Source organism: Kangiella spongicola (assembly GCF_003194565.2).
GTDB lineage: Bacteria > Pseudomonadota > Gammaproteobacteria > Enterobacterales > Kangiellaceae > Kangiella > Kangiella spongicola.
Map to the genome: position 1 here is coordinate 1,151,623 of NZ_QICH01000001.1, position 56,734 is coordinate 1,208,356.

The window sequence follows — 56,734 nt, forward strand, 5'->3', positions numbered from 1 at the left end:
CGGTAAAGGCAACAAAACGGTCAACTACCGTCTACGCGATTGGGGCGTTTCGCGCCAGCGTTATTGGGGCGCGCCAATTCCGATGATTAATATGCCAGACGGCTCGGTCGTTCCTGCGCCAGAAGAACAGCTTCCTGTACGCCTGCCAGAAGACGTAACGATGGATGGTGTCACTAGCCCGCTGAACACTGACGAAGAGTGGAAAAAAGCGGTGGTTGATGGTGTTGAAGGCATTCGTGAAACCGATACTTTCGACACCTTCATGGAGTCGAGCTGGTATTACGCGCGCTTTACCTGCCCAAATTACGAAGACGGCATGCTTGATCCTGAGAAGGCCAATCATTGGCTTCCAGTGGATCAGTATATTGGTGGTATTGAACACGCTACCATGCACTTGTTGTATTTCCGTTTCTTCCACAAGTTGTTGCGTGATATGGGCTTAGTGAATTCTGACGAGCCAGCGAAAAAGCTATTGTGTCAGGGCATGGTGTTGGCCGATGCTTATTATTATGTTGATGACAAAGGCGCGCGTCATTGGGTGTCGCCGCTAGAGGTTGAAGTTCTAGAGCGTGACGACAAAGGTCAGGTGATAAAGGCGGTCGATAAAGACGGTAACCAAGTCACCCACGCCGGTATGACCAAAATGTCGAAGTCTAAGAACAACGGTATCGACCCACAGTCGATGGTGGATCAATATGGCGCTGATACAATGCGTTTATACACCATGTTTGCTTCGCCACCGGATCAGTCTTTGGAGTGGCAGGATTCTGCGGTTGAAGGCTCACAGCGATTCTTGCGTCGTTTGTGGAAGATTGTGCAGTCACATCAACAAAAAGGCAAAGTGGCTAAGCTCGATGTGGCAAGCTTGAATGGAGATCAAAAAGCATTGCGACGTAAGACTCATGAAACCATTGCTAAAGTAACCGATGATTACGCTCGTCGTTATACTTTTAATACCGCGATTGCTGCGGTGATGGAGCTTCTGAATCATGCGGCCAAATCCGAGGAAATGTCGGAGCAAGATCGTGCTGTATTACATGAAGCATTAGAAACAGCGGTATTATTGTTGGCGCCTATCGTGCCACACATTTGCTCAGAGCTGTGGTTAGCTCTTGGCGACTTGGTGGATGATGCTGAGCGTCTTGATGTGGTCGATGCTAAGTGGCCAACTGCCGACAAAGCCGCCATGGTGCAGGACGAAAAGCTCATCGTGGTACAAGTGAACGGCAAAGTACGCGCCAAAATCACGGTTGCTACCAGTGCCTCGAAAGATGAAGTCGAAGCACAAGCGTTAGCCGACGACCATGTGAAAAAGTTTACCGACGGCAACACCATTCGCAAAGTGATTGTGGTTCCGGGTAAACTGGTTAATATTGTTGCTAATTAGCAGCTCTTGTAGCCCTAAGAAGACATTAGGAATTTGATGAAGATTCGTATATTACTCATAATGTTAGTCGCTTGTAGCTTAGTCGCTGCTTGCGGCTTTCAGTTGCGTGGTGCTGGTACAGAGCTTGATAACGCTAAGATTTGGGTGTTAAGTAAAACCCCGAACTCAAACTTTGAGCGAACCCTAAAGCAACGCTTAACGTCGCAGGGCGCGAAGCTGGTGGATGCCGCTGAAGATTCCCAGATGCAATTAGCGGTGGTCGGTTATGACACTGAAAAGCGAACTGTGGCGCGTGATAGTTTTGGCCGAGCGAGCGAGTTGGAGCTAATATTTACCCTAAAATATCAGCTGCTTACTCCGAGCATGGTGACCGAAGGCGAACCCGAGACTCAAACCTTAAGCAGTCGCCGCGAATTCGCCTATCAGCGTACCTTAGAGTCTGGGCAGGTCAATGAGCAGCAGCGTTTGGTCGATGATATGCATCAAGATGTGATTAACCGTTTGTTATTGCAAATGGCGACCACGCTTCATCTGAAACCACACTCTTAATTTGCAGTTTCAACTGCCAAGGTTATCGTGAAAGTCTACCCTGAAAAATTACAGCAAACATTAAACCAAACGGGTCTTGATAGACAGATTCCAGTTTATTTGGTTGCTGGTGATGAGGCTTGGCAAAAAATGGAGGCGGTTGACCAAATTCGCGCACACTGCAAAAAACAGGGAATCCTTGAGCGCCAAATTATCGAAGACACCAATGCTTCAAATCCGCTGACGGACCAGGCGGGCACTATGTCGCTATTCGCTGAAAGTCGCTTGCTCGAGTGGCGCTTCGATAAAAGCATTAAAAAAGCCCAAGGCGAAGCGATTCAAAGTTTTATTAATAGCGAGGCAAGCGATGTGCTATTAATCGTTGCCCCTAAGTTGGCTAATGAAAAACGAACGTCTTGGTTTAAAACCCTAGAGCAGACTGGAATTGTGGTTGAGGTATGGCCAATTCCTGCTGAGCGATTGGGTGGCTGGTTGCGCCAGCGAGCCACGAACCTGCAAGTGCAGCTCGATAATGACGCAGTTGGGGTTTTAATTGAGCGCTGCGAAGGTAACTTATTAGCCGCGCATCAGGATTTACAAATGTTGTCGCTACTCGCCGAAGGCAACGTTATCACAGGCGATAATATTCGCGATTATGTGGGCGAAAACGCTCGTTACTCTACGTTTGAGCTTGGCGACGCTTGCTTGAGTGGTCAGGCTGAGCGAGCGCTACGCATGTTAGCCAGTATTGAGGCAGAAGGAACTTATCCGCTACCCATCGTTAATCAGTTATTGCGCGAATGCCAAAGTTTAGCCAAGTGGTCAGAAGATATGGCAAAAGGCACACCCATGGCAGAAATCTTTAAAGCCAATCGTGTGTGGCCAAAAAAGCAAAAGATTCTTCAAGTTGCCTTATCCAAAGGAAGCGTTAAGAAGTGGTATGCCATGATTCAGCGATTAACCATGATCGATAAAGGCATTAAAGGTCAGGCAGATATCGATGTTTGGCAAGAGCTGTCTTATGTGGTGTGTCTGATCGCTGGGGTGAATCCCTTTAGAGCTAAAAAAACAACAGCACCAAGCCAGCCAGCTTCAACGCAAACCTCTACTGCCGCTAGCGAAGGTTTAAGCCATCTTAAAAAGCAATTAGGGATGAGCTGATGTCACCAGCTTCAGCAGCAAAAAATAAGCCAATGCATATTATCCTGGGGGGCACTTTCGACCCGGTGCATTTCGGCCATCTGCGCATGACGCAGGAAATGTTAAACCGCTTCCCGCGAGCCAAAGTTTCTTTAATGCCAGCCGCATACCCACCACATCGCCCAGAGCCTGGCGCTTCAGCACAGCAGCGCATTGAAATGCTGGAGCTGGTCTTAGGAAAATACCCACAGCTAACCATTGATAGCCGTGAGCTAAACCGCACAGAGCCAAGCTATAGCGTGGTCACTTTGCGCGAGATTCGACAAGAATTAAAAGACGCCGGAAAAGCGGATACTTGCCTCGTGTTTTTAATGGGTACTGACGCTTTTGCCAAGCTTAATCAATGGTATCAGTGGCAAGAGTTAATAAACCTAACAAATATTTTGGTGGTAGGGCGACCAAGCAGCGAACTACCGCGTGAAGGCGAAGTGGCTGACTTTTATCAAAAGCACGCGCTCAATAGCCTCGAGCAGTTGCCACACTATAGCCACGGCAGGGTTGGGTTCTGTCAGATGCCGCAGTTGGATATCTCGTCGACCTATATTCGAGAGCAAATAAATCAAGGCTTTTCACCCCGATTTCTATTGCCTGATGGTATACTAGACTATATGAATCAGTATGGCCTATATGGCTTAAACCGTAAAAATTAAGGTAATCAATGCAAGTTGAGCAGTTAAAAAACGTTGTTGTAGAACAACTAGAAGACCTAAAAGCTAAAGATATCAGTGTGTTAGACGTGCGTGAACTAAGCTCAGTGACCGATTATATGGTCGTAGCGAGCGGTACTTCTAACCGTCACGTTAAATCCGTAGCGCATAATTTGGTTAGTGAAATGAAGGATCAAGGCGTTATGCCGCTTGGCGTGGAAGGTGATGACGTCTCTGAGTGGGTGCTGGTGGATTTGGGCGATGTTGTGGTCCATATCATGCTTGCCCAAACTCGTGATTTCTATCAGCTCGAAAAGTTGTGGGATCCAAACTGGAAAGAGGCTCGCTCAAACTAAGTTTTGTAGTTTTATCATAGGCGAGTCGATATTCATGAAAAAAAGTCTTACATAAGGGCTGACTCAAAGATGCAATTGCGGTTAATCACGGTTGGTCAAAAGATGCCTGATTGGGTTGAGCGAGGTTATGATGAATATGCGCGTCGCTTCCCACGGGACTTTCAGCTGGAACTGATCGAGGTTGCGGCGGTCAAACGCGGAAAGAATGCGGATATTGCACGGTTAACCGATAAAGAAGGTGAGGCGATGCTTAGCCACGTTTCGAGTGGTGACTGGGTGATTGCTTTGGATGTTAAAGGTAAGCAGTTATCGACGCCTCAGCTAGCGCAACAGATTGAGCACTGGCAGCAACATCACCCAAGCGTTGTGTTGTTTGTTGGTGGCCCGGAGGGGTTGGCGCCTGCTTGCCTTGAGCGCGCCAATCAAAAAATATCGTTGTCTAACCTGACGTTTCCACACCCTTTGGTAAGAGTTATCATTGCTGAATCATTGTATCGAGCATGGTCGGTGACGGTTAATCATCCTTATCATCGTGAATAGTGCCTAACAAGCTGTCTACGATAGAGGTGAGCAGTAAGCCGAATATAACACAACAGAAACAGTTTCTAATAAAGTCGCAATAAGACGGTTAACCCATAATTTATGCTAAAAAGACGTGAAGCCATTAAAGATGTCGGGCGAGAAACTTCAATGTTTTTCGTGCGCTGTGTGGTGGCTTTAGTTATTGTCGTTGGCCTTATGGGCTTCCTCATCGCGCGCGAATTCAAACTGCAAGTTATCGACCATAAAAAATACCGAACCCAGTCTGAAAATAACCGTATTCGGGTGCAACCAGTGGCGCCAGTTCGGGGGTTGATTTACGACCAAACCGGTAAGCTGTTAGCGCAGAATCGCTCTATTTTTGCTTTGGAGATCGTGCCAGAGCAAGTGGGTGATATGGAAGATACCATTGAACGGTTAAGAGATTTCTTTCAAATCCCAGATGAGCGCATTGAGAAGTTCTTAGAGCAGGTTAAGTTTCGTCCAAAATTTAATTCCTACGCCATCAAATCCAACTTAACGGAAGAAGAAGTTGCGATATTCTCGGCCAACCAACACTTTTTCCCAGGCGTAAGCGTTGAGGCGCGTCTTGAGCGTTATTATCCCTATGGTGCCACCTTGGTGCATGTGCTTGGACGGATGGGCGCCATCACTCAGGAAGAGTTGGTGCGAATGGATGAGAAGGATTTAGAGGCGAACCGGGAAGTGGGTGTGACTCGCCTGCGTTACGCCGCCACCAGTAAGATAGGTAAGCTTGGGCTCGAGCGTTATTATGAAGATAGGCTACATGGCGAAGTAGGCAGCGAAAAAGTTGAAACCGACGTTCGAGGCAGAATTGTTCGCGTATTAGAGCGTGAAGAGCCACAAGCAGGACAAGATATTCATCTTTACCTTCACCTAGGTTTGCAGCAAAAGATTACTGAGCTAATGAACGAGTTGGGCGCGCGAGGCGCAGTCGTAGCCGTCGACCCATCGACCGGTGGTGTATTAGCGATGGTCAGCCAGCCCGCCTACGATCCCAATATGTTTACTGGGGGTATCTCGAGTAAAGATTATAAAAAATTATTAACGCCTGAGCGCCCGCTCTATAACCGCGCGGTTCAGGGGACTTATCCACCAGCTTCTACTATTAAGCCACACTTAGCATTTATCGGTCTCAAGGATGGTGTCATTACACCAAATACTCGAATTGCTGATCCGGGTTGGTTTTCATTGCCGAATAATGACCACCGCTATCGTGACTGGAAGCGATGGGGCCATGGCGCTACAGTCGATGTGATGCAGGCCATTGTCGAGTCGTGCGATACCTTCTTTTACGATTTGTCGGTGCGTTTAGGGATTAACCGAATTCACGAGGGCATGACTCGCTTTGGCTTCGGTCAAAAAACGGGGATTGATATCGTCGAGGAAAAGATTGGTATTATGCCGTCGCGCGAGTGGAAAAGAGCGGCTAGAGGCGAGCCTTGGTATAACGGCGATACCGTTAATATCGGCATTGGACAAGGTTTTTGGACGGTAACGCCTCTGCAACTAGCGAACGCCACGGCGGTATTGGCGAACGATGGCATTCGCTACAATTTGCAATTGGTGAAAGAGTTTTCGCAAGACAACCGCTACCAGTCGAATACGCCGGTGATGTCTTATCACCAGATTAATACTGGCGATGGTAGCTGGCTCGATTTAGTAAAAGAAAGCATGAAAAAAGTCGCTGAGCCACCAAGGGGAACGGCGAGAAGTGCTTTTGCTGACGCTGAATATGTGGTCGCGGGTAAAACCGGTACGGCACAGGTTAAGAGTATCGCTCAGGATGAGGAGTACGATGCCACAAAAATAGCAGAAGAATTCCATGATAATGCCCTATTTATCGGTTACGCTCCTTTTGAACAGCCGAAAATAGCCTTAGCGGTGATGATGGAAAATGCCGGTGGTGGCGGCTCAAATGCTGCACCACTGGCTAGAGAAATCATGGATTACTACCTGCTTGAAGCGTTAAAGCCAGAGCAAAGCGATGAGCTAACCAACGACGAGGAGAACAGTGATGGCGCTACGAACTAGTGCTGCCAATACGCATAAAGCTCGTAGCAGTTTACTGTGGCGATTGCATATTGATGTGCCACTGCTGTTTGGACTTTGTGCGCTGATGGGCTTTAGTTTACTGGTGGTATATAGCGCTGGTGGCGAAAGTTTGGCGCTGGTTGAAAAGCAACTGGTTCGATTCGGCGCCGGCATGGTGGTGATGCTAATGTTGGCGCAGGTTTCGCCGAGGACGCTTAAAGAATGGGCGCCACTATTCTTTGTGGTAGGCATTGGTTTTTTGTTGGCGGTTCTCTTTTTTGGAGAGTCGAGCAAAGGGGCGCAGCGTTGGATTGATATAGGTGTTCGTTTCCAGCCTTCGGAAATTATGAAGCTGGCTGTGCCTATTATGGTGGCGGCTTTCTTAGCGGATAAAGCGTTACCACCAAGCTTTAAGCATTTAGTCATCAGCTTAGCATTGGTGTTAACTCCTACTGTGTTGATTATGATTCAGCCGGACTTAGGAACTTCGTTATTGATTGCTGCGTCCGGTTTCTTCGTGATCTTTTTTGCGGGACTGCGCTGGAAGTACATTGTCAGTGCGCTTGGTATCGCAGCAATTTTGGCACCGATCATGTGGTACTTCACTATGGAGGAGTATCAAAAAGGGCGCGTACTGACATTTTTAAACCCTGAAAGCGATCCACTGGGCTCGGGTTATCATATTATCCAGTCGCAAATTGCTATCGGTTCTGGCGGACTTTATGGGAAGGGCTGGCTCAATGGAACTCAATCCCAATTAGAGTTTTTACCGGAACGTCATACCGACTTTATTTTTGCGGTTCTGGGCGAAGAGTTTGGTTTAATCGGCATTATTATTTTGCTCGCGATATATTTGTTTGTTATCTGGCGAGGGCTCTATATCAGCCTGCAAGGACAAGACAGTTTTAGTCGTTTGCTAGGCGCAGCTTTGACCCTAACCTTTTTTGTTTATTTGTTCGTAAATATAGGGATGGTCAGTGGCTTGTTACCGGTGGTCGGGTTACCATTACCGCTGATTAGTTATGGTGGAACCTCGATTGTCACTTTGATGGCAAGCTTTGGAATATTGATGTCGATTCAAACTCATCGACGTCTACACTCGGCTTAAATTTCCGCGCAATCTGCGAACAGACGCGCTGTATTTAGACGAATAATGTGTTGTTTTGGCTCTGCATTGTAGGAGAATTTAATGAAAAAAATAATAGCAACAGTGTTACTGGCTTCTGGGCTTGGCCTCTGCAGTCTTGAGGCAACAGCTGGCGAAGCGCCGACTGAGCCGAAAGCCTTTGCTCAATTTATGGCAAAAGAACATGGCTTTACCGAAAGCTATATCTCAACGGTATTGGCCAAAGCTGAGAAGCGCCAAAGTATCCTTGATGCGATTAGCCGACCTGCTGAAGGGAAAGATTGGTATGAATACCGCCCGATCTTTATTCAGCAAAAGCGCATCAAACAAGGTGTAAAGTTTCTGCAAGACAATCAAGAATTGTTAAAGCGTGCGGAAGAAAAGTATCAGGTTCCTGCGGAAGTCATCACAGCCATTATTGGCGTAGAGACATATTATGGTCGCATTCAAGGTAGTTATCCTGTGCTTGATGCGATTAGCACTTTGGCCTTCCACTACCCGAAGCGTGCTAAGTTTTTTGCCGGAGAGCTAGCTGAATACTTTGTATTGGCTCGCGAGCAAGGTTGGAAACTGGAAGAGCCGAAAGGATCTTATGCTGGAGCAATGGGCATGGGGCAGTTTATCCCGACTTCTTACCGTCACTATGCAGTGGATTTTGATGGCGATGGTAAAATCAATTTGTTCGACAACAAGGCTGACGCTATCGGTAGTGTCGCAAACTATTTCAGTGTACACGGCTGGCGCATGGGCGAGCCGGTTGCAGAGTTTGTGGATATCGACGCAAAATTGGCCAAGCAGTTCGAAAATACCAAGCTAAAACCGCAGTTTACTGTTGCTCAGCTAAAAAAAGCCGGTTTGGATTATCAAGGAAAAGCTAAAGATCAGGATATCGCGGGTGTTTACCATTATAAGCAAGAGAATCGTTACGATTACTGGTTAGGCTTCCACAACTTTTATGTCATAACACGCTATAATCGTAGCCCTATGTATGCCATGGCTGTGCATCAGTTAAGCCAAGAAATTCTTGCCGAATATGATGTTCAGCAACAAAAGGCGCAAGCAAAGAAATCGTCACCTGCAGTTAGCAAAGCTAACAATGAATCATAGCCGTTAGAGTAACTAGATATGATATTGAAGCGAAGTGTTCAGTTAGTGAGTTTGATCGGCGCTTTGAGCGTTTTAAGTGCCTGTACCACTACAAGTGGTGGTGCAAGTGCTGAAGATGATGCACCGGCTTACGGTAGCGCAGCCGATCGTAAGATTCCAGATTATGCACCAGACGGAACGGCGAGTTCGTTTGAAGATGGTCCAATCGAAGAGCCAACGCCAAGGGTGGAAGAAAAAAGCCCTTTCGGTAACCCGCCTTATTATGAAGTTGATGGCGTGGTGTACCACGTGCTGTCGAGCGGTTCTGGCTATTCGGAAACCGGTATTGCGAGTTGGTATGGTCAAAAGTTTCATGGCCGCAGAACCTCGTCGGGCGAAGTGTATGATATGTATCAATACACTGCTGCTCACAAAACCTTGCCGCTACCCAGTTATGCGCGAGTAACTAATATTGATACTGGCGATTCTGTGATAGTGAAAATTAATGACCGTGGTCCTTTTGTTAAAAATCGCATTATCGATTTGTCCTATGCGGCAGCTAAAAAGCTAGGCTACGATCACCACGGCACGGCCCGCGTGGAAGTAACAGTGTTGGCTTCGCCTGGTGGCCCACAAAAAGCAGTCAACCCCGATGGTGAATTAGAAATTCCACCGATGGAACAGCAGCATGATAACGCCAAGTTGTTTGTTCAGGTGGGTGCTTTTTCTGATGAAATGCGTGCCGATACTTTAGCCTCGCGTTTGCGTGAATATTTTAAACAGCCGATCAGCCTGACGCCCGTTAATGTAAACGGCCAGAAGTTGCACCGAGTGCGCATTGGCCCGCTGGATGATGCGCGTGCAGCGGAAGCGATTTTATCGCAGTTAAAGCAATATAGTTTTGGTACACCTCGAGTCGTGACTGATTAATAAGTCACTGATTAATAATTAAATTTTAGTTAAGTAGATAGTGTAGAAGCAATGATGAAACGTAATTATTCAGTCCTGTTAGTAATCGTGGGAGTTGCCCTTTGGGTCGCTTCGAATGTGGCCAATGCTATTCAACCTAGAAAGCCTAACGTGGCTGCCAGTTCTTGGATCCTGATGGATTATGAAACAGGTAACGTGATCATGGAAGAAGCAGCGGATGAGCCTTTGCCGCCAGCCAGTTTGACCAAAATGATGACCAGTTACATTATTGCGGATCAGTTACATAAGGGAAATATTAGCCTAGAAGATCAGGTACTCATCAGTAAAAATGCTTGGGCGCAAAATCCCAAATTGCGTGGTGGCTCGCTGATGTTTGTTGAAGTCAACAAATACGTGAGCGTGGATGACCTACACCGCGGAATCGTAGTGCAGTCGGGTAACGACGCGAGTATTGCCATGGCCGAGCATATTGCGGGTAGCGAAGAAGCGTTTGCCGATCTGATGAACCAATATGCAAAGCGTTTGGGCATGAACAGTACGCACTTTATGAACAGCACGGGTTTGCCGGATGAGAACCATATCTCAACTGCCCGTGACCTGGCTAAATTGGCGCGTGCTTTAATCGCCGACTTCCCGGAAGATTACAGCCTATACGCTGAGCGTGAATTTACTTATAACGGCATTACGCAAAAAAACCGCAACGAATTGTTGGGCGATACAACGTTGGGCGTCGACGGTATTAAAACGGGGCACACTGAAGCGGCCGGTTACTGCTTAGTGTCATCAGCGGAAAAGCAAGGGATGCGTTTAATTTCGGTGGTGCTGGGTGCTGACAGTATGGGCGCTCGAGCTAGCGAGAGTCGTAAACTTCTCAACTTCGGCTTCCGTTTTTATACCAACGTTAAAGCCTTTGCCGGCGGTAAAGCATTAAACCAAGCTCAGGTTTGGAAAGGTGAGGAAGAGAAAGTAGGCGTTGGTTTAGCTCAGGACGCAGTGTTAACGGTTCTGAAAAGTGAAAAAGATGAGCTGAAAGCGAATTACAAATTAAACGGAAAGCTTATGGCTCCTATTAAAAAAGGCCAAGTGGTCGGTGAAGTATATTTTAATATGGGCGATAAGGTCGTTAAACGTTTGCCGATGGTAGCGCTGGATAATGTCGAAGAAGCGGGATTCTTTGGACGTATGTGGGATTCGATGGCGCTATGGTTTGAAGACTAACACCGTGTCGATCCTAAGATCACGGTATATAACTAATTGAAATAAGTTGAGTGTATGTCTATAGCCTATTTAAATGGTGAGTTTCTTAACTTAGAACAAGCAACAGTCCCGGTCTTAGATCGGGGCTTTTTGTTTGGCGATGGGGTTTATGAGGTGATACCAGTTTATGCTGGGAAGCCTTTCCGATTCTCCAATCATATCAATCGCTTACATAAAAGCTTGGACGCAATATTAATGTCCTTCGAGCAAACTGAGCAGGCTTGGTTAAAGATTTGCCAAGAATTAATCGAGCGTAATGATTTCGATAATGCTTCAATATATCTGCAGGTCACTCGGGGGAGCTATATAAACCGCCACCACGATATTCCAGAGCTGGATAAACCGACGGTTATGGCCATGATATCGCCGCTTCCACCGGTACAAAAAGACTGGCAAGTAGCTGATATTAAATGTTATTCCGTTATTACCGAAGAAGATATTCGGTGGCAGCGCTGCGACATTAAAGCGATTACGTTATTGGCAAACTGCATGCTCAAGCAAAAAGCGCTTGAATCTGGCGCTGATGACACCATATTAGTGCGCAATGGTGAGGCGAACGAGGCAACATCGAGCAATCTTTTTATCGTGCGTGATGGAGTGATGATTACGCCACCGTTAAGTGAACAGTTGTTAGCAGGCGTCACGCGGGAGTTTATTTTGGCTTTAGCCCGCAAAAACGGTATTCGCTATGAAGAACGCCCAATCCCTGAGCATGAGCTAGAATTGGCCGATGAAATATGGCTTTCAAGTTCGACCAAAGAAATCCGCCCAGTGGTTAAAGTAAATGGTGTTATAATTGGCGATGGCGTTGCAGGCCCTGTCTGGCGTCGAATGTATGTCTATTATCAACAGCTGAAAGAGCAGTTATATCAAGGTGAAATAAGTGGTGAGGTTAAGTTATGACACAGTATGATCGTGACCAAGTGTGGGAATTTCCGTGCGAAATTTGTTTTAAAGTCATGGCGATCCACCGTGAAGGAATTGATATGGAAGTGGCCCAAGTCGTTAACCGTCATGCGCCAAACGATTACTCACCAACCTCGAAGCTGAGTCGAGACGGGAACTATGTATCCTTGTCTTTCACTGTAACGGTAGAAACACGTGAGCAGGTCGACGCTATGTACAAAGAAGTGCATACCGTTGATGGCGTGAAAATGACTTTATAGCAGCCAACATTAAGCAGATTAAGTATGAGTAGTGACAACACGGTTATCATTCGTGAGCTAGGCCATCAAAGTTATGTGCCTGTGTGGCGACGGATGCAGCGTTTTACGGATGAAAGGGATGACAACACAACCGATGAAATCTGGTTAGTTGAGCATGATCCTGTGTTTACCCAAGGGCAAGCAGGCAAGCCTGAACATTTATTGTTTACGGGTGATATCCCTGTGGTGCAGGTCGATCGTGGTGGCCAAGTCACCTATCATGGTCCCGGCCAGCTGGTGGGGTACTTTATGATTGACTTGCGACGCAAGGGAATGGGGCCGCGAGATTTGGTCTCAGCGATTGAAGATGCGGTGGTGGATACCCTGGGTTTATACGGTATAGAGGCCTATCCGCGCTCTGATGCGCCGGGTGTTTATACCGATGATGCTAAAATTTGCTCGCTGGGTTTAAGAATTCGTAAGGGTAAGTCGTTTCATGGCTTGGCTTTGAATGTTAATATGGATCTTGAGCCGTTTGCACGGATTAACCCTTGTGGATATCAAGGGATGGCGATGACACACGTCGCTGAGCGTGGTGGTCCCGAGACTCTGGAAAGAATTCAGCCAGATTTAGTGGATCAATTATGCAACAAATTAGGCTATAATAGCCGTCTTGAAATGAAGGGCCTACCTGAGTAATTGGGTAAGGTTTAAGTACTGTTTATGTCAAAACCTGAGTCTGTTGCACAAACAGCGCCTCGTGAGAAGAAAGTTACGGGCAAAGTCGTACCGGGTCACAAAATGCGCGCCGAAGAGAAAATGGCACGTATTCCTGTAAAAATTATGCCAACTGAAGAGATGCCGCGTAAGCCGGACTGGATCCGTGTGCGCCTTCCGAATGGCAACCAAATCACCAAGATTAAAGACATGTTACGCAACAAAAAGCTTCACACTGTGTGTGAAGAAGCTTCTTGCCCTAACTTGCCTGAGTGTTTTGGTCACGGTACCGCAACCTTTATGATTATGGGTGATATCTGTACCCGTCGCTGTCCTTTCTGTGATGTAGCACATGGTCGTCCGTTGCCGCTTGATCCAGAAGAGCCAAAGCATTTGGCAGACTCGGTAAAGTCGATGAAACTAAATTACGTGGTCATTACTTCGGTCGACCGCGATGATTTACGCGACGGTGGTGCTGCTCATATCACTGAATGTGTTCGAGTGGCAAAAGAAGAAAACCCTGAGCTTAAAGTTGAAGTCTTGGTGCCAGATTTCCGTGGTCGCATGGAAGTGGCATTGGATAAGATGGCCGATGGCTTACCGGATGTTTTTAACCACAACCTTGAGACTGTGCCACGCTTATATAAGCAAGCACGTCCTGGGGCGGACTATCAATGGTCGCTTGATTTACTGAAAAAGTTTAAAGAGCGCTATCCAGGTATTCCAACCAAGTCAGGCTTAATGATCGGTCTGGGTGAAACCAACGAAGAAATTATCGAAGTGTTAAAAGACCTTCGAGCGCATGGCGTCGATATGTTGACTATGGGTCAGTATTTACAACCAAGTAAATACCATCACCCAGTGAAACGCTTTATGCCACCGCATGAGTTTGATGAGTTAGGTAAGATTGCAGAAGATATGGGCTTTACTAACGTGGCTAGCGGACCAATGGTGAGATCCTCGTATCATGCAGATCAGCAAGCTGCGGGTAAAAAAGTCAGCTAAAAGCCCGCTTTTTGTAAGTTATGCGGATTTAAAAATTTTGCTTTTCGAAGCAAGCATCTCAAGCTTGTTATTCTGATGTGAGACTGAAGGGTAACCTTAGGTCTCCATCAAGAGCTTTAAAACAAGCTTGCTCAAGTGTTTTTAAGACTGGGGTTGTAATTAATTCTATGATCCCCATGTTTATTTCTAGCATTAGGCTAATCACAATTTAATACTCTGTATAAGAGTTTCCCTGTTGAATCTTAGACTTCATATTCTTTTATCTCCCAGAGTGTAGTTCCCGTACTCCAGCGGATGCATGCCGTTTGAGTAAAATTTTGTAAAAAGTAAGAGAGTAATTTATGCAAATTGAAGAAAATAAAGTCGTTAAGATCGAATACACAGTGAAAACAGAAGAGGGTGTATTAGTCGATACATCGGAAGGCAACGAGCCTTTAGCTTACTTACACGGTCACAAGAACATTATTCCAGGATTAGAGAATGCTCTAGTCGGTAAAGCTGTTGATGATGAGTTGTCTGTAACTGTAACTCCAGAAGAAGCATACGGCGAGCGCCACGAGCAACTAATCAAAGAAGTTCCAATGCAAGCATTCCAAGGCGTTGATAAAGTCGAGCCAGGTATGCAGTTCAATGCTGAATCGCCACAAGGTCCGCAGCTAATTACTGTAACTAAAGTTGACGGTGATACGGTAACTGTAGACGGTAACCACCCACTAGCGGGCGTTACTTTAAACTTTGACGTAAAGGTTGTTGAAGTACGTGAACCAAGCGAAGAAGAACTGTCCCACGGACACGTTCATGGCGCTGGCGGTCACGAGCACTAGTTACTAAAAAGGCTTTCTTCGGAAGGCCTTTTTTTTGCCTATTGCAAAGCTAAAGGCTGGTTGCTTTTCTCTGAAATCCGTTTTACATTAGCCTTAGTTATTCTCAAGAGCTGTTCGTTAAAACGCGGATAACATACGCGCAAATTATAAAGCGTGAATGTAGAATTCGAGCGAATTAGAGGCAGTCTTGTAAAGTTTGAATAATGGTGCTGGACACTAAAGTGTATCAGCGCAACGGGTTGCGCCTTAACGTGCTGACGTAAACATTCAGCATAAGAATGACTCACAGAACTTTAATAATGAGTTGTTGTGAATGAGGACGTAACAATATGATTTATGATCAAAAGCCCTTAACATGAAGTTGTTGATATGACGTCTTTAGAACAGCCAATTTTAATAAGTTTTAAACTGTGCCCTTTTGTACAAAGAGCGGTTATTACTTTGTTGCACAAAAAGATTGATCACACCATTGAATACATTGATCTACAGAAAAAGCCTGATTGGTTCTTAGAAATATCGCCACTCGGCAAAGTACCCTTGTTGAGAGTTCAAGATCATGTCTTATTCGAATCAGCGGTGATTAACGAATATCTCGACGAAACGCATGGTGAGCCTATGTTAGCTAAAGATCCTTTAGCTAAGGCTGAGCAAAGAGCTTGGATAGAATTCAGCAGCAGCTTATTTAACGCTCAGCACCAGTTAACACAAGCTCGTCGTGAAGAAACTTACTTCAAGATTGAAGAAGATTTAACCAAAAAATTAGCACAGCTAGAGCGTAAAATTGGTAGTGACGGCTTTTTTGAAGGCAAAAAATTTACTCTAGTCGACAGCTCATTCGCTCCATTTTTAATGCGCTCACAATTAGTCGCCGACAATATTGGTGTTGATCCTGTAAGTGACTATAAAAAGATAATGAAATGGCGTGATAACTTGTTGTCGCTGTCAGAAGTGCAAAAATCAGTGTCAAAGGATTTTGAAGATCTTTATATTGAAGGGATATTCGAGCGCGGCGGTTATTTAGCCGATCAGTAGGACTGAGTTATTACTTAGCCATAAAAAAGCGGGCCAAGAGGCCCGCTTTTTTTGATTGTATACAATCAAAGGCTTAGTTACAGATGGCAGCTTGGCTTTTTGCCTTGAGCTCGTGCTTGCTGATAGATCTTTTGTGCTTCTACCATTTTCGATTTTAGGTCACGAATACGTGTTTCGTTGGCTGGGTGCGTGGACAACAATTCAGGTGGTTTACTACCCCCCATTTTCGACATATTTCTCCACAGCTCAACACTTTCAGCAGGATCGAAACCGGCTCGAGCCATCAGCTCTAAACCAATTTCATCAGCTTCTGACTCATCTTCACGACTAAAGGCTAAGCCACCTAGCTGAGTGCCGACACCCAATAAGTTCAATAACTGTTGCTTTTCAGTAGTAGGTTCGCCAGCTAAGACCGACGCCAGTTGTAAGCCAGCGCTTGAGACATATTGATTGGAAACTCGCGCGTTACCGTGGCGTGCCCAAACGTGGCCAATTTCATGGCCGATAACGGCAGCCAGCTGACTCGGGTTGTCTGCAACCTTAAACATACCCGTATGCACTCCAATTTTACCGCCTGGCAAGGCAAAAGCGTTTGGGCTATCGTCAACGAAGACTTTAGTTTCCCAGCGCGTGGTGCGCATATCTGGTGCCATTTTGTTCAGCTCTGGAATCATACTATTAACAATACAATTCACATACTGATTATGGCGACGGTTGGTATCAATGGTTTGGCTTTTTTTCATTGAAGCGAAGGCGGCACTGCCCATTTCGGCCATTTGCGACTCAGGGAATAGGATCAGCTGTTTTCGCCCTGTAGGTGACGTAGCGCAGGCGGTGATAAGGATAAAGGTTATAAGAGCAACTAGTGCTTTTCTCATGTCGCGTCTCCATTGCATGTGTTGTTGCTTTATATTAGGAGCTAGGGGTTATGATGGCAATAAGGCTTTATAAAATTTAACAATGAACCAGTCGGTTGCAAGTTAACACTAAATATAGTACTTTTTCACTGTGCTTTTGGTATAAATGGAGTATTTCGAGTGCGCAACACCACAGCAAATGAGCAAGGTTCACAGCATTCAGACAAGGGCGACATGGAAGTAATTGTCTCAGTATCAGGTACTGATAATGAAGATATCATCATAACTTTGTCTGAAATTATCAATCGTTTTAACGGGCGATTGCAGGCCTCTCGTTTTCATCGTATGGATGACCGCTTTAGTGGTCTTTTCTATGTTTCTATCAATATCGCCTATTTCGGTCCTTTTAGAGCTTGCCTTGAAAGCTTGAATTCTAAAAGACTGCAATTTGAATTCTCACCAGGAAACGCCGCCTCGAGCAATGCCTTGAACGATAAGGTTGCTTTTGATATCGAACTGTATGGTTTGCGCGATAAGGTGCTAGACGTCGAAATATTTAAGGCCTTATCGAGAAATCAACTGGTTGTTGATGAGTTGATACGCAATCGATATATTTGTGAGTCAGGGAAAGCGGCTTATAAAGTGAAATTGCAAGTGTCGACGGACTATATCTTCGATATTGATGAAGTTGAGCGTGAGTTACAGCTATTAGCAGAAGAGCTGGGTATTCATGTAGTCATCAACTTTGATGAAGATGAATTACAGGAAGCCATTTAAAACTTAGGGCTTCCTGTAGAGTAACACTAAGCTTTGAAACTACTCTTCAGTTTCTTTTCCTTCTATGACGAAGCCGATTCGTCTTTCAGGTTCCTCTTCTTTGACCTTTTGAACGTAACACAGTAGTTCGATGTTATTCTGGTGCGCAAGTACCATACATGGATTCCCGCCCGCAGTTCCTTCAACACGAATTCCGTGGAAAGACTCTTGGACTAGCCTTGAGACTTGAATTTGAAGACCACCGTTTAGAATCGCCACAATCGTAGGTTCAGCGTCTTTCGGCATCTGCTGACGCCATTTCTTAATGGTTCGGGCTAAACTGCGGATTAGCTCGCCTGCTGAGCGGTAGTCGTTAATTTCTTGGTGTGCCGTGTATAAATCTTCAAGCTCTGTTTTCGGAGGCTTAACGTCTGGGTGAACGTTATGAAACAGTTCAACCTCTTGTGGTTGACGCTGTTGAATAATGGTTTGGTAAGTGTCGTTTGAGTTATCGTTCATGTCGAGCAATATCCTTAAGTGCCACCAGTTTAAAACTGGTTAGTAATCGTATTATGCAAACGATAAACGAGGCTTAAGCAATTAGCAAGCAACGAAAGACTGGACTTAAGGACATAGATTTACAGATAATGTTCGACTTTATTAAAAACATTATTCATATTAGCCCCATGGAAGAGATCGTTTCGAACATTATTGAGTGGATTCGCGTAAACCCACACTGGGCCGGTGCTGTGGTTTTAGCCATTGCATTCCTAGAGTCGCTAGCCATTATCGGTTTAGCCATGCCTGGCTGGTTATTGTTAGTCGGGGTTGGTGGGTTGATTGGCGCTGGGACACTAAATTTCTGGCCAATAGCTTTTTTCAGCTTTGCCGGTGCCACTTTGGGACAGGCCGTTTCGTATTTAGTCGGTGTTGCCTTCAAAGATCGAGTGCACCATTGGCCTTGGGTCGAGCGCCATCAAACCTTACTGCATCGCTCGGAAACCTTCTTCAAGAAACACGGCTTCGCGGGAATACTTGTGGGGCAGTTCATAGGACCGATTCGAGCAGTGATTTCATTAATTGCCGGTATTCTAGATATGCCAGCTAAGAAATTCTTGTTAGCCGTGGTCATCGCAACCTTGATTTGGGCGCCAGTTTACTTAATGCCAGGCGTGGTATTAGGGGCAGCATTAAGCTTTGAGAAACAAGAAGTTATAATCCTCGTGAGCTGTATTGTGGTTATGGCAGTCAGCCTATGGTTACTCGGTGGCTACGTGAAGCAGTTATGGCTTAGAAAGAGAGCAAAGGCTTCTGCGCAAGAAGTGTCACTAAGCCGCCATTTCCAACTCAAAATGACTGCGTCGATAGTGGCCTTTTTGAGCGTTATTGTGTTTCTAGTCTGCACTACTTACGGTGCCTTGATGATGAAACTCTCTGAGAAAATCATGGGTGTCATTGGCTGATGGGTTTTGAAGATTTCGCAAGTAACTTTGCAGAATATTGGCAACAGTTTTTGCTGATAGCTTCAGCACACCTGTTAGCGGTCATGAGTCCGGGCCCTGATTTTGCCATTGTTATGCGACAATCTTTAGTCTTTGGTAAGAGGTTCGCCATTATCACCAGCCTTGGCATTGGACTTGCCATTTTTGTCCACGTTGCTTACGCCGTGCTAGGCATTGGCTTACTGATTAAAAGCACCGACTGGCTCTTTAAGCTGATTCAGCTCGCCGGGGCGGGCTATTTAATCTATATCGGCTGGGGAGCGATTCGAGCTAAAGCGGAAAGTCCAAGCGCGAAGGTGAGTGCGGCACAAAGCAAAGCCATAATGACCGAAGGCAAAGCGTTTCGCCAAGGCTTTGTCACTAACGTCTTAAACCCCAAAGCGACCTTGTTTTTCTTATCGCTTTTTACCACTTTGGTCGATGCATCGACGCCGATGAGTGTACAGAGTTTTTACGGCGTCTGGATGGCGCTGGTCACAGCCGCTTGGTTTGTTTTCTTATCCTGTATTTTAGCGAGTCAAAAGGTGCGAAGCTTCTTCAATCAGTTTGGTCATTGGATAGATCGAATACTTGGCGCATTCCTAATTGCGCTGGCGCTTTTTATGCTGTGGAATATTTCTTAACGCAGTTTTAAGCTAGCTAAAAACACAGGCAAATTAGCGCGAGGCTTTTAAAGAAATAGTGACTAAGAGACCGCCTTGCGCTTGGTTTTCAGCTCGAATAGTACCGCCGTTAATTTCAACGCCACGCTTAGCAATAGTTAAGCCTAAGCCAGTGCCACCAGAACTTCTTTCGCGTGCCTCTGTTGGACGATAGAAAGGTTCGAAGATTTTCGCTAGATGCGCTTCTTCAACTCCTTCACCTTGGTCGCTGATTAAAATTAAGAAATGTTGGCCGGCTTTTTTAAGCTGTATGGTTATTTTAGTGCCTTCTGGCGTATGGCGAATAGCATTCCGGATAACATTTTCAATTGCCCTGGCGAGCAAATTGTAATAGCCCTTGAAGTGAATGGTTGGACTTTTTAATAATACGACTTCTTTGTCGTTAGCGGCAGCTTCGAATTGCGCATCACTGATAATAATATCGAGCAAATCGTTAACCACGAATGTATCTGGCTTACCATGTTGCTGACCACGCTCTAGAGCCGCCACTTGTAAAAGCTCACCAATAAGCTCATCAAGCCGCTGAACTTCAACTTCAATTCGGTCGATATGCTTGGCGCACTCTGCTTGGCTGTGTTTCTGCGCAAGGCTAGCAGCAATTTGCATACGAGTTAAAGGCGAGCGTAGTTCGTGCGATACATCGCTCAGTAGGCGCTTCTGCGACATAATAATGCGATTGATACGATCGGCCATTAGATCAAAATCTTCAGCTAGATCGTGAAACTCATCGGCACGTTTGCCAATAAAGTCTTTTGCACGAGCTTGCAAGTCGCCTTTGGCAATTGCTTTGGTGGCTTTTTGTAACTGATGAATCGGGCGAGTTAAATACCAAGCCAAAGCAAAGCACACTAAAAAGCTGATTCCGAGCGCGGCTAGCAACTGTAGAAAACTAATGGAATGATAAAACTGGCTGATGACGGTACTAAAGTGCTGTTGGCTTTTTTGCTTAATAAAAAGCAAATAGTACTGACCTCGACTAAAAACGATTTCAGGCCCAGAATAAGAGTAATTATTAATGGTAACAGTGGCCGCTTGGTTGCGCTTTTTATAATGAGCGCTTAGCTGGTAGATGACTTCTGGAACCTGTTTGCCAGAAATTTCATAACCTTGATTATTAATAATAAAGGTATTATCGAGAGCCTTATTGCTGCCTTCGGGTTTTATCGGCAGGCCATTTTGATACTCTTCGATAACGTGTCGGAGCTGAATGGTAATAGCGGTCTGGCGCAATAGCTCGGACTCCTGACTCGAGGCAGGAACTAAGCGAGTATCCTTTGAGGTTAGGCTGTAGAAAAAGATAATAGTAGTTAAGGTCAGCAGCGTCGCTAACCAGAACCACAAGAAGATTTTCCAGAAAAGATTCGGCTTGGTCAGCCTACGAATCGTATGAAACATACTGGTAGCCTACGCCGCGTACGGTTTTGATTCGTTCTTCACCTGTTTTATCGGTGCCAAGTTTGCGTCTTAAATTACTGATATGCATATCGATACTGCGATCGTAAGCTTCTAGCGAACGCCCTAGACACTTCTCCGATAAATCGTCACGCTTGACCAACTCGCCTGCTTGGCTGGTTAATAAATAAAGAATATCGAACTCTGTGGCAGTAAGCTTCATCGCTTTATTGTCGACTAGCGCTTCGCGCGAACCTGGGTTGATATATAAATCGTCAAGATGAATCGAGCGTAGCTTCTTTTTCTTGCGACTATAGTCAGTTTCAGTACGGCGTAAAATAGAGCGGATTCGAGCGGTGAGTTCGCGTGGATTACACGGCTTACCGATATAATCATCAGCACCAAGCTCTAAGCCTACGATTCGGTCAATTTCGTCACCACGAGCTGTCAGCATTAAAATAGGAACTTGAGATTCTTTACGAACTTCTTTAAGAACGTCGAAACCATTCATGTTGGGCAACATGACGTCGAGCACCATTAAGTCAAAAGTATCGTTCAATATTAGCTTTGCCGCAGAAGCTCCGTCGTGAGCTACGGTGATATCAAAGTTTTCTTGAGACAGGTATTCCTGTAGAAGCTGACAAAGCTCTATATCATCATCTGCAAGTAATAATTTGACCATTAAAAGTTCCTATAAATAGACACATGAGGCTGTGCTTGCCTTATTTTTTGCTCATATTAGCATGAGGGCTTAAGTTCTAGTGTAAAGAATAGTCAGTCGCCTTTACATATCTTTTCTCAGAATTTACTCAAGCCCCAAACACCTAGACGTTTTAGTTAGGTATAGTGTACCTCGAAGGTTAGCGATGTGTGTACCCCCGCATGATGCTAATCCAAAGTATGAATGTTCTCCTTATTGAACTTACCCCTGTATAAATTCATACCATTAGTGAGTAGGGCCGACTTAGTCGGCCCTTTTTTATTCCTGAGATAAAAAGAAATATTTGTTATGATTGACCCAAATCAAAAAGGAATCCTCTAGACCTCGGCCATGACGCGCTATCACAATGACCTTACTTGGATGCTAAACTCACCCGAGCTTTTGCAACTGAGCCCAGATCTAAGCATTAGAGATCTGACGCAACGTATGAAGGTCACTAATAATTTTAATTATAAAGAAACGCACCGCCTGGGTGTGTACTTTGAACAGTTATGGCAACACCTAGTCTATTCCTGTGACAGCTTAGAAGTCTTAGAGCACAACCTACAAGTCATTATCGATAAACACACATTAGGTGAATTCGATTCGATTATTAAAGACAAGCAGAGTCAAAAGAATATTCACTGTGAGCTTGCTGTTAAGTTCTATCTGGAAGTTGGTGAAGGGAGTTCTTTGAGTGATTGGGTTGGGCCAAATTTACGCGATCGGTTCGATAATAAATATGATCGACTGTTTGAGCACCAGTTAGCCTTGTCGAAAAATGAATTGATCAGACAATGGTTGGCGCAGAGAAACATTAAGGTTGATGCGATTAAACTGCTGACTAAAGGGCGATTATTTTATCCTTTAGACGATTATATGAATGATAACTTCCATTTTCCTAATGAGGTTAGCAATAAGCATCTGAAAGGGTTTTGGACAAGCTGGGAAGACTTTGCCCACTTGCAACTGAGTTCGAGTATAAGGTGGTATCTACTACCCAAAAAGTATTGGTTGTCGAAGGTCATGCCGCATGAAGTCGAAGACCTACGTCCGCTTGATAATAAAGCGATATTAATACATGGTCATAACGAGAGTTATCGATTCCAACGAATCCAGCAGGTTGTTGGGGTGCGCGATGGCTCTGAAATCATGCGTGGCTTTGTAGTGACTTCCGAATGGCTACAGAATGCAAAAGCTCGGGTTAAAGCCCCGAGCTAGTGCCAAGTCCTGCTCCAGTTCAGATAGAGCTTACAGTTTTTCCCGGATGAGCTTTGCGACCACAGCTGGCTCGGCTAGAGTCGAGGTGTCACCAATATTTTCAACGTCGTCTTCAGCAACTTTTCGTAAGATGCGTCGCATGATTTTGCCTGAGCGAGTTTTAGGTAAGTCATCGGCGAACTGTAATTTGTCCGGCTTAGCGATAGGACCTATTTCTTTGGCGACATGAGCGACCAGCTCGCTTTTCAGCTCTTCTGAACCTTGCTGACCTTGCATTAGATTGACAAACACATAGATGCCTTGCCCTTTGATATCGTGCGGATATCCGACTACCGCCGCTTCAGCTACCGCAGGATGTAGCACCAGTGCGCTTTCGATTTCGGCAGTTCCCATACGATGGCCCGAGACATTGAGCACATCATCCATACGACCTGTGATCCAGTAGAAACCATCGGCATCGCGCTCTGCGCCATCGCCAGAGAAGTAATAGCCTGGGAATTGTGAAAAATAGGTATCGTAAAAGCGTTGATGATCACCCCATATCGAGCGCATTTGACCTGGCCAAGAGTGCTTCATTACTAAGCTACCATTAGCCGCGCCATCAAGTTCTTTAGCGTCGACATCAAGCAGAGCGGGTTGCACCCCAAAGAATGGGCGACTGGCGGAGCCTGGTTTAAGTGGAGTAGCACCGGGCAGCGGTGAAATCATAATGCCACCGGTCTCTGTTTGCCACCATGTATCAACGATTGGACGTCTCTGTTCACCAACCACATTAAAATACCATTCCCAAGCTTCAGGGTTTATCGGTTCGCCGACACTGCCGAGTACACGTAATGATTGGCGGGAAGTTTTTGTCACCGCTTCGTCACCAGCTGCCATAAGGGCGCGAATTGCCGTTGGCGCGGTATAGAAAATACTAACATTATGCTTATCGATAACCTCCCAGAAGCGTGATGTGCTGGGGTAATTAGGCACGCCTTCGAATACAAGAGTGGTCGCCCCGTTGGCAAGAGGGCCATAGAAAATGTAAGAGTGGCCAGTTATCCAGCCAGCATCAGCAGTACACCAATAAATGTCATCATCCTGATAGTCGAAAACGTACTTATGGGTCATGGCGGTGTAGAGCAAATAACCACCGGTGGTGTGTAAAACACCTTTGGGCTTACCCGTCGAGCCAGAAGTGTAGAGAATGAATAAGGGATCTTCTGCGTCCATAACTTCTGGCGTACATTCCGCTTCCATGTCCTTTTTAAACTCGTTGTAATCGACATCACGCTGCTCGTTCCAAGCGATATCAGCATTTTGGCTTTTAACCACCATCACGGTGTGAACATTGGGGCAGGAGCTTAGCGCTTCGTCGGCATTCGCTTTTAGCGGGACCTGTTTGCCACCTCTAACGCCAGCGTCCGCGGTGATGAGCACTTGGCAGTCGCTATCGAGGATGCGCGTTTTCAGGGCTTCTGGTGAAAAGCCACCGAATACTACCGAATGTACCGCGCCGATACGCGCACAAGCCAGCATGGCGTAACCCACCTCAGGGATCATCGGCATATAAATACAGACACGATCGCCCTTTTTGACGCCGCGAGCCTTTAAAGCGTTAGCGAAACGGCAGACTTCATCGTGTAATTCTTGATAGCTGATATAGCGTTGTTGTTCAGGATTATCGCCTTCCCAGATAATGGCGGTTTGCTCAGCTTTATCTTTGAGGTGGCGATCGATGCAATTATAAGAAACATTGAGTTTACCGCCTTTGAACCAACTGATTTCAGCTTTGTTGAAGTCGACATTGCTCACTTCTTCCCATGGCTCGAACCAATCGACAAACTGATGCGCCATACGCGACCAGAACTTATCCGGATCTAAAACGGATTGTTGATACATACGGTGGTAAGTGTCTTCATCAATATGTGGCTCATACTGCGGATTATTGATGATAGGGTAGGTTTTCACCTCTGACATCGCTGACTCCTATAATGATTAGTCTTTGTTATGTGCTCAGCTAAACTGACCTATCAGCATAAAACAAAATCTATAAAGACGAAAGCGAGTAAGCAACAATATTGGACAGAGCCGAATTTGGTAGAGGCTAAAGAATAATTGGGTTCATAAAAAAGCTCCCGCTTGGGGAGCTTTTAAGTAATTTACGGCAAGACGAGACTGAAACTTTCTTTAGACTATTTACAAAGTGACCTGAATATTATCAATTAAGCGCACCTTGTCTAAATAGGCCGCCACAAGGATCACTAGATTTTTATCTGTGGTTTCAGCAACTTGTAACGTATCGGCATTACTAACATTAAAATAGTCGACTCGAAAGCCTTGCTCGCTGAGTTGTTTTACCGCGCTTTGTTCCACTTCGTCGAAGCTAAGCTTATGTTCTTCGAGCTGTTTTTTAGCCCAAGTTAAAGTGCGGTAGATGGCGGCCGCTTGTTCTTTTTCCGAAGTGGACAAATAGCCGTTACGAGAACTCATGGCGAGGCCGTTCTCTTCGCGCAAAATTGGTGCGCTGATAATCGTAACAGGAATATTCAAGTCCTGAACCATGCGACGAATAATTGTAATTTGCTGAAAGTCCTTTTGGCCAAAAACGGCAATATCTGGACGAACCATATTAAACAGCTTGCTAACTATAGTGGTGACACCATCGAAATGACCTGGACGCGAAGCGCCGCAGTGCTGTTTGCCCAACTGTTCGACATGAACTTTGGTTAAGCTCGGCTTTGTTTTATTGCTTGAGTAGCCTGGGTAAACTTCATCGACACTTGGTGCGAACACAATATCAGCTTGTTGCGAGCTGAGCTTTTCACAGTCGGCATCGAAAGTTCTTGGGTAGGAGTCAAAATCTTCGTTTGGCCCAAACTGGGTTGGATTTACAAAAATACTAACCACAACCACATCGGCAACCTCTTTTGCTTTTTCAACAAGGCTTAGGTGTCCCTGATGCAAGTTACCCATGGTTGGTACAAAGCCGATAGATTTTCCAGTTTGACGCGATGGGGATAAAGCTTGTTGTAGTTCTGAAATAGTTTTAGCAATGATCATAGTTCAAGATTTCTTCAATAGAGTGGTGTGGGGCACTCGTAAGATTAATCGAATGAATGCTGTGGCGCAGGAAAGTTTTTAGCTTTAACTTCCTGATGATAGAGCTCGATAGCGGCTTTAATATCGCCATTGGCATCAGCCATAAAATTACGCACAAACTTCGCCTGAAACGGAGAAATGCCGAGCATATCGTGAAGCACTAAAACTTGGCCATCGACATCAACGCCTGCACCAATTCCCATCACTGGAATAACCAGCTCTTCGGCGACCTTCTTGGCTAACTCGCTCGGAACGCACTCCAATACCAACATTCTGGCGCCGGCAGCTTCAAGCTTTTTAGCGTCATCGAGTAAAATCTCGGCAGTGTCTTGATCGCGCCCCTGCACTTTGAAACCGCCTAAAGCGTCGACCGACTGTGGTGTTAATCCAAGGTGTGCGCACACAGGAATGCCGCGCACGGTAAGCCCTTGAATAGTGTCTAGTAGCCAAGCGCCGCCTTCCAGCTTGACCATCTGCGCACCGGCTTGCATGATGCGACGTGCTGTGTCGTAAGCTTCTTCAGGCGTGCTGTAGCTCATATAAGGCATATCGCCAGCGATTAAACAGTTTTGATTACCGCGGGAGACGCAATCAATATGGTACTCCATTTGCTCCAAAGTGACTGGAACCGTGGTTTTTTGACCTTGGATGACGTTGCCCAAAGAGTCGCCGACTAAGATCATATCGATACCAACTTCCGACATAACGCCTGCAAAAGTGGCATCGTAAGCGGTTAAACAGCTGAACTTTTCGCCATTCGCTTTAAGTTTTTCGATATGACTAATGCTTGTGTACTTCATCAAAATTCCCTGCTAATCATTCTATTGGGTTGCTGAGCTAAATGCGTCTTGGCCTAAATCTGATCGGGCTTAAACTGGGCTCAGATTAAACCGGCTCTGATTAAACCGGGCTCTGATTAAACCGGGCTCTGATTAAACCGGGCTCGGATTAAAATAATTACGCCCAGAGTCTGTGGCGTGGATTTGCTCGAGCAACATTTCAAAATCTTTTTCGTTCTCGACGAGGTCGATGCCTGAAGCGTTAACGATTAATAACGGTGACTCATGATAATAATAGAAAAAGTCAGTATAAGCATCACAAATGGTTTGTAAGTAATTGCCACTGATTGGAACTTCCTCACGACGTCCACGTTTCTTAATACGCTCAGCAAGAACAGAGACTGGCGCTTGTAAATAAATCACTAAATCAGGCTTTGGTGCGTCGATTGTGAGGTTGTCGTAAACCTGCTCATACAAACGTAACTCTTCTTCGTCTAACGTTGAGCGCGCGAAAAGACGATCTTTATCCATCAGATAATCCGCTATGCGAAGTGGCGAGAACATGTCCGACTGACGCAACTCTTGAAGTTGGCGTGCGCGCTGGAACAAGAAGTAGAGCTGCGTTGGTAGGGCACCAGTTTTAGGATCTTGATAAAAGCGTTCAAGAAAAGGATTTTCTTCCGCTTGCTCGAGAATCAGCTCGCTATCAAGCACTTCCGATAACTTGCGAGCCAAAGTGGTTTTGCCGACTCCAATCGGCCCTTCAACCGCAATAAAGTTATGAGGTATCTTGATATTCATACTGACTCACAGTCTCCTGAAATAGTGTTTCATCGTTATATTTTTATGTCGCTTACGATCTGTGTTGCGTTTTGTGATGTGTGAACGCAATTTTCTCGAGCTGATAACGCTCACAGTGTTGCAACGCATGGCTCAGTGATTCGCCGTCCGGAAAAACCAACTGTGGGTCGATTTCGGCCAGTGGCAATAGCACAAAGTCACGTTCTTTAGCACCATAATGCGGTAGCGTTAAACGCTCAGTCTGCATGATTGTATGATCGTAGAGCACAATATCCAAATCAATTGTGCGAGCGCCCCAGTGTTCTTTGCGCACTCGACCTTGTTGATTTTCAATCGCTTGCAGTTTGTCGAGCAGCTCTAGGGGCTTGAGAGAAGTTTTAATTTTGACCACAGCGTTGATAAAAGGTGGTTGATCTTGGGGGCCCATCGGCGCGCTTTGATAAAGACTGGAGTATGCCAAGAGGTAAGTTTCAGGTAGCTGATCGATGGCTAATAAAGCTTGTTGTACCTGCCGAGCTGGGTTGTCTAAATTACTTCCCAGCGCAATATAACTCACCACTGCGCGCTCCATGACTTAGTCTTTGTTTTTGGGTTTGCGACGGCGTTTGACTTTGCGGCGACGATTTTTCGGCAGCATGGCTTGTTGCTCAGCTTTATCTGCGTCTTGGAATTTAGTCCACCAGTCGGCAATTTCGCGCAATGAAGGATCTGACTCGGCGCGTAATACCAAAAAGTCATAAGCGGCGCGGAATCGTGGATGATTCAACACAGACCATACTTTCTTGCCATGGCGCTGTGGTAGGCGAATTTGTTGTGCCCAAATATCACGGATGACCAAGCTATAGCGCTTGGGAATTGAAATAAACTGACTTTGTTCGGCTAGCGTTAGGCCCATGCTTTTAAAGAAAGCATCGTTATAGCTGTGGCCTTTGGTCTCTAGCTGATGAGCGCGCTCTAGGAGTGGTTGCCATAAGAAAACAGCGATAAGAAACGCTGGATTGACTGTATTATCACTAGCAATACGTTTGTCGGTATTTTCTAGAGCTGCCTGAATAAAGCTTTCAAAGTCAGGATGCGCGGCCAGTAACTGCTCCGTTGCTGGGAATAATTTGCTGAGCAAGCCGTGAGTTTGTAGCGCCTCAAACATGGCTTCACCCTTGCCAGCGAGGAACATTTTTCGATATTCCTCGAACAAACGGGCGGCAGGGATTTGCTCTAATAAATGTGCGAGTCTTGAGATTGGCTCTAGTGTTTTTTCTTCAATCGTCAGCCCTAGTTTAGTCGCCAAGCGCACTGCGCGAAGCATACGCACAGGATCTTCTTTGTAACGAGTCTCTGGGTCGCCAATCATGCGAAGCTGGCGTTTGCGTAAATCGGTTAAACCGTTGCAATAATCGTGGACACTAAAATCTCTAACGTTGTAATACAGAGCATTAATGGTGAAGTCACGACGTTCGGCATCTTCTTCGATGGTGCCATAAACATTGTCGCGCAGAATCATTCCGTCTTTGGCTTGTTGGATATTGCTATCGCAATGAGCGCGGAAGGTTGCAACTTCGATAACCTCACGACCAAACATGATATGAACCAGTTTAAAGCGGCGGCCAATAATACGGCTGTTTCTAAAAAGTGCACGGATCTGCTCAGGAGTCGCGTTGGTGGTGATATCGAAGTCTTTAGGGTTTAGCCCTAACAAAATATCGCGCACGCCACCGCCGACCAAGAAGGCGTCATAGCCTGCTTTATTCAGCCGATAAAGGACTTTTAGGGCGCTGTCGCTGATGTCCTTACGTGATACTGTGTGTTGATCACGAGGAATAATGTGGTCTGGTTGCTTCATGTTAGTGGCTGTCCCGCCATCTTTTTGATGTTTTGTGCCAGAAAACCATCGTTTTATTGTTGAGATCAATAGGTGTCATACGTCATGTGTTATTTTCAATGGTGCAATAATAGCACAGCTCTTGAGCCCTGTTGATCTTTACTGTGGCATTGTATGGACTTTGAAGCCGTACTGTGGCAAAACGTCATGATTCTGGGGTTAGGATTCAGGATAAAGAATTTGTTGCTGCTGGGGAATAGTTTCGAGTTTAAAGTGCTCAATCGCCCAGTCGATAATAATCTCTGGCGGTTCATCGCGTAGTGAGACTGGGGGCTTTTGTCCTAAAAATGCAATGGCCTGATGAAGTAATACGCTAGCGTTTTTGGCTTCTATCGATGGCGCATGGTTCTGTTTAGAGAGCTTATTACCATCGCTGTTGATTGCAAGAGGCAGATGGAACCAAAGTGGCGCTGGTTTACCTAACACCTCATACAAACGTAGCTGACGCGGTGTCGAGTCTAATAAATCAATCCCTCGCACCACATGGTCAATCCCGGAATGGATATCATCGACCACTACCGCTAGCTGATAAGCCATCAAGCCATCCTTGCGTTTAACCGTAAAATCCTCGCGATAAAGCGACTCGTCAAAAGCACATGTGCCTTGAATCTGATCAAAGAAGCTGTAGTCGCCATCGCCGTGACGCAGTTTCCAAGCGACTTCACCCTCAAAGCTTAGCTTCTTATGCTGACATATATTAGGGTAGCGACCATCATCGCTGAGTTTATTCACCTTCTTTCGGGTGCAGTCACAAGCGTAGAGTAGCCCTTCAGCTTTTAACCACTCGAGAATATCTTTGAAGCGTGGAATATTTTCGCTTTGATAGATAATAGGGCCATCCCAGTGCAGGCCAAATGCTTCGAGTTGGCGCAGGATGGTATCAGTGGCGCCTTCGACTTCACGCGGTGGGTCGATATCTTCAATTCTAACTTGCCATTCGGCGCCGTAATAACGCGCCACTAAATAGCTGCCGACTGCAGCAACAAGTGAGCCAAAGTGTAAAGGGCCAGAAGGAGAGGGCGCGAAACGTCCTCGTAATGAAGGCTTTTCGATAGGGGAAACAGAGTCGCCGAGTTCACGTAGGTCATGAACTCGGGTTTTTTTTACAGACTCTTTAGGACTCGCGGGCATTAACTGCCGTATTGACGCTCTTTAATTTCGTCTAGAGTCTTACAATCGATGCAAAGCTCGGCCGTTGGACGTGCTTCTAGACGACGAATACCAATCTCGATACCGCAGGATTCGCAGTAGCCGTATTCTTCATCATCGATTTTATTGATCGATTGGATAATCTTTTTCAAAAGTTTGCGTTCGCGATCACGCGTGCGAAGTTCTAATGAAAACTCTTCTTCTTGAGAAGCTCTATCGACAGGGTCAGGGAAGTTTGCCGCTTCGTCTTGCATGTGATGCACAGTACGATCAACTTCTTCCATTAGCTGACGTTTCCATTCGCTAAGGATATGACGGAAATGCTCATATTGAGCATCGTTCATGTATTCTTCGCCTTTCTTCTCTTTGTAAGGCTCAATACCTAACTTCTGTAAGGTAGTATTCGTAGCTGTTTTTTTACGTGGCATCTAATCCAATGCTCCATTTACTTTATGGTATCTTTTGACTGAAAGTCATATCACAATTTCATATTTGCATTGACAAGCTTTTGAAAAAGTGAAAGAAGGATATTAGCCCTCTACGTACCAATTGAAAAGCCAAATTTGGCAAAATAAGCTATAATTTTCAGAGATTTCGGCTAACCAATTGATATCATTAGATAATTACTGGTAGGGCCTGGTGCAACTTTATCTCTGCGGGGCTGATATGGGTATTGTAAGCATAGATTTCAACCCCCTTTTGTGCGGCATCGTGCAATAAATCAGCATATTTAGGGTCAATATGAGCCGCTGGACTGACCGTTTTAATGCCGGTGTGTTGCACTAGAAAGAATAACACAGCGCGATGACCTTGCTCGACCATGCTGACAAGTTCGCGAATATGCTTTTGACCGCGCGTACTCACGGCGTCAGGAAAGTAACCCGCGCCAGCTTGAAACGCTTCGCCTGTTTTTTCGTTAAGACCAGATTCGAGCAAGGTTACGGTTTTAATTTCCACGTAACAGTCAGGCTTACTGGGATCTGTTAAGAGCAGGTCGATACGGCTGTTTTCGTCGCCATACTTAACTTCTTGCTGCAAGGACTCATAACCTAGAAGTTCCTCAACGACTCCTTCCTCAATGCCTTCGCTGACAACCTGATTGGCCAAATGGGTATTGATACAAATCCAATCGCCTTGCTGGTTATGATTCAGCACCCAAGTGTATAAATACTTACGTTTCGGGTTTTGCGAATCCAATAACCACGCTGTATCGCCTTCCTGCCAGCAGTTTTTCATCGAACCTGTATTCGGACAATGCGCTGTAAACTCACCAAGCTCATCATTAGAGCTGTCACTCACCACATCCGCCAAAAAGCGTTTGTAGCGTTTAAGTAGGGTGGTTTTTATTAAAGGTGGAGAGAATTTCATACTTATAATTTATTGTTGCTTTGCTTCAGTCTAGTAATCCCCGCTAGCTAAAGCAACAGATACAAGCTTGAAATAGCAGTACTTTATGATTTAATACGCGGGATAATAATCAAGGATATAGGGATGAAAAAGATGATTAGTAAAAAACAGTGGATGCTGTCGGTGCTGTTTCTTGCGCTATTTGTGTTATTGGCGGGGGGAGCTATAGGATTTGTTGCTACAACTTTTGTCGATGATGTAACGCGCTTACAAAACGATTTGATTTTTAATCAGACACTTTCTATCTCTATACTTTGTATCGCCATTTTATTGTTATATAAAATTGTCTTAAAAACCAATTTATTACTTAGTTTAAAGTCAAAAAAGGTGTATCTGCTTTTTATAGCGGGTTTCTGCGCCTGTTTCCTCATTAATCTATACCGAAATGTTCTGTTTGATGATGGTGCCGCTAACTTCCAAGATATTGTAATAGAATTATTCTGCTGCTAGCCATTGTTGCTGTGGGTGTTCTTTGCGAAGAACTGTTATTTCGGAAGTATTTAGTAGAGCTCGGCCAAGGTTTAGGGCTTAAATTATGGTTAAGTTGCTTAGTGTCTGCGGTTTTATTTGCCCTTTGGCACACAACCGCGATCGAAAACAGCTGGTTTTTAATAGTGTCAGCCTTAGTTTATTCGTACTTCACTTATCTTTTCAAAAGCATTTCATTCACTGTGGGTGCCCATTTAGCTTTTAATATACTGACTATGTTTACAGATTCAGCAGGAGTGGAGTCTAATTTAACAACTAATTATTATGTTGATGTGCCTTCGGAGTGGGTCTTTAGTAGCATTATGTTCGACCTTAATCTACTAGCGCTTGTGTTGATAGTGCATTCGCTAAAAGGTTATTTAGCGAAATGGCACCGTCAAAGGATTGCAACACAAAATATATAATCGCATAAATGGATAAGTTTAGCTTGCCTCTAAACTTACTCCGCGTAAAACACTTTACCGTTTTCGACTTCTAGTTTTACTTCGCTGAGGCTGGCGCCGGCGCAAGGGCCTGCGACGCAGCGGCCTGTGTCGGGTTCAAACAGGGCGCCGTGGGTGAAGCACATGAGATACTTTTCGTCGTCAGTCATGAACTGGTCGTCCTGCCAGTTGAGGTTGGTTCCTGCGTGTGGGCAGCGGTTGACGTAGCCATACACACTCAGACCTTGACGCACGATTATAAGGTCGCGATCTTCGCTCGGCGAAGGGTGTGGAAAGGCCTTTGCTTGCCCGTCTTTGATGTCCGTAACTAAGCATAAATGTGACATAGTAAATCGTATCCAGTGTGTTTTTATCGAGTGCCAATGATTGTGTAAAGTTTCTCAAATTATCGCAATTCTGCGCTATTTCATCACGCCCAGCCCATAGTTTTTCTAGGGGCTTGGGTATAGAATGTAAGAATTCTATCAGTATAAAAAATAGACGCAATAGAGTTTTATGCAAATGATTCTGTGGGGTTTGTTGGCTGTGGTCGGTTTATATGTAATTTATGTGCTGTTTTTTTACACAGTACAGCGCCGACTACTATTTCCAGTGCATGAGTTACCCGCTCATAATGCCGATTTAATTATCCAAGCGGGAGGTGAGCTGGTTCGCTTACCTTTTTCACAAGGTGAGTTCGAGCTTGGTCTGCTACCGCCATTAAAAAATGTCTACGGCGATAAGTCGCCTGTCGTCATGTTGGCACACGGTAACGGTAATATTATTGACGATTGGGCACCTCGAGTGGACTATATCCGTGAGCAAGGCTACAGCGTGGTATTAGTGGAATATCCAGGCTATGGGCGCTCTGACGGCAAGCCAAGCTACAGAACGATTAAAGAATGTATGCTTAAGGCATACAGCTGGGTCGAGCAACAGCCCCAGTATGATAAAGAACATATATCACTGCTTGGGCGCTCGATGGGTGGTGGTGCAGTTTTGAGTGTTTTGTCGGAAAAAACGCCTTATGCGGTAATTTTGATGTCGACTTATTCAAGCGTCATGGATCTGGCGAAACAGCGCTGGGTTCCGCGGTTTTTGGTAAGAGATCCGTTTGATAATGTCTCGGCGCTGAAAAACTATAAGGGACGAGCGTTTCTGGTGCATGGCGAGGCAGATCGCACTGTGCCAATTGATGCTTTGAGCAAACTTTTAGCGGCGAAACAGGACGCGGAGCATCAAATTCATTCCACGGGGCACGCCGATACACCTGAAAATTGGGATGAATTCTGGGTCAAGGTGGCGGAAGTGCTTAAACCTAAAGCGATGAGTTAATCAATCGGGCTCGCTACAGACTGTCGATTAGTTGACACATCGTGTAAAATAGACCTGTTCTCAATATTAGTGGTAATACAAACCAAATGAATCAATTAGATAGCCTCCAGGCCAAACTCCCAACTCCTTGGGGAGACTTTATGATCCATGCGCTTGAAACCAATGATGGCAAAGAGCATATCGCCATGACGTATGGCGAGTGGGATAAAGAACAGGCGGTATTGGCAAGAATTCACTCTGAGTGTTTAACCGGCGACGCCTTATTCAGTCTGCGTTGCGACTGTGGTTTTCAGCTTAGAGCTGCCCTAGAAAAGATAGCCGAAGAAGGTTCTGGCGTTTTGTTGTATTTGCGTCAAGAAGGACGTGGCATTGGTTTAACCAACAAAATTCGAGCCTATTCCCTGCAAGATCAGGGAATGGACACGGTACAGGCGAATGAGCATTTAGGCTTTGGCGCTGACGAGCGAGATTTTAAGGTCGCTTCAGACGCACTAGACGTTTTAGGCGTCGGTAAAATTCGCTTAATGACCAATAACCCACGAAAAGTCAGCTCGATGAAAGACGCTGGCATCGATGTGGTCGAGCGCGTGCCATTAAAATTTGGCCAAAACCCTCATAATGCACTGTATTTATCCACTAAACAGTCAAAATTAGGGCATCTGTTTTAAAAACAGCTTTTGCCCTAAATACAAATAATAAGGATTCTTATGACTTTAGATATTTATCTTTCCAGTGAAAGCGCACCTGAGCAATGGGGCCAAGGCGCAATCCTGAGCTTCAAAGATGATAGTGCGACGATTCACACCAACGATCCTGAGCTAATTCAAGTTGCGGCACGTCGCTTAATTACTCAAGGATTGTCGTTTTTTAGCTTAAAAGGCGGCTGGCAGCTAGAACAGCAGTGGGCATTTTTCCAAGGTGCCTACGAGCCGAAAGTGGATGTACAGATTGATTTTGCAGAGCTTAGCGACGAAGACAATAGCGAGTTAGATGCGAGAATCCAAGTCAGCCGTTGGATGCGTTCGATGGTTAATGAAACGCCTGAAGTTTTAGCACCACTAGTCTTGGCTGAAGAAGCGGCTCAGTTCATTCAAAGCCTTGCTCCGGACAATGTCAGCTTCGACATTATAGTCGGTGAAGACTTAAAAGATCAGGGCCACATCGGAACTTGGGAAGTGGGTCGTGGTTCCTCGCGTCCACCTGCACTACTCAAGCTTAAGTATGATCCGAAAAACAATAACAGCATGCCAGTGGCTGCTTTAGTCGGTAAAGGAATTACTTTTGATAGTGGTGGTTATAGTATCAAGCCAAGCGCTGGCATGTTACACATGAAAGCCGATATGGGCGGTGCTGCGACTGTAACTGGCGGTTTAGCATTAGCTATCCTTCGTGGTTTAGATAAACCTGTGGACTTATATTTGTGCTGCGCTGAAAACCTAATTAGCGGTCATGCTTATAAGCTCGGTGATATTTTGACTTACCCGAATGGCGTGTCAGTCGAAATTCAAAATTCAGACGCGGAAGGTCGCGTAGTGTTAGCCGATGGTTTGTTGTTAGCCGGTCAGTCGGGCGCTAAAACGATTATTGATGCAGCGACATTAACAGGTGCTGCGGTAACTGCCGTTGGTGGTGATTACAACGCGGTATTTGCGCTTGATCAGGATGCAAGCCAGAACTTCTTAGAGATTGCTCGTGAAGAAAACGAACGTCACTGGCCATTGCCGCTAGAGGCCTTCCATGCACACCGTTGCCCGTCACACTTTGCCGATACGGCAAACAGTCGTGCCGTAAAAGGTGGTGGACCGGGTGGTGCGAGTAATGCTGCGGGTTTCCTCTCTCGCTTTGTTCCGAATGATGGTCAAGGCTGGGTGCATGTCGACTTAGCGTCTGCTTATAACGACAGCCCAACGCCAAAATGGTCAGCTGGTGGTACTGGTTTAGGCTTCAGAACGATCGCGGCTAAATTACTGAAAAGTTGAAGAATGCTGGTCATTGCGAGCGACTAGGGAGTGTGGCAGTCTCTTTATTGAGATCGCTTCACTCGTCAGCTCTCTCGCGATGACATAAAGCTAACGGTTAATCCTTAATTCCAAAAAACTGTTCTTTGATGCTAGGCTGATACAAAGGCCATTCCTCTAAAACCTCGTAATACACGCCTTTCTCGTTTTGCACTGACTCCATGAGGCAAAAACGTTCTGCCTTTAATTCAATGTTCAGGAGTTGCTGCAAATCACTAACCGGCTGACATTCCCGAAATAGCGTGACGTGTGGTCGAAAACCATGCTTTTCCTTGGGCGCAAAAAAGCCTTCTTGAGCTATCGATTGGTTAATATGCTTCCTGACTTCCTTTAACTGGTCTTTCCCTTGAATAACCTCGATACAGCCAACTTCAGCCTTGGGGTAATAGGCATAGCGCTCTAGGGTTAATGAAAAGGGCTTTATTCCAGGTGAGTCGATGGTGTCGATTAAATCAGGGATCTTCTGTCGATCTAATGAACCTAGAAACTGAAGGGTAATGTGGAAATTGTGAACCTTTACTGCCCGCCCCGTGAAAACAGGGTTCTTTTGTTGCATCTTTTCGAGCTGATTTTTGATGTTTTGTGGGATATCGATAGCAAAAAAGAGTCGTGCCTTATTTTTAACAGAATTTGCTATAGAGAACATATAATTTACGACGTTTAATTTGTTAAGATGAGACCAATTGTAACGAATAGTATTGATAATATGTCAAAAAAACCAAAAAAGAAAATTGCTAAAAAAACTAAGGCGACACAAGCAAAGCAAGCTCGCCGCAAGAAAATCCGTTCTTTATTTTGGAAGCTATTATTAGTTTTTGTGGTTGTTTTTGCAGGTTTTACGCTGTATTTAGACTCTGTAATCCAGAGTAAATTTAGCGAAAACCGATGGCAACTGCCGGCTAGGGTGTATGCCCAGTCGTTAGAACTGGCAAATGGCAAGCCCATGACCGCGACTCGCTTACGTCAAGAGCTTGAGCTGTTAGGCTACCGAAAAGTGGTCAAAGCCACGCGCCAAGGTGACTACGAAAATTATCAAGGTTCGTTCTTTATCTACATTCGTGAGTTCCAGTTTTGGGATGGTGAGCAGAAATCGCTGCCGGTGTCTTTCAGCATTAAATCAGGACGTATTGCCAATCTAAAAAATCGTGATACGGGAGAAAGCCTACAGATGGCGCGACTGGATCCCTTATTAATTGGGCAGTTTCATCCAAACCGACTGGAAGATCGTATTTTAGTGCAACTGGAGGAAGTTCCAGAGCATTTTAAGCAAGCGTTGTTGACTGTTGAGGACCGTGATTTTTATGAGCATAATGGGGTCTCGCCGAAAGCCATCATGCGTGCTCTATGGCATAACATTCGTAGTGATGGTCGCTCACAAGGCGGGAGTACAATTACTCAACAGTTGGTGAAAAACTACTTCTTAACGAATGAACGTACCTTATGGCGCAAATTTAAAGAAGCTATCATGTCGGTGATTCTAGAAGTCCGTTATGAAAAAGATGATATCTTGCAAGCTTACTACAATGAGGTTTACTTTGGGCAAGATGGTGGTCGTGCGATTCATGGCGTAGGGCTCGCCAGTCAGTACTTTTTTGATAAGCGAGTACGCGACTTAACGCCTGCACAATCTGCAATGCTTGTGGGGATGCTCAAAAGCCCAAGTGGTTATAACCCACGCCGAAAAAAAGAAGCGGCCTTAAAGCGTCGAAATCAAGTTTTAAAATTGATGTACGACCAAAAGCATTTAACCGAGCAAGAGTATAAGCAACAGCGCGAAACTACGTTATCGGTGGTGGCAAAGCCAGCATTGAAATTATCAAGAGTGCCAGCCTTTATGGATCTGGTTCGTCGTCGCTTGCAGGATTCTTATTCCGAGGAAGAGTTAAAGTCGGAAGGCTTACGAATTTTTACCACGCTCGATCCGGTTATGCAGCGTTATACCGAGGAGAAAGTTGCAGCCACACTGGATACTATTGAGCGAAGCAAGGGTATTGAAAAAGATTCGCTACAAACCGCTGTAATTATTACGTCGAGTGACACTGGCAACATCTTAGCCTTAGTTGGCGATCGCTACTCTGATAAAGCTGGGTTCAACCGCGCTATTGATGCAAAGCGTCAGATTGGCTCAGTGATAAAGCCTTATGTGGTGTTAGCAGCATTGGAAAAAAGTAACAAGTACAACTTGTCTACGATCATTAGTGACGAGGCTTTATCGCTTAAGCAGCGCGACGGCACCTTGTGGCAGCCGCGAAACTATGATCGCCAATACCATGGGCAAGTGCCTTTATTTGTAGCGCTAATGAAGTCTTACAACATCGCCATGGCACGTCTTGGGCAGCAGGTGGGCATTGAAAACGTAGCTGAGTTCATCGAGCAAGCAGGGGTGGAAGGCGAAGTTCCAGCGCTGGATGCTTTGCCACTGGGTGTGTTGGAGCTAACACCAATTGAGCTGGCGGGGTTATACCAGTCGCTAGCAAGCGGTGGCTTAAAAATTAAGCCTGCGGCGATTACGGCGGTTACTGATAATCAAGGCGAGTTGCTCGAGCGTTATCCTATCGATTCGGAGCGAATTGCTTCAGAGTTAAATACTTATTTAGTCAAAGCGGGCATGCAGTTAGTGGTGAAAAAAGGTACTGCACGTTATTTGCATAGGCAAAACCCATTCACCAATTTTGCAGGCAAAACCGGCACAACGAATGACCTTAAAGACTCATGGTTTGCTGGGTTCTCTGGCGAGCATTTAGCCGTGGTTTGGGTCGGGCGCGACGATAATAAGGAAGCAAACATTACTGGCTCATCAGCTGCCTTACCAGTATTCACCGATATATTTAACGGCATACCGACGGAAACTTTACGTTTAGGCTATGAAGAAAATATTGAGTGGAAGCTGATTGATCCCGCGACGGGATTACTTGCTGATGACTACTGTGAAGAGTCGATAGAAGTACCGTTTATCCGTGGCACGGCACCAACGGAAAGTGCTAACTGTAAACCTGAAGAGGAGAGCTTCTTTGGACTTTAAATTAGACGCAAGGCTAGAGCGCGATTGTATTCTACTTGGGAACCTCCAGCTGTCTCAGGTCTTGCTGATGAATGATGCCAATTATCCGTGGTTAATTTTAGTGCCACGGGTCAGTGGTGTTCGGGAGACCTACGAGTTATCTGAGTCACAAAGGGAGACCTTGGCAAAGGAGTCAAACTTCGTTTTGCAGGCTTTGGCAGAAACTTTTAAGGCTGACAAAATGAACTTAGGCGCTTTGGGTAATATGGTGCCGCAGCTTCATATTCACCATATTGTCCGTTACGAAACCGATCCGGCGTGGCCAGCCCCAGTATGGGGTAAGGTCGAACCGAAACCCTATTCGGATGGTGAGCGTGAAGCAGTAGTTGCTAAGCTCAGTGCAATGCTTAGCAACTACTCAGGTTTTAAACCTCCAATTCAGTAACTGGGATTGCTACTGCGGACGGCTAAATTCGAACTGCTCGTTGTCGAGCCACTGAATCTTAGTATCGGGACTTAGACTTTCAACCGCGACAGCTAGCGACTGAGCCAACGAAACTAGATTTGAAATATGGATTAGTGAGGCTTCATCATGCGGTCTATGGTAATGATCCTGACCGCGCCAAACTGATATAGCATGCATCGGGATGCCGTTAACCTTGGCTTTTTTCTGACCTTGGAAAGCCTTTTGAATGGTTGCGTTGTCCGCATCTAAAAGAGCAAAAGGTGCGTTATCGGAGCGGAAGAACAGTCCCATGTTGGGGTCTAACACAGGATCTAGTTGCCAATCTTGTTTCGCTAATTCAGTTTTTAACGTTGGGTATAGCGTTGAATATTTGTCGCCAGTCATCCAAGCGTTATTTAACGAGTCTTTTAATGGCACACCGACTAACTCAAACATAAAGCCACTTTCAATTTGCGATAGCGGAACCCAAGGATTAGCTACAAAGTGTTTAGAGCCTTGTAAGCCCATTTCTTCAGCATCCCACATTCCCACGATAATGTTGAATGGTAACTTGTCGTATTGCTTTAGAGTCTTAGCGAAGATTAGTGAAGCAACAACACCGCTGGCGTCGTCATCAGCGCCATTAAAAATTTGATCGCCCTCAAGCTTTGGATTTACGCCAACATGATCATAATGAGCGCCAACAACAAAGTAACGATCTGAGTCACAGTTGCACGGTAAATAGCCGATAACATTAGCGGCCTGCAAAGAATCACCTTTACGGTTATAAGCGGTAAACTTTTGCAGATAAGAATCTTGCCCAGGAACTTTTTCGAGTCCAATAGTCTTAAATTTATTAATAAGCCAGTTTTGGACTTCACTGTTTTCATCGCTCCCTGTGAGGCGACCCTTACGCTCGTCACTCGCTAAATAATCCATCCACTCAGTAGCGAGTTCGATATTACTAGATTTAGTTGTCTCGCTATTATCAGCAAGGCTCACACTCGAGCTAAGCGCTAGTCCAAGCGTTAATCCTATTTTTGTTATCGTGTTCAATTTAAAAACTCCTTTGAGATTGGTGCTAGGTGCTTTTGTACTAGCTCTGTAGCATGTGACCAATCGATTTCTTCGATGGTGTGTTTGTCTTTTGTCAGCTCAGTCAAAATGTCCGCTTGAACTTTACCACGCTGAAAAACTTCTGCGTAAGGGATGTGGTGAAAAGTCACCATTGAGTAGCGCGGAATAAACTGAGTCGGATACTGTTGTTCAAGTTTAAAGGCTATGGCTTTCTTTAATTTAAACTTAGGATCTCGAACCGAGTCACGCATTTCCACATAATTCTCGAGGGCCATGTCGGCAATAGCGTTAGCGTTGTCACGTCGAATGTCTGCAAACTCTTCAATGGTCTTTGACCAGTCATCGGAGTGCTTATTAAGAAGACGATTCATTTCAGAGCAATCTTCAAAACCGCAATTCATGCCTTGGCCATGGAAGGGCACAACCGCATGTGCAGCATCGCCAAATAACAGTATGTTCTTATGGCTCCAATTTTTAGCGCGGACGGTGCCCAGAACCCCAGTCGGATTGGTGAAATAATCTTCCGTGAGTTCTGGTAGTAGGTCAACCAGATCGGGAAACTTCTCTTTAAAAAAGTCTATGACTTTGTCGTTTGTGTCGATTTCGCTAAAACTGATAGGACCTTTGTTTGGCATAAATAGGGTAACGGTAAAAGAGCCATCCAGGTTCGGTAACGCAATCACCATATAACCACCACGAGGCCAAATATGCAGTGCATTCTTTTCGATTTGATATTTATGCACATCTCCAGGCGGGATACTTAGCTCTTTATAGGAGTGCTCTAAAAGCTCAGATGAGAAGCCTTTAATACCGAGCTTTTCGAGTGCTCGTCTGGTGCGTGAGCCTGCGCCATCAGCGCTGAGTAATACTTGGTAGTTATGCTCAGATTCATTATCGGTAACTTCGTCTTTGAGCGTGAAGGTTTGCGCCTCGGGATCTAAACCAACCAGTTTTTGCTGAAAGTGAAACGTTACGTTACCAGTCGCTTCGGCTTCATCTCTGAGTAGACTGACAAGCCCAGCTCTTGGAACCGAATGAATCACTTCGTCGGGTTTTTGACCATAAGGCTGTAGGTTAAGATTACCTTCAATATCGTGGATCAGGCGACCAGTCATGGGTATTAAAAGCTTTTGTGCTTTATCCATAATACCGACTTGCTGTAGAGCACGTATACCACGATTCGCTAACGCTAAGTTAATCGAGCGACCCGCAGGAATACTTGTTTTTCGAATGTCTGGTAATTTATCGTAGACATCAACTTTATAACCACGCTGCCCTAAATAAATGCTCATCAAAGAGCCGACAAGACCAGCTCCGATTAAAGTTATGGACTCAGTTTGCTTTAACTCAGTTTGGCTCATGCTGCAGCCTCTGCGATTGCTTTCTTTAAGATACGAACAAAGTGGTAACAGTCTGCAAAAGAATTGTATTGTGGCGCCGGTGCTACGCGGATAACGTTTGGATGACGGAAGTCACAAGTGACACCATCTGCTTCAATCGCGTCAAAGATCTGCTTGCCATCGGCACCATGCAAATTAACCGTTAGAGATAACTGTGCACCAGAATATTTTTCATCCTTTGGCGTGAGAATATTAATATCGCTAGGTAGCTCTTGTTCGAGTAACTGACGCAAGTAGCGCGTTAGTTGCAGTGACTTTTTGCGTAGCTCATGAATACCGCCTGCTTTTTTAACCGTATCAAGCGAGCCACGAATAGCTGCCAGCGATAAGATTGGCGGATTAGAAAGTTGCCATGCTTCGGCACTTTCCATCGGAATAAAATGGTTTTCCATTTTGAAGCGTGAGTCTTTGTCATGTCCCCACCAGCCTGCAAAACGAGGGAGATCTTTGTCCGAGTGATGGCGCTCATGAACAAAGCAACCAGCAACAGAACCTGGGCCAGAATTGAGGTATTTATAAGTACACCAAGCAGCAAAATCGACGTTCCAGTCATGAAGCTGCATAGGAATATTGCCGGCGGCGTGAGCTAAATCGAAACCAACCTTACAGCCTTTGGCGTGCCCAGCTTTAGTGATCGATTCCATATCAAATACTTGCCCAGTGTAGTATTGAACGCCAGGCAGAAGAATCAGCGCTGTAGTGTCACCATGCTCTTCAATCGCTTGCAGGATGTCTTCATCGCGTAAGGTTTCTTCGCCATCGCGAGGCTTGAGTAAGACCATGCTTTCGTCTGGATTACAGCCGTGATATTTAATCTGTGACTCCACCGCGTAATGATCCGAAGGGAAGGCGTGATCTTCAATAATAATTTTATGGCGCTCTGTGGTTGGGCGATAAAAGCTAACCATCATAAAATGTAGGTTTGCTGTTAGCGTATTCATGCTAACCACTTCTTTAGTTTTGGCACCAACCAAATCAGCAAAGCCTTCACTTAAAAATTCATGGTAAGGCATCCAAGGATAGTCGCCAGAAAAGTGACCTTTAACACCAAGTTTGGCCCACTGGGATAACTCGTCATTCACATACTCAGCTGCCAGTTTTGGCTGCAATCCCAAGGAGTTGCCACACAGATAAATTTCTTCTTCACCGTTACTCTGTTTGGGGATAGTGAATTCTTGGCGAATATGTTTTATCGGATCGTTCGCATCTTGTTGTTGTGCGTATTCTAATGAAAAAATATTACTCATAGTTATTTATTCCATCGACTTCGCCACCCTCGAGTTCAGTGACGTCAGTTAAAGGGTATAAAACCGGACGACTAGGAGCCGCGTCCAGTTGAAAGTGTGGTATTTGTAAGTTCAGCCAATATAGACCATCGGTAATATCATCATTGATAAAAACCATTTCTGTGATGGTTCTATGGACTAAAGTGGTGTCCGTTAATTCATGACTACCCGCTGGTACATTCCAATAGATATGATGGTTATGGAGCTGACCCTCATCGTACATTTTGTCGATAGAAGGGAAGTCCACTAGCAGGTGGTGAATATTGGATTGGCTTAACCACTCAATAGCTTCTGTGGTGAAAAAAGGTGGTTGTTCTTCGCTACCATAAACCCTGCTTTGCTTACTCAAATCATTAGGCAAGGTTCTAATCGCAATGGCGCCCATGAGGTCTAAATCTGCGGCTGACAGTTGCTCTTCTAGTGCACTTCGAGTGATGACGTAATCAAAGTCTTCTAAATTCGGGTGATAGCTTTCTTGACAGTTTTTAGCGGATTCAGGCGTTACCGACAAAACGTAACAACTTGTTAGCGAGCTGGACAAAGCGTCACCAACTGGAACGGTTCGGTCGACGATGTGTTGCACGGTTTCCGTGTGAGTGCCGTTACAATGCGGCACCATCGAAATGGATTGTACGTTACAGCTTCCGCCGCGACGAGTGTCGCCAACAAAGCCATCGCCCTCGATAGCCTTCGCCTGTGCTTTATCAACGCCGAAATGATTAGGCTGTTTTTGATCGAAGGTTAAGGCGATAGCGATGGAGCGAGCTTGCGACAGCTCTAGTTGATACATAACACCGTCAAACTCGACTAAAGGGTTCATGCGAGGAAGTCCTGTTTATTAAGCTTTAACCACTCTAGCGCCGTGCCATGCAATAGACGGTCTTCTACGCTTTTGTCGTAGTCCATCGAAGCGATTAATTTGCCGGGCTCAAGCTCACCTAATGGGAACGGGTAATCAGTACCAAGCGCAAGCTTTTCAGGCCCCATTAAATTAACCACATAATCCAGCATGCCTTTATCGTGAACCAAAGTATCTAGGTAAATTTGTTTAAGGTATTTACGTGGGTTATGAGGGTTATCCACCGTCATCAAATCAGGTCTAACATTGTAGGCATGTTCGATACGGCCGATAGTCGCAGGGAAGCTACCGCCACCATGGGCGAATGCTACGCGCAGATTAGGATGTCGCTCTAGCACGCCACCGAAAATCATAGAGTTAATGGCGAGAGAGGTTTCTGCTGGCATACCGACAAGCCAAGGCATCCAGTACTTCTGCATCTTTTCTTTGCCGACCATGTCCCAAGGGTGGACAAAGATGGCTGCGTCTAACTCTTCTGCTGCGGCAAAAAAATCAGCAAGCTCTGGCGCGTTAAGGTTCCAGTCGTTAATGTGAGAACCAATTTGAACACCGGCTAATCCAATCTCTTTAACGCAACGCTCTAGTTCTTGGATCGCAAGATCAGGCGCTTGCATAGGTAGAGTCCCCAAGCCGATAAAACGCTTCGGGTATTGTTTTACGATGCCTGCGATATGATCGTTGAGATAGCGTGAAAGGTCGTGCGTGTCCGCGGGTTTCGCCCAGTAGTTAAACATTACCGGAACCGTGGACAAAACCTGCACATGAACACCATGCTCGTCGCATTCTTTCATGCGAACTTCAGGAGACCAGCAGTTTTCTTCGATTTCGCGGAAGAATTTGCCGTCGACCATCATGCGCGCACAGCCGCACTTGTGGTGATCGAGTTGAACAAAACCACCGTAACCGTAGCGTTCTTTTAGGTCTGGCCAATTCTCGGGGAGAATGTGGGTGTGAATATCAATTTTTAGTTGGTTCATAAATTACAGATCCAGTTTATTATCTTTAGGCATAACCATTCCGCATTTATCGCAAGTACGGTGCTCTTCGCTTTCTAAGAAACGCTCAAACACAGGCAGAAAATCTTTTTCCACATTGGTTAGCTGAAAATATTCTTCATAAAGTTTGTGGTCGCAGTTTTCGCAAAACCACATTAAGCCATCTTTTTCATGGGCTAGACGTTTACGCTCTACTACAAGGCCAATGGAGTTTTCAAAACGTACTGGAGAGTGTGGGACCTTTGGAGGCAATAAAAATATCTCGCCAGCTTTTATAGGGTAATCAACACGCTTACCGTCCTGAATGGTTCTAAGCTCCATTTCACCTTCGAGTTGATAGAAAAATTCTGGGCCTTCATCGTAGTGAAAGTCTCGGCGACCATTAGGGCCACCAACCACCATGACAATAAAGTCGTCTTGCTCGAAAACTTGCTTATTGCACACCGGTGGTTGTAATAAGTGACGATTTTCATCAATCCACTTCTGAAAGTTGAAAGGTGCAACTGGCTTACTGACGGTATCACTCATCACAACTACTCCTTTTCTTCGCCGCTAGTTTTTTCGCCGATCGTCGCAATGCACTTAAGTTCAATGGCGATTGGCGTCGGAAGCGAGCTGATTTCGATGGTGGTGCGACAGGGTTGGTTATCGGCGAAGTATTCTGCGTAGACTTTGTTGTAGGTTTTGAAGTCGTCCTTCATGTTGGTCAGAAATACTTGTACGTCGACCAGCTGATCCCAGCTAGAGCCCGATTCTTCTAAAATCCAGCGAATGTTGTTAAAAACACTTCGACACTGGGTTTCGATGCAGTAATCGGTAATGTTGCCATCTTCATCAAGCGTTACGCCGGGGATATCTTTGCTACCTTTTTGACGCGGACCGACGCCGGATAAAAATAACAAATTGCCAACGCGACGCGCGTGTGGGTATAGGCCAACAGGATCCGGCGCTTTACTGGATACGATTTTTTCTGACATAAGTTCCTCAAAATAATGCTAAATCACTGTAACAAGCAGGCAAACCTTTGTTATTTATCAATCGGTTAAGTGCTTTAACTCAGGCGAGCTGAGCCCAGTGTGTACGTTTTTTATACGAGTTTATAGAAAGTACTAGGAATCACAGGCGTTATCAACGCCTAAGAAGGGAATATTCTCAATCGAGGATCCATTTGCATCCGCCCTGATGAGCGAAAATAAATCCTGATGTTTTTTGGTGCGGGAAGTATTGCATGACGGTATTTATATCGAATTCGTAGAGTTTAAGCAAGGGGACGCTAACTTTGTCCCCTCCTTGGTATAGAGATCAGTCTCTAAAGTTATTGAACTGGAAAGGTTGGTCGAGTTCAGCTTGGCGCACGATATTCATAGCGGCCTGAAGGTCATCACGCTTTTTGCCGGTGACACGAACTTGTTCGCCCTGAATCGAGGCTTGAACTTTTAGTTTCGACTCTTTGATTAGCTTCACCAGCTTTTTAGCGGTTTCTTTGTCGATACCTTGTTTAAACGTAACGTTTTTAAAAAAGGTTTTACCCGAATGAGTAGCGTCGTCTTCCACGTCGAGCGCGTTGATACCAATGTTTCGCTTAGTGCAACAGCGGTAGAAAATATCGATCATCTGGTCAACCTGAAACTCTGCTTCGGCAGTAACCTTAACGCTATCGCCACTTTGCTCAAAGCTGGCATCTACACCACGAAAGTCAAAACGAGTGGTTAATTCACGGTTTGCATTATCAACCGTATTTGTAATTTCATGCTTATCGACTTCAGAAACAATATCAAATGATGGCATGGCTTTTTCCTATAAATTTACAATGAGCTAATAGTAGCTTTATTAATATTTAATACAAACATTTTTGGGTTCGGTGAAGAAACGTAAGGCTTCTAAGCCACCTTCACGGCCGACGCCGGAGCTTTTGACGCCGCCAAATGGCGTGCGTAAGTCTCGTAATAACCAGCAGTTAATCCACACAATTCCAGCTTCTATCTCTTTAGCGACGCGATGGGCGCGCTTGAGATCGTTAGTCCATACGCTAGAGGCTAAGCCATACTGGGTACCATTGGCGAGTTCGATGGCTTCTTCATCGCTGTCGAAAGGCATGATGGTGCAGACAGGGCCGAAGATTTCTTCTTGGTTCGTGCGACAATTATTATCTAAGCCTTCTATGACGGTCGGTTCGACGAAGAAACCATCACGGCATCGCCCTTTCATAGTCACCTGTTTTCCGCCAGTGAGGATAGTGCCGCCTTCGTCTTGAGCTAACTCGATGTAAGACAAAACTTTGTCCATATGGGGCTTGGAGACGAGAGCGCCATGCTGGGTTGATGGCTCAAGTGGATCGCCAATTTTGAGTGCTTTAACTTTTCCGACAAAAGCTGCTTTAAATTTGTCATAAATAGGGCGTTCGATATAAATTCGTGAACCACATAAACAAATTTGGCCTTGGTTAGCAAAGGCTGCACGAACGACGTTTTCTACGGTTTCCTCAAAGTCGCAATCGGCAAAGACTAAGGTTGGGTTCTTGCCACCAAGCTCTAATGAAAGCTTCTTGAACATACCCGCAGTAACTCTACTGATATGCGCGCCAGTTGAGGTGCCACCGGTGAAGCTAATCGCTTTAATTTTCGGGTGGGTAGTCAAGGGGTTACCAATTGACGGGCCCGTGCCGTGTAGAATATTCAGGACGCCTGGAGGTAAACCCGCTTCGTTACATATTTTCGTAAAAAGGTACGCGGTCATCGGCGTAACTTCCGATGGTTTGGCGATAACGGTATTTCCTGCTGCTAGCGCTGGCGCAATTTTCCAAGTGAATAAGTAAAGCGGTAGATTCCACGGAGAAATACAGCCGACGATGCCAATAGGGTCACGAAGGGTATAGTTAATGGCTTCGTTGCCCATAGCGTGGCTTTCGCTAGAAAACTGGGTAATGGCTTGGGCAAAAAAGCGGATATTGGCTGAGGCGCGATAGATATCAACGTTTTTAGCGAGGCTAAAAGGTTTGCCATTATCGATAGCTTCGGCCTTTGCCAATTCGTTAGAGTGACCATCGATGGCGTCAGCAACCTTGGTTAGAATCTCAGCGCGTTTTTCTAAGGATAAGGCAGCCCATGCTGGCTGTGCATTTTCTGCGGCAGCAACAGCCTGCTCAAGATCTTCAACCGTCGAATCAGGGATTTGGCTGTAGATTTGACCAGTAGCAGGCTCAACATTGTCGATGTACTGGCCTAGTTGAGGCTCGACCAGCTCGCCGTTAATATAGTTTTTCAACTTTTGCATGGGCGTGTTTCCTGGGCTGCTTATAAACAGCTAGTGCGTCCGCCGTCTACCGGCAGGTTGATTCCTGTAATATAACCAGCGGCTGGTGATGCTAAGAAACCCACAGCATTGGCGAATTCTTGAGCCGTACCGAAGCGTTTCATCGGAATAATCGACTTTTCTTCCTGCTCCATCTCTTCAATCGACAAGCCTTTTTTCTTGGCTTTATTTTGAATAATGGCTTCTAAGCGAACCGTATTGGTCGCGCCAGGCAAGACGTTATTTACCGTGATATTAAACTGACCAAGCTCGTTGGCGAGTGTTTTTGCCCAGTTAGCGACAGCACCGCGCACAGTATTAGAAACACCAAGCCCATCAAGTGGCTGCTTCACCGAAGTTGAAATAACGTTGATGATGCGGCCAAAACCTTCCTCTTTCATGCTTGGAAGAGCGAGCTTCATAAGTTCGTGATTACAAACTAAATGCTGATTAAAGGCCGCTAAAAAGTCACCGGTTTTAGCAACGTTTGCAGGCCCTGGAGGTGGTCCACCCGTGTTATTCACGAGGATGTGGATAGCGGCTTCTGGTTGTTGTAAGAAATCGTGGACTACCTGTTTTACTTGATCTGGATTAGTAAAGTCGGCGACTAGGATATGGTGATCCTGGCCTTGTGAGTGGTCGAGTTCTTTTTGGACCGCTTCGAGTTTCTCTTGGCTTCTGGCTAATAATACGATATTAGCGCCTTGTTCGGACAGTTGTTTAGCGATTGCTTTGCCCATGCCTTGGCTTGAACCACAGACTAGGGCTGTTTTTCCAATTAGGGTTAAGTTCATAGTATTATTTTAGTTTGCTTAAAAAGAATATTTAAGCATATTTAAACGGTTACTGAAACGTTCTACAAGGAGTTATAGGTAAGTTACCTGGTTTCGGCCGTTACGTTTTGATTGGTAGAGCGCTTTATCGGCAATGAGATAGAGCTCTCTAAGTGTTTGTTGATTGGCCGTCCAGGAGATACCGAAGCTACAGGTAATCTTGCCAACGTTATTAAAGTTATTGCTCTCAACCATACACCTTAATTTTTCAGCAAGAGTCTCGGCTTGTGATGGCTCAGTCTCGGGGCAAAGGATCGCAAATTCTTCGCCACCCCAGCGCGCTAAGGTGTCAGTTTTTCGTGTGTTTCTTCTTAATAGCTCAGAAAGCTCAATCAAGACTTCATCGCCAACAAGGTGCCCCAGTTCATCATTTATTGATTTAAAGTGGTCAACGTCGATTAAGACAAAGGCCATGTGTGAGAAAGTATTACTATAGCGCTCGAACTGCATTTCTAAATAATAACGATTGTGTAACCCTGTCAGTCGATCTGATTGAGCTTGCCGTACTAAGTCCCTATGTCTGCGAGATCTGACCTTGCGTTGAAATGTTATCAAGGTTGTCAACAATAAAAGCGCTACGATGCTCGCAGTTAGGGTGAGCACTTTATATAGATTTAGCTGCTTTGTTTTGCGAGTTGAAGCCAGAACTTCTAGAGTTTTTACGGCAGAGTGTGCGGTGTAAATATTGTTGGTGAAGGCCATCCTAGGATCGCGGTATTCTTTGATAAAAGAAACAATATCCGGCGTTGAAACTACATCAAGCTTACCCAGTTCCTTCATCGTGGTACTAATCAAGCGCGTGGCTTTGAGTGAACTGATATCAGTATTAATTTCTTCGCTATAAACATTATCGCTAGTTTTGAATTGACTATTAATCGACTCAATTAGTTCTTCCAAATGTAGCAATTTGCTTTGAATTTGATCATTTTCCTGATTAATGGGAAGGTAATAGACACTGACCCACGCATAAAAAATATCGTAACTATTGGTCGGAGGGTGGCCAGGGAAAGGTGCGAAAAGCTTTGACTCGCTAGACCAACTATCAGCAACAAAATTATTGATCATTTCTTGTGACTCAGGCTTGATTACCATTGAGTTAAGTTTGTCCAAATACATCAACGAGAGAACTGCATTGGCGGTGGCTTTTAGTGTCGGTTGCTTGCCAAACTCGGGATAGTCGGGGTCCCAAAAGCCGCCGTCGTCGTTTTGATAGGCGAGAATTAACTGTGCTACAGCTTCGCTATCAATCACACCTAGGGCTTTTAATTTTCTGAGGATAATCACTGAGTCTAGAGTCGAGCGGAGGGTAACTGGGCTATTAGGTAAAGCGGAAAAGCCTTTTAAATTTCCGATGGCGTTGCTTGGTGATTTATAGTTTCTTAGGAGAAACTGAATCAGGGCTTCTTTGTTTATCTGCTCGAGAGCATCGAGCTCATCAAGCACAGAAACTGCGTATCGAGTGAGGCGTACACTTTCTTTATTAAGAATGGAGGGTTCGTCGAATAAGTCAGGGTTACTAACAAAGTAGCCGTCGGGATGTTGACGTTTAACAAGCCACTTTATCGTACCGTTAGCATATTCTGGGGTTTCGCCATCGACAGGTAAAATGCTGTAGTTTTTGTCGAGCTGGCGGTATTCTTGATAAAAAAACAAAGCGAGGGCAGCGCATATAATCGCTGCCCATAATAAAAGTATTCGCTTGGAATTAAACCAAGGACCTAGTCGCATTATGCTCATCCTTTATCGGTTGATGGTTAAGGATTTTTGGTGAATCTAGGCCCAATATAACAAATTATGTTTCAAATTACTTGGCGAAAGAGTTTAACGCTCGCTCGAAAGCTTCTAAGGTTTTCTTTAGCTCTGCATCACCATGAGACGCTGATACAAAACCTGCCTCGAATGCCGATGGCGATAAGTAAACGCCTTCATCTAACATCGCGTGATAAAAGGTTTTAAAGCGCGCCATGTCGCCATTGGTGACTTGCTTATAGCTGGTCACTGTCTCAGCATCATTAAAGAAAAAGCCAAACATCGAGCCCACATGGTTGGTGGTGAAGGCAATACCTTTTTGCTCAGCAATCTCGCGCATGCCTTTGACCAATGCTTCAGTATAAGCGAACAGAGGCTCGTAGAAACCTGGTTGCGATATTTCATTAAGCGCCGCCAAGCCAGCCGCCATAGCAACAGGGTTGCCGGAAAGCGTGCCCGCTTGATACACAGGGCCAACTGGTGCCATATAATCCATGATGACTTTCTTACCGCCGAAGGCGCCCACTGGCATACCGCCACCAATGACTTTACCGAGCGTTGTTAAGTCTGGCTGAACCTTGTAGTAGCCTTGTGCACCATCAACGCCCATGCGGAAGCCGGACATCACTTCGTCAAAAATCAGTACCGCGCCATATTGATCGCACAGTTCACGTAAGCCCTCTAAAAAGCCTGCTACTGGCGGTATGCAGTTCATGTTGCCAGCAACCGGCTCGACAATAATACAAGCGACGTCATCTTTATTTGCTTTAAGCAGTGCTTCAACACTTTCTAAGTCATTAAAGTCAGCGGTTAAGGTATGTTTCGCAAAATCCGCTGGCACACCAGGAGAGGTCGGTTCGCCAAGCGTTAACGCACCAGAGCCTGCTTTTACTAGTAAGCAGTCAGCGTGGCCATGATAACAGCCTTCGAATTTAATGATTTTGTCTCGACCAGTGTAACCACGCGCTAAACGAATCGCGCTCATGGTCGCTTCGGTTCCTGAGTTGACCATTCGCACCATTTCAATCGATGGGATCAGCTCGCAGATCTTCTCCGCCATCTCCGCTTCAACTTCTGTCGGTGCGCCATAGCTTAAGCCACGTTTTGCCGACTCGATAACCGCATCTAAAACGGCTGGGTGGTTATGGCCTAAAATCATTGGCCCCCACGAACCAACATAATCCAGATACTGCTTATCATCAGCTGAGGTAAAGTAAGCGCCATCGGCTTCCTTGATGAATATAGGCGTGCCGCCTACACCAGTAAAAGCACGTACTGGCGAGTTAACACCGCCAGGAATATGTTGTTGGGCACGAGTATAAAGTTTTTCAGAAATGGTCATATTGTTCACGCTATTCTATATATTGGATGTACAGCCGATACGTTGGTGGATGCTTTTAATTAAAAACATCGCTCTTTGGAATCACGATTGATGACGTGGTGAGTACCAGTTCATCGGCTTTTCGAATTGAGTTAATTTGTCTTCGACGCCTAACACCAAAGCAAATAAAGCCATGCGCACTTTTACGCCGTAGTGCGTCTGGCGGAAAATGGCTAGGTTGGGGTTGTTGTTCATGTCATCGCTAAGCTCGTTGGCTTCTGGGCGCGAATCGCGCGGTAGCGGGTGCATGATGATGGTATTTTTGTCGCAGTGTTGCTCATAGAGTTTTTGATTTAAGCAGTATTTACCACGATACAGGTTCGCTTCTTCTTGCGTTGTGAAGCGCTCTTCTTGCACACGCGTCAGGTAGATAACATCCTGGCCTTTTAAGCCGTAGTGGAAGTCTTCCGAGATGTTGTAACTTAACCCTGCGTTCTCACAAGCGTCGAGGATCTTATCCGGCATGGCCAAAGCCTGCGGCGAGATAAAGGTAAATTGGATATTCGGGAATAAACACAAGAGTCGTGTTAGCGAATGAACCGTACGACCATTTTTAAGGTCGCCAATCATGGCGATCTTGATAGTGCCTTTGTCTTTACCGAGCGTTTCAAGTTCGTTGTAGATGGTATATAAATCCAGCAACGCCTGAGTTGGGTGCTCATTAGGGCCATCGCCACCGTTAATTACTGGCACGTTACTGCCGCGAGCAAACTCTGCAACCGAGCCAACGTCTGGGTGGCGCATCGCTATGGCGTCGGCGTAATTGGCAGTAACACGAGCTGTATCGTAAAGAGATTCGCCTTTGGAGAGCGAAGAAGTAGTCATGCCAACGGTTTCGCGCACATGGCCGCCAAGAAGGTTAAAGGCGGTGCCGAAGCTGATTCGAGTACGGGTGCTTGGTTCGAAGAAAAGGTTCGCTAAAATAGCACCGTCTAACACGGTACAACACTTGACGCGGGTGGCGTAGGGCGTCATGTCGTCAGCAACTTGTATGATTCGTTCGACCGATTCTCTTTCTAGCTGATCAATCGAAAGTATGTGCTGCCCTTGAAATTTCATCCAGTTACCCAAACTCTTAGTGTTAGCTACTTGGGACGCAATTCTAACACGATCTTTGTCAGATGTAGCGAAAATTAGGGCGCTGAGTGTGGAAATTCGGGCAGAAATGCTTAAAATGGGCGCGAAACTTAATAAAGCACCAACTTTAGAGGTTATTTGTGGAATTTAAAAAGTATCGTTGTTTAGTCTGTGACTTTATTTATGACGAAGAGCTGGGCTGGGAAGAAGACGGTATTGCCCCTGGTACGCGCTGGGAAGATGTCCCTGAAGACTGGTATTGCCCTGATTGTGGCGTGGGCAAAGAAGACTTTGAGCTTATGACAGACGAATTTAAGAAAAGCCTGTAACTTACCGTTTTTATTGAATTTTAAAAACCTCCTTCATGGAGGTTTTTTTATGCCAATAGGAAAAGCTAGTGACTGCAATAATTGTAAGAAAAATCAACAGTGGCGGGGCCTTGCGGATAGGAGTAGTCTGAAAGCTTGCTAACAGGAAAAGGAGTATAGGTATGATTATCAGAGTATTGTTAGTCGCGTTTTGCTTGAGTATGAGTGGAGCTGCGTGGTCAGCAGCATATTTAAAGATTGGCGATATTGAGGGTGAAAGCCGAGCAGAGGGTCATGAAGGTGAAATTGACGTCCTAAGTTGGTCTTGGGGCGCGGATACCAACCGTAGAAGAGGGTGTGTTAGAGACTTTAACTTTGTAAAGTCGATTGATAAAAGTTCTGCTCCAATCTTAATGGGGCAGATTATCCAAGAAGTGTACCCAGAGGCGCTGTTAACGGTGGAGCATACTGGCTCTTCGCAAAGGGACAGGTTCGAGTTTCTTACCTTGCGGTTTAGAAATGTTCGTGTTGAATCCTTCAATACTGGCGGTTCTGATGGCTCTAACTTTTCGGAACAAGTCAGCTTTAATTTTGAAGAAGTGGAATATAGCTACACGCCTCGTAGGCAAGACGGCAGCGAAGGTAGCCCAGTGACCGCCACGATTAGCGCGCGCCAGTGTCGAAATAATTAGTTTTTGTACAGTTATAAGCAAAGACGCTACTCCGGGCTGAGTGTTGTATTCAACCTTGAGTAGCTAAAATGACTCGTTCAATAGGGCGTATTGAAGGCTTCACTAAACTTCATGACTTGGCTTAGTCAGTAGCCACTTTATCTTGGGTTTTAGTCTCGAAGTCGCTCGCCTCGTGGCGCTCGTGAAGTTGCTCATGGGGCTCGCCCCAAGTGCGGTTAACCATTCTTCCACGCTTGACAGCGTCTCTTGTTTCAATCTTTTTGGCCCAGCGCAGAAGGTTTTTGTAGCTTGCTGTGTCGAGAAATTCGGCAGCGTCATAAACATGGCCAAGGACGAGATTGCCGTACCATGGCCAAATAGCGATATCCGCAATCGAATACTCGTCACCCGCCATGTACTCGTTATCGGCTAAATGTTTATCTAGCACATCCAACTGGCGCTTAGCTTCCATAGTGAAACGGTCGATAGGATATTCCATTGGATAAGGTGCATAGCTATAAAAATGACCAAAACCGCCACCAATATATGGTGCGCTACCCATCTGCCAGAAGAGCCATGACATGGCTTCGGTGCGGTTGGCATGCCTTTTAGGCAATAAGGCATCAAACTTCTCAGACAAGTAAAGCAAGATAGCGCCCGACTCAAAGACTCTTTGCGGTTTGCCGTCTAAGCCATCGCTATAATCCATTAAAGCAGGGATTTTTGAGTTAGGGTTAATATCAACAAATTCACTGCCAAATTGATCGCCATCACCAATTTTAATAAGGTGCGCGTCGTACTCAGCACCCTTATGGCCAAGCGCTAACAATTCCTCAAGCATAATGGTGACTTTTTGGCCGTTTGGCGTGGCTAATGAATAAAGCTGGAAGGGGTGCTTACCCTTTGGCAGGGTTTGTTCATGACGAGCGCCAGCCGTCGGTCGATTAATGCTGGCCCACTCGCCACCGTTATCTGGATTCCAAGTCCAAACTTTGGGTGGCGTGTAGCTATTGGATGTATTGTTATCGTTACTCATGGTGTTACCTAATCTATATAACTGATAGCAACATTGAAGCCTCAATCAATGGTCACTGTCAATCTGCTCATGTGAATAATGGTTATTAAGTTAATGAATGATAGTCCCCCCGCCTTTTTGTAACAAAAAGACCTTCACATCATCTATACACAGTAATAGTTAGTTTAGGTTAATACTTACCTGAGCTCTGTTTAAGGTGAAACAAGTGAAGTTGTTATATAAAACCATACTATTTGTCGTTAGTGCTGTTGGCGTTATTTATCTTTTAACAGGCGGGTTGACCTCGCGTGAAGCGTCGCCTTTAGTTACCAATAAATCTGATGTTAAAGCTGAAATGCCGGCGACAAAACATCTTGATTCTATTGTGTTGGGAGCAGGGTGCTTCTGGGGCGCTGAAAAGCGCTATGCAGCGATTCCTGGCGTTGTTGATGCTGTTTCAGGTTATGCGGATGGTAACGGTATCAAGCCAGAGTATCGTGAAATCATTAAATCTAAACACCGATTCGATCCCAATAACTACGCAGAAGTGGTTAAGGTTACTTTTAATCGTAATACTGTCAGTCTTGAGACTATTCTTAAAAACTATTTTGAAGGCCACGATCCAACTCAGGTAAATCGTCAGGGTAATGATATCGGAACTCAGTACCGTTCGACGATTTTGACCAACTCTCCACAACAGCAAGATACGGCTCAACGAATTAAGGCAGAATATCAGGTGCTAATGCGTGACGAGGGTTATGGCGAGATAGCGACTATTATCAAACCCTTGGATGAGTTTCATCCAGCCGAAGAGTACCGTCAAGACTATTTAGTGAAGAACCCTAATGGGTATTGTCCGGACCATTCCACCGGGGTGGTATTTAATGATGAGGATAAAGCACCAATCGTTGATAATACGGCGTTACAACAAGGTAAACAGATAGTGGTTATTGAGCCTCAGTCGTACTGTCCTTATTGTGAAAAGTTCAAGGAAAACGTGACTAATGATTATCAAGGGACGATTCCTTTAACATGGCGTTACGGCAGTCAGCTTGATG

The 56,734-nt window shown here is 45.4% G+C and carries 60 protein-coding genes (2 of these 60 running past the window's edge); 31 read left to right on the forward strand and 29 right to left on the reverse strand.

The features are described 5' to 3' along the window. From leuS to DL796_RS05310, 17 genes are all read left to right on the forward strand, one after another. Positions 1 to 1,387 carry the 3' portion of a leucine--tRNA ligase gene (leuS, locus tag DL796_RS05230; protein ID WP_110200598.1) on the forward strand. The gene continues 1,220 nt to the left of window position 1, outside the view, so only the last 1,387 of its 2,607 coding nucleotides appear in the window; its start codon lies off the left edge, out of view; its stop codon occupies positions 1,385 to 1,387. 36 nt (positions 1,388 to 1,423) lie between these two features. Next, positions 1,424 to 1,936, forward strand: coding sequence for an LPS-assembly lipoprotein LptE (locus tag DL796_RS05235; RefSeq protein ID WP_227592974.1), 513 nt, complete (start codon positions 1,424 to 1,426; stop codon positions 1,934 to 1,936). A gap of 27 nt (positions 1,937 to 1,963) precedes the next feature. Next, positions 1,964 to 3,076, forward strand: a complete 1,113-nt coding sequence (gene holA, locus DL796_RS05240; RefSeq protein ID WP_110200600.1) for a DNA polymerase III subunit delta — start codon at positions 1,964 to 1,966, stop codon at positions 3,074 to 3,076. Then, positions 3,076 to 3,765, forward strand: coding sequence for a nicotinate-nucleotide adenylyltransferase (gene nadD, locus DL796_RS05245; RefSeq protein ID WP_227592975.1), 690 nt, complete (start codon positions 3,076 to 3,078; stop codon positions 3,763 to 3,765). The genes holA and nadD overlap by 1 nt, the downstream gene beginning before the upstream one ends. An 8-nt stretch (positions 3,766 to 3,773) precedes the next feature. Further along, complete coding sequence (gene rsfS / locus DL796_RS05250; protein WP_110200601.1) at positions 3,774 to 4,118, forward strand: ribosome silencing factor; 345 nt, start codon at positions 3,774 to 3,776, stop codon at positions 4,116 to 4,118. 69 nt (positions 4,119 to 4,187) lie between these two features. Beyond that, the gene (gene rlmH, locus DL796_RS05255) at positions 4,188 to 4,658 is read left to right on the forward strand and encodes a 23S rRNA (pseudouridine(1915)-N(3))-methyltransferase RlmH (protein WP_110200602.1); all 471 of its coding nucleotides are present in this window, start codon (positions 4,188 to 4,190) and stop codon (positions 4,656 to 4,658) included. A gap of 102 nt (positions 4,659 to 4,760) precedes the next feature. Then, positions 4,761 to 6,713, forward strand: coding sequence for a penicillin-binding protein 2 (mrdA, locus tag DL796_RS05260; protein WP_196597953.1), 1,953 nt, complete (start codon positions 4,761 to 4,763; stop codon positions 6,711 to 6,713). Further along, positions 6,697 to 7,821 carry a rod shape-determining protein RodA gene (gene rodA / locus DL796_RS05265; protein WP_110200603.1) on the forward strand — a complete coding sequence of 375 codons (1,125 nt, stop codon included), beginning with the start codon at positions 6,697 to 6,699 and terminating at the stop codon, positions 7,819 to 7,821. The genes mrdA and rodA overlap by 17 nt, the downstream gene beginning before the upstream one ends. An 81-nt stretch (positions 7,822 to 7,902) precedes the next feature. Then, on the forward strand, positions 7,903 to 8,946 hold the full coding sequence (gene mltB, locus DL796_RS05270; RefSeq protein WP_110200604.1) for a lytic murein transglycosylase B: 1,044 nt from the start codon (positions 7,903 to 7,905) through the stop codon (positions 8,944 to 8,946). 18 nt (positions 8,947 to 8,964) lie between these two features. Then, positions 8,965 to 9,855 (forward strand): septal ring lytic transglycosylase RlpA family protein, encoded by an 891-nt coding sequence (locus DL796_RS05275; protein WP_110200605.1) that lies wholly within the window; start codon positions 8,965 to 8,967, stop codon positions 9,853 to 9,855. Between the two features lie 54 nt (positions 9,856 to 9,909). Continuing rightward, a complete protein-coding gene (locus DL796_RS05280) occupies positions 9,910 to 11,073 on the forward strand; it encodes a D-alanyl-D-alanine carboxypeptidase family protein (protein WP_196597970.1) in 1,164 nt (387 codons plus the stop codon). Between the two features lie 54 nt (positions 11,074 to 11,127). Beyond that, positions 11,128 to 12,015 carry an aminotransferase class IV gene (locus DL796_RS05285; protein WP_110200607.1) on the forward strand — a complete coding sequence of 296 codons (888 nt, stop codon included), beginning with the start codon at positions 11,128 to 11,130 and terminating at the stop codon, positions 12,013 to 12,015. Beyond that, entirely contained in the window at positions 12,012 to 12,278 is a 267-nt protein-coding gene (locus DL796_RS05290) for a YbeD family protein (protein ID WP_110200608.1), read from the forward strand. The genes DL796_RS05285 and DL796_RS05290 overlap by 4 nt, the downstream gene beginning before the upstream one ends. A gap of 24 nt (positions 12,279 to 12,302) precedes the next feature. Then, positions 12,303 to 12,956, forward strand: coding sequence for a lipoyl(octanoyl) transferase LipB (gene lipB / locus DL796_RS05295; protein ID WP_110200609.1), 654 nt, complete (start codon positions 12,303 to 12,305; stop codon positions 12,954 to 12,956). 102 nt (positions 12,957 to 13,058) lie between these two features. Further along, a complete protein-coding gene (gene lipA / locus DL796_RS05300; RefSeq protein ID WP_110200730.1) occupies positions 13,059 to 13,979 on the forward strand; it encodes a lipoyl synthase in 921 nt (306 codons plus the stop codon). Between the two features lie 341 nt (positions 13,980 to 14,320). Beyond that, positions 14,321 to 14,803 (forward strand): FKBP-type peptidyl-prolyl cis-trans isomerase, encoded by a 483-nt coding sequence (locus tag DL796_RS05305; RefSeq protein WP_110200610.1) that lies wholly within the window; start codon positions 14,321 to 14,323, stop codon positions 14,801 to 14,803. A gap of 369 nt (positions 14,804 to 15,172) precedes the next feature. Further along, positions 15,173 to 15,835, forward strand: coding sequence for a glutathione S-transferase family protein (locus DL796_RS05310; RefSeq protein WP_110200611.1), 663 nt, complete (start codon positions 15,173 to 15,175; stop codon positions 15,833 to 15,835). 77 nt (positions 15,836 to 15,912) lie between these two features. Here DL796_RS05310 and DL796_RS05315 read toward each other — a convergent pair whose 3' ends face one another. Next, a complete protein-coding gene (locus tag DL796_RS05315; protein ID WP_110200612.1) occupies positions 15,913 to 16,713 on the reverse strand; it encodes a M48 family metallopeptidase in 801 nt (266 codons plus the stop codon). A gap of 159 nt (positions 16,714 to 16,872) precedes the next feature. Between DL796_RS05315 and DL796_RS05320 the strand changes: the two genes are divergently transcribed. Next, positions 16,873 to 17,469 carry a hypothetical protein gene (locus DL796_RS05320; protein ID WP_110200613.1) on the forward strand — a complete coding sequence of 199 codons (597 nt, stop codon included), beginning with the start codon at positions 16,873 to 16,875 and terminating at the stop codon, positions 17,467 to 17,469. A 39-nt stretch (positions 17,470 to 17,508) separates the two neighbouring features. Here DL796_RS05320 and DL796_RS05325 read toward each other — a convergent pair whose 3' ends face one another. After that, positions 17,509 to 17,967 carry a hypothetical protein gene (locus tag DL796_RS05325; RefSeq protein ID WP_110200614.1) on the reverse strand — a complete coding sequence of 153 codons (459 nt, stop codon included), beginning with the start codon at positions 17,965 to 17,967 and terminating at the stop codon, positions 17,509 to 17,511. Positions 17,968 to 18,095: 128 nt separating this feature from the next. Between DL796_RS05325 and DL796_RS05330 the strand changes: the two genes are divergently transcribed. Both DL796_RS05330 and DL796_RS05335 read left to right on the forward strand, forming a co-directional pair. Continuing rightward, positions 18,096 to 18,911: a DedA family protein gene (locus tag DL796_RS05330; RefSeq protein WP_227592976.1), complete on the forward strand. Its 816-nt coding sequence runs from the start codon at positions 18,096 to 18,098 to the stop codon at positions 18,909 to 18,911. Beyond that, positions 18,911 to 19,573: a LysE family translocator gene (locus tag DL796_RS05335; protein ID WP_110200615.1), complete on the forward strand. Its 663-nt coding sequence runs from the start codon at positions 18,911 to 18,913 to the stop codon at positions 19,571 to 19,573. Before DL796_RS05330 ends, DL796_RS05335 begins: the two co-directional genes overlap by 1 nt. Before the next feature lie 33 nt (positions 19,574 to 19,606). Here DL796_RS05335 and DL796_RS05340 read toward each other — a convergent pair whose 3' ends face one another. Continuing rightward, positions 19,607 to 21,007, reverse strand: a complete 1,401-nt coding sequence (locus DL796_RS05340) for an ATP-binding protein (protein ID WP_110200616.1) — start codon at positions 21,005 to 21,007, stop codon at positions 19,607 to 19,609. Next, positions 20,988 to 21,686 carry a response regulator gene (locus DL796_RS05345; RefSeq protein ID WP_110200617.1) on the reverse strand — a complete coding sequence of 233 codons (699 nt, stop codon included), beginning with the start codon at positions 21,684 to 21,686 and terminating at the stop codon, positions 20,988 to 20,990. Before DL796_RS05345 ends, DL796_RS05340 begins: the two co-directional genes overlap by 20 nt. Before the next feature lie 399 nt (positions 21,687 to 22,085). Here DL796_RS05345 and DL796_RS05350 point away from each other — a divergent pair, with 399 nt between their 5' ends. Then, the gene (locus tag DL796_RS05350; RefSeq protein ID WP_170114215.1) at positions 22,086 to 22,925 is read left to right on the forward strand and encodes a DUF1853 family protein; all 840 of its coding nucleotides are present in this window, start codon (positions 22,086 to 22,088) and stop codon (positions 22,923 to 22,925) included. A gap of 30 nt (positions 22,926 to 22,955) precedes the next feature. Here the strand turns inward: DL796_RS05350 and acs are convergent, their stop codons facing one another. The 9 genes from acs to sfsA form a co-directional block, all read right to left on the reverse strand. Continuing rightward, positions 22,956 to 24,887, reverse strand: a complete 1,932-nt coding sequence (gene acs, locus DL796_RS05355) for an acetate--CoA ligase (protein WP_110200619.1) — start codon at positions 24,885 to 24,887, stop codon at positions 22,956 to 22,958. A gap of 219 nt (positions 24,888 to 25,106) precedes the next feature. Beyond that, entirely contained in the window at positions 25,107 to 25,970 is an 864-nt protein-coding gene (panC, locus tag DL796_RS05360; protein WP_110200620.1) for a pantoate--beta-alanine ligase, read from the reverse strand. 44 nt (positions 25,971 to 26,014) lie between these two features. Beyond that, positions 26,015 to 26,809 carry a 3-methyl-2-oxobutanoate hydroxymethyltransferase gene (panB, locus tag DL796_RS05365; protein WP_110200621.1) on the reverse strand — a complete coding sequence of 265 codons (795 nt, stop codon included), beginning with the start codon at positions 26,807 to 26,809 and terminating at the stop codon, positions 26,015 to 26,017. A gap of 132 nt (positions 26,810 to 26,941) precedes the next feature. Further along, entirely contained in the window at positions 26,942 to 27,589 is a 648-nt protein-coding gene (locus DL796_RS05370) for a deoxynucleoside kinase (RefSeq protein ID WP_110200622.1), read from the reverse strand. Between the two features lie 52 nt (positions 27,590 to 27,641). Beyond that, entirely contained in the window at positions 27,642 to 28,160 is a 519-nt protein-coding gene (gene folK, locus DL796_RS05375; protein ID WP_110200623.1) for a 2-amino-4-hydroxy-6-hydroxymethyldihydropteridine diphosphokinase, read from the reverse strand. Between the two features lie 3 nt (positions 28,161 to 28,163). Beyond that, the gene (gene pcnB, locus DL796_RS05380; RefSeq protein ID WP_110200624.1) at positions 28,164 to 29,429 is read right to left on the reverse strand and encodes a polynucleotide adenylyltransferase PcnB; all 1,266 of its coding nucleotides are present in this window, start codon (positions 29,427 to 29,429) and stop codon (positions 28,164 to 28,166) included. A 198-nt stretch (positions 29,430 to 29,627) separates the two neighbouring features. Then, positions 29,628 to 30,599 (reverse strand): tRNA glutamyl-Q(34) synthetase GluQRS, encoded by a 972-nt coding sequence (gene gluQRS, locus DL796_RS05385; protein WP_110200625.1) that lies wholly within the window; start codon positions 30,597 to 30,599, stop codon positions 29,628 to 29,630. After that, the gene (gene dksA / locus DL796_RS05390; RefSeq protein ID WP_110200626.1) at positions 30,599 to 31,045 is read right to left on the reverse strand and encodes an RNA polymerase-binding protein DksA; all 447 of its coding nucleotides are present in this window, start codon (positions 31,043 to 31,045) and stop codon (positions 30,599 to 30,601) included. Before dksA ends, gluQRS begins: the two co-directional genes overlap by 1 nt. A gap of 187 nt (positions 31,046 to 31,232) precedes the next feature. Beyond that, the gene (sfsA, locus tag DL796_RS05395; RefSeq protein ID WP_110200627.1) at positions 31,233 to 31,985 is read right to left on the reverse strand and encodes a DNA/RNA nuclease SfsA; all 753 of its coding nucleotides are present in this window, start codon (positions 31,983 to 31,985) and stop codon (positions 31,233 to 31,235) included. Between the two features lie 123 nt (positions 31,986 to 32,108). Here sfsA and DL796_RS05400 point away from each other — a divergent pair, with 123 nt between their 5' ends. Then, positions 32,109 to 32,474, forward strand: a complete 366-nt coding sequence (locus DL796_RS05400) for a hypothetical protein (protein WP_110200628.1) — start codon at positions 32,109 to 32,111, stop codon at positions 32,472 to 32,474. An 11-nt stretch (positions 32,475 to 32,485) separates the two neighbouring features. Next, positions 32,486 to 32,917: a CPBP family intramembrane glutamic endopeptidase gene (locus DL796_RS11830; RefSeq protein WP_170114216.1), complete on the forward strand. Its 432-nt coding sequence runs from the start codon at positions 32,486 to 32,488 to the stop codon at positions 32,915 to 32,917. A 35-nt stretch (positions 32,918 to 32,952) separates the two neighbouring features. On the opposite strand, the gene DL796_RS05410 is transcribed toward DL796_RS11830, so the two are convergent. After that, the gene (locus tag DL796_RS05410; protein ID WP_110200630.1) at positions 32,953 to 33,282 is read right to left on the reverse strand and encodes a Rieske (2Fe-2S) protein; all 330 of its coding nucleotides are present in this window, start codon (positions 33,280 to 33,282) and stop codon (positions 32,953 to 32,955) included. Between the two features lie 175 nt (positions 33,283 to 33,457). Between DL796_RS05410 and DL796_RS05415 the strand changes: the two genes are divergently transcribed. The 3 genes from DL796_RS05415 to pepB all read left to right on the forward strand — a co-directional run bounded on the left by DL796_RS05415 (position 33,458) and on the right by pepB (position 36,249). After that, the gene (locus DL796_RS05415) at positions 33,458 to 34,270 is read left to right on the forward strand and encodes an alpha/beta hydrolase (RefSeq protein WP_227592977.1); all 813 of its coding nucleotides are present in this window, start codon (positions 33,458 to 33,460) and stop codon (positions 34,268 to 34,270) included. A gap of 86 nt (positions 34,271 to 34,356) precedes the next feature. Next, positions 34,357 to 34,938 (forward strand): GTP cyclohydrolase II, encoded by a 582-nt coding sequence (gene ribA / locus DL796_RS05420; protein ID WP_110200632.1) that lies wholly within the window; start codon positions 34,357 to 34,359, stop codon positions 34,936 to 34,938. A gap of 39 nt (positions 34,939 to 34,977) precedes the next feature. Beyond that, a complete protein-coding gene (gene pepB, locus DL796_RS05425) occupies positions 34,978 to 36,249 on the forward strand; it encodes an aminopeptidase PepB (RefSeq protein WP_110200633.1) in 1,272 nt (423 codons plus the stop codon). Between the two features lie 97 nt (positions 36,250 to 36,346). Here pepB and thpR read toward each other — a convergent pair whose 3' ends face one another. After that, the gene (thpR, locus tag DL796_RS05430) at positions 36,347 to 36,934 is read right to left on the reverse strand and encodes an RNA 2',3'-cyclic phosphodiesterase (RefSeq protein WP_110200634.1); all 588 of its coding nucleotides are present in this window, start codon (positions 36,932 to 36,934) and stop codon (positions 36,347 to 36,349) included. A 60-nt stretch (positions 36,935 to 36,994) separates the two neighbouring features. On the opposite strand from thpR, the gene mrcB reads away from it, so the two are divergent. Both mrcB and DL796_RS05440 read left to right on the forward strand, forming a co-directional pair. Next, positions 36,995 to 39,310 carry a penicillin-binding protein 1B gene (gene mrcB / locus DL796_RS05435; protein ID WP_110200732.1) on the forward strand — a complete coding sequence of 772 codons (2,316 nt, stop codon included), beginning with the start codon at positions 36,995 to 36,997 and terminating at the stop codon, positions 39,308 to 39,310. Next, complete coding sequence (locus DL796_RS05440) at positions 39,300 to 39,734, forward strand: HIT domain-containing protein (protein ID WP_110200635.1); 435 nt, start codon at positions 39,300 to 39,302, stop codon at positions 39,732 to 39,734. The genes mrcB and DL796_RS05440 overlap by 11 nt, the downstream gene beginning before the upstream one ends. A gap of 9 nt (positions 39,735 to 39,743) precedes the next feature. Here the strand turns inward: DL796_RS05440 and DL796_RS05445 are convergent, their stop codons facing one another. From DL796_RS05445 to DL796_RS05505, 13 genes are all read right to left on the reverse strand, one after another. Next, the gene (locus DL796_RS05445; protein ID WP_227592978.1) at positions 39,744 to 40,790 is read right to left on the reverse strand and encodes a M28 family peptidase; all 1,047 of its coding nucleotides are present in this window, start codon (positions 40,788 to 40,790) and stop codon (positions 39,744 to 39,746) included. Continuing rightward, on the reverse strand, positions 40,787 to 42,172 hold the full coding sequence (locus DL796_RS05450; RefSeq protein WP_110200636.1) for an FAD-dependent oxidoreductase: 1,386 nt from the start codon (positions 42,170 to 42,172) through the stop codon (positions 40,787 to 40,789). The genes DL796_RS05445 and DL796_RS05450 overlap by 4 nt, the downstream gene beginning before the upstream one ends. Then, the gene (gene kynU, locus DL796_RS05455) at positions 42,169 to 43,458 is read right to left on the reverse strand and encodes a kynureninase (protein ID WP_110200637.1); all 1,290 of its coding nucleotides are present in this window, start codon (positions 43,456 to 43,458) and stop codon (positions 42,169 to 42,171) included. The genes DL796_RS05450 and kynU overlap by 4 nt, the downstream gene beginning before the upstream one ends. Further along, positions 43,451 to 44,317: a cyclase family protein gene (locus DL796_RS05460; RefSeq protein ID WP_110200638.1), complete on the reverse strand. Its 867-nt coding sequence runs from the start codon at positions 44,315 to 44,317 to the stop codon at positions 43,451 to 43,453. The genes kynU and DL796_RS05460 overlap by 8 nt, the downstream gene beginning before the upstream one ends. Next, on the reverse strand, positions 44,314 to 45,333 hold the full coding sequence (locus DL796_RS05465) for an amidohydrolase family protein (protein ID WP_110200639.1): 1,020 nt from the start codon (positions 45,331 to 45,333) through the stop codon (positions 44,314 to 44,316). Before DL796_RS05465 ends, DL796_RS05460 begins: the two co-directional genes overlap by 4 nt. A gap of 3 nt (positions 45,334 to 45,336) precedes the next feature. Then, positions 45,337 to 45,879, reverse strand: coding sequence for a 3-hydroxyanthranilate 3,4-dioxygenase (locus DL796_RS05470; protein ID WP_110200640.1), 543 nt, complete (start codon positions 45,877 to 45,879; stop codon positions 45,337 to 45,339). 5 nt (positions 45,880 to 45,884) lie between these two features. After that, entirely contained in the window at positions 45,885 to 46,328 is a 444-nt protein-coding gene (locus DL796_RS05475; RefSeq protein WP_110200641.1) for a RidA family protein, read from the reverse strand. 325 nt (positions 46,329 to 46,653) lie between these two features. Beyond that, positions 46,654 to 47,139, reverse strand: coding sequence for a YajQ family cyclic di-GMP-binding protein (locus DL796_RS05480; protein ID WP_110200642.1), 486 nt, complete (start codon positions 47,137 to 47,139; stop codon positions 46,654 to 46,656). Positions 47,140 to 47,181: 42 nt separating this feature from the next. Further along, positions 47,182 to 48,624, reverse strand: coding sequence for an aldehyde dehydrogenase (locus tag DL796_RS05485; RefSeq protein ID WP_110200643.1), 1,443 nt, complete (start codon positions 48,622 to 48,624; stop codon positions 47,182 to 47,184). Positions 48,625 to 48,644: 20 nt separating this feature from the next. Continuing rightward, on the reverse strand, positions 48,645 to 49,436 hold the full coding sequence (locus tag DL796_RS05490; protein ID WP_110200644.1) for an SDR family oxidoreductase: 792 nt from the start codon (positions 49,434 to 49,436) through the stop codon (positions 48,645 to 48,647). 72 nt (positions 49,437 to 49,508) lie between these two features. After that, on the reverse strand, positions 49,509 to 51,203 hold the full coding sequence (locus tag DL796_RS05495) for a diguanylate cyclase (RefSeq protein WP_170114217.1): 1,695 nt from the start codon (positions 51,201 to 51,203) through the stop codon (positions 49,509 to 49,511). A gap of 76 nt (positions 51,204 to 51,279) precedes the next feature. Continuing rightward, positions 51,280 to 52,566: a glutamate-1-semialdehyde 2,1-aminomutase gene (gene hemL, locus DL796_RS05500; RefSeq protein WP_110200646.1), complete on the reverse strand. Its 1,287-nt coding sequence runs from the start codon at positions 52,564 to 52,566 to the stop codon at positions 51,280 to 51,282. A gap of 81 nt (positions 52,567 to 52,647) precedes the next feature. Then, complete coding sequence (locus tag DL796_RS05505; protein ID WP_110200647.1) at positions 52,648 to 53,664, reverse strand: aspartate carbamoyltransferase; 1,017 nt, start codon at positions 53,662 to 53,664, stop codon at positions 52,648 to 52,650. 158 nt (positions 53,665 to 53,822) lie between these two features. On the opposite strand from DL796_RS05505, the gene DL796_RS05510 reads away from it, so the two are divergent. Together DL796_RS05510 and DL796_RS05515 are read left to right on the forward strand one after the other, a co-directional pair. Next, the gene (locus DL796_RS05510; RefSeq protein WP_110200648.1) at positions 53,823 to 54,011 is read left to right on the forward strand and encodes a rubredoxin; all 189 of its coding nucleotides are present in this window, start codon (positions 53,823 to 53,825) and stop codon (positions 54,009 to 54,011) included. A 161-nt stretch (positions 54,012 to 54,172) separates the two neighbouring features. Continuing rightward, positions 54,173 to 54,682 carry an Hcp family type VI secretion system effector gene (locus DL796_RS05515; RefSeq protein WP_110200649.1) on the forward strand — a complete coding sequence of 170 codons (510 nt, stop codon included), beginning with the start codon at positions 54,173 to 54,175 and terminating at the stop codon, positions 54,680 to 54,682. 121 nt (positions 54,683 to 54,803) lie between these two features. On the opposite strand, the gene yghU is transcribed toward DL796_RS05515, so the two are convergent. Then, positions 54,804 to 55,697: a glutathione-dependent disulfide-bond oxidoreductase gene (gene yghU / locus DL796_RS05520; RefSeq protein WP_110200650.1), complete on the reverse strand. Its 894-nt coding sequence runs from the start codon at positions 55,695 to 55,697 to the stop codon at positions 54,804 to 54,806. Positions 55,698 to 55,908: 211 nt separating this feature from the next. Here yghU and msrA point away from each other — a divergent pair, with 211 nt between their 5' ends. Continuing rightward, on the forward strand, positions 55,909 to 56,734 hold the 5' portion of the coding sequence (gene msrA / locus DL796_RS05525; RefSeq protein ID WP_406946420.1) for a peptide-methionine (S)-S-oxide reductase MsrA. It continues 491 nt past the right edge of the window; only the first 826 of its 1,317 coding nucleotides appear in the window; its start codon is at positions 55,909 to 55,911; the stop codon falls past the right edge of the window.

Coding starts and splice junctions, on each gene's coding strand:
- DL796_RS05235 (WP_227592974.1), top strand. CDS start 1,424: ATGAAGATTCGTATATTACTCATAATGTTAGTCGCTTGTAGCTTAGTC.
- nadD (WP_227592975.1), top strand. CDS start 3,076: ATGTCACCAGCTTCAGCAGCAAAAAATAAGCCAATGCATATTATCCTG.
- rsfS (WP_110200601.1), top strand. CDS start 3,774: ATGCAAGTTGAGCAGTTAAAAAACGTTGTTGTAGAACAACTAGAAGAC.
- rlmH (WP_110200602.1), top strand. CDS start 4,188: ATGCAATTGCGGTTAATCACGGTTGGTCAAAAGATGCCTGATTGGGTT.
- mrdA (WP_196597953.1), top strand. CDS start 4,761: ATGCTAAAAAGACGTGAAGCCATTAAAGATGTCGGGCGAGAAACTTCA.
- rodA (WP_110200603.1), top strand. CDS start 6,697: ATGGCGCTACGAACTAGTGCTGCCAATACGCATAAAGCTCGTAGCAGT.
- mltB (WP_110200604.1), top strand. CDS start 7,903: ATGAAAAAAATAATAGCAACAGTGTTACTGGCTTCTGGGCTTGGCCTC.
- DL796_RS05275 (WP_110200605.1), top strand. CDS start 8,965: ATGATATTGAAGCGAAGTGTTCAGTTAGTGAGTTTGATCGGCGCTTTG.
- DL796_RS05280 (WP_196597970.1), top strand. CDS start 9,910: ATGAAACGTAATTATTCAGTCCTGTTAGTAATCGTGGGAGTTGCCCTT.
- DL796_RS05285 (WP_110200607.1), top strand. CDS start 11,128: ATGTCTATAGCCTATTTAAATGGTGAGTTTCTTAACTTAGAACAAGCA.
- DL796_RS05290 (WP_110200608.1), top strand. CDS start 12,012: ATGACACAGTATGATCGTGACCAAGTGTGGGAATTTCCGTGCGAAATT.
- lipB (WP_110200609.1), top strand. CDS start 12,303: ATGAGTAGTGACAACACGGTTATCATTCGTGAGCTAGGCCATCAAAGT.
- lipA (WP_110200730.1), top strand. CDS start 13,059: ATGCGCGCCGAAGAGAAAATGGCACGTATTCCTGTAAAAATTATGCCA.
- DL796_RS05305 (WP_110200610.1), top strand. CDS start 14,321: ATGCAAATTGAAGAAAATAAAGTCGTTAAGATCGAATACACAGTGAAA.
- DL796_RS05310 (WP_110200611.1), top strand. CDS start 15,173: ATGACGTCTTTAGAACAGCCAATTTTAATAAGTTTTAAACTGTGCCCT.
- DL796_RS05315 (WP_110200612.1), bottom strand. CDS start 16,713: ATGAGAAAAGCACTAGTTGCTCTTATAACCTTTATCCTTATCACCGCC.
- DL796_RS05325 (WP_110200614.1), bottom strand. CDS start 17,967: ATGAACGATAACTCAAACGACACTTACCAAACCATTATTCAACAGCGT.
- DL796_RS05330 (WP_227592976.1), top strand. CDS start 18,096: ATGTTCGACTTTATTAAAAACATTATTCATATTAGCCCCATGGAAGAG.
- DL796_RS05335 (WP_110200615.1), top strand. CDS start 18,911: ATGGGTTTTGAAGATTTCGCAAGTAACTTTGCAGAATATTGGCAACAG.
- DL796_RS05340 (WP_110200616.1), bottom strand. CDS start 21,007: ATGTTTCATACGATTCGTAGGCTGACCAAGCCGAATCTTTTCTGGAAA.
- DL796_RS05345 (WP_110200617.1), bottom strand. CDS start 21,686: ATGGTCAAATTATTACTTGCAGATGATGATATAGAGCTTTGTCAGCTT.
- DL796_RS05350 (WP_170114215.1), top strand. CDS start 22,086: ATGCTAAACTCACCCGAGCTTTTGCAACTGAGCCCAGATCTAAGCATT.
- acs (WP_110200619.1), bottom strand. CDS start 24,887: ATGTCAGAGGTGAAAACCTACCCTATCATCAATAATCCGCAGTATGAG.
- panC (WP_110200620.1), bottom strand. CDS start 25,970: ATGATCATTGCTAAAACTATTTCAGAACTACAACAAGCTTTATCCCCA.
- panB (WP_110200621.1), bottom strand. CDS start 26,809: ATGAAGTACACAAGCATTAGTCATATCGAAAAACTTAAAGCGAATGGC.
- DL796_RS05370 (WP_110200622.1), bottom strand. CDS start 27,589: ATGAATATCAAGATACCTCATAACTTTATTGCGGTTGAAGGGCCGATT.
- folK (WP_110200623.1), bottom strand. CDS start 28,160: ATGGAGCGCGCAGTGGTGAGTTATATTGCGCTGGGAAGTAATTTAGAC.
- pcnB (WP_110200624.1), bottom strand. CDS start 29,429: ATGAAGCAACCAGACCACATTATTCCTCGTGATCAACACACAGTATCA.
- gluQRS (WP_110200625.1), bottom strand. CDS start 30,599: ATGCCCGCGAGTCCTAAAGAGTCTGTAAAAAAAACCCGAGTTCATGAC.
- dksA (WP_110200626.1), bottom strand. CDS start 31,045: ATGCCACGTAAAAAAACAGCTACGAATACTACCTTACAGAAGTTAGGT.
- sfsA (WP_110200627.1), bottom strand. CDS start 31,985: ATGAAATTCTCTCCACCTTTAATAAAAACCACCCTACTTAAACGCTAC.
- DL796_RS05400 (WP_110200628.1), top strand. CDS start 32,109: ATGAAAAAGATGATTAGTAAAAAACAGTGGATGCTGTCGGTGCTGTTT.
- DL796_RS05410 (WP_110200630.1), bottom strand. CDS start 33,282: ATGTCACATTTATGCTTAGTTACGGACATCAAAGACGGGCAAGCAAAG.
- DL796_RS05415 (WP_227592977.1), top strand. CDS start 33,458: ATGATTCTGTGGGGTTTGTTGGCTGTGGTCGGTTTATATGTAATTTAT.
- ribA (WP_110200632.1), top strand. CDS start 34,357: ATGAATCAATTAGATAGCCTCCAGGCCAAACTCCCAACTCCTTGGGGA.
- pepB (WP_110200633.1), top strand. CDS start 34,978: ATGACTTTAGATATTTATCTTTCCAGTGAAAGCGCACCTGAGCAATGG.
- thpR (WP_110200634.1), bottom strand. CDS start 36,934: ATGTTCTCTATAGCAAATTCTGTTAAAAATAAGGCACGACTCTTTTTT.
- mrcB (WP_110200732.1), top strand. CDS start 36,995: ATGTCAAAAAAACCAAAAAAGAAAATTGCTAAAAAAACTAAGGCGACA.
- DL796_RS05450 (WP_110200636.1), bottom strand. CDS start 42,172: ATGAGCCAAACTGAGTTAAAGCAAACTGAGTCCATAACTTTAATCGGA.
- kynU (WP_110200637.1), bottom strand. CDS start 43,458: ATGAGTAATATTTTTTCATTAGAATACGCACAACAACAAGATGCGAAC.
- DL796_RS05460 (WP_110200638.1), bottom strand. CDS start 44,317: ATGAACCCTTTAGTCGAGTTTGACGGTGTTATGTATCAACTAGAGCTG.
- DL796_RS05465 (WP_110200639.1), bottom strand. CDS start 45,333: ATGAACCAACTAAAAATTGATATTCACACCCACATTCTCCCCGAGAAT.
- DL796_RS05470 (WP_110200640.1), bottom strand. CDS start 45,879: ATGAGTGATACCGTCAGTAAGCCAGTTGCACCTTTCAACTTTCAGAAG.
- DL796_RS05475 (WP_110200641.1), bottom strand. CDS start 46,328: ATGTCAGAAAAAATCGTATCCAGTAAAGCGCCGGATCCTGTTGGCCTA.
- DL796_RS05480 (WP_110200642.1), bottom strand. CDS start 47,139: ATGCCATCATTTGATATTGTTTCTGAAGTCGATAAGCATGAAATTACA.
- DL796_RS05485 (WP_110200643.1), bottom strand. CDS start 48,624: ATGCAAAAGTTGAAAAACTATATTAACGGCGAGCTGGTCGAGCCTCAA.
- DL796_RS05490 (WP_110200644.1), bottom strand. CDS start 49,436: ATGAACTTAACCCTAATTGGAAAAACAGCCCTAGTCTGTGGTTCAAGC.
- DL796_RS05495 (WP_170114217.1), bottom strand. CDS start 51,203: ATGCGACTAGGTCCTTGGTTTAATTCCAAGCGAATACTTTTATTATGG.
- hemL (WP_110200646.1), bottom strand. CDS start 52,566: ATGACCATTTCTGAAAAACTTTATACTCGTGCCCAACAACATATTCCT.
- DL796_RS05505 (WP_110200647.1), bottom strand. CDS start 53,664: ATGAAATTTCAAGGGCAGCACATACTTTCGATTGATCAGCTAGAAAGA.
- DL796_RS05515 (WP_110200649.1), top strand. CDS start 54,173: ATGATTATCAGAGTATTGTTAGTCGCGTTTTGCTTGAGTATGAGTGGA.
- yghU (WP_110200650.1), bottom strand. CDS start 55,697: ATGAGTAACGATAACAATACATCCAATAGCTACACGCCACCCAAAGTT.